At 71.5% G+C, this 56,350-nt stretch carries 54 protein-coding genes and 2 riboswitches (1 of these 56 cut by a window edge); of the genes, 35 read left to right on the top strand and 19 right to left on the bottom strand.

Translation table 11 applies throughout. The features are described from left to right. From ABZV34_RS28620 to ABZV34_RS28595, 6 genes are all read left to right on the top strand, one after another. Positions 1-92, top strand: partial view of a heme-copper oxidase subunit III gene (locus tag ABZV34_RS28620; protein ID WP_356282630.1) — the end only. It extends 529 nt beyond the left edge of the window; 92 of the gene's 621 nt are visible here — the last part of the coding sequence; the start codon falls outside the window, past its left edge; the stop codon is at positions 90-92. Positions 93-156: 64 nt separating this feature from the next. Then, on the top strand, positions 157-966 hold the full coding sequence (locus tag ABZV34_RS28615) for a c-type cytochrome (RefSeq protein ID WP_356282627.1): 810 nt from the start codon (positions 157-159) through the stop codon (positions 964-966). Beyond that, the gene (locus ABZV34_RS28610; protein ID WP_356282624.1) at positions 963-2,027 is read left to right on the top strand and encodes a Rieske 2Fe-2S domain-containing protein; all 1,065 of its coding nucleotides are present in this window, start codon (positions 963-965) and stop codon (positions 2,025-2,027) included. Before ABZV34_RS28615 ends, ABZV34_RS28610 begins: the two co-directional genes overlap by 4 nt. Beyond that, complete coding sequence (locus tag ABZV34_RS28605; RefSeq protein WP_356282621.1) at positions 2,024-3,661, top strand: cytochrome bc complex cytochrome b subunit; 1,638 nt, start codon at positions 2,024-2,026, stop codon at positions 3,659-3,661. The genes ABZV34_RS28610 and ABZV34_RS28605 overlap by 4 nt, the downstream gene beginning before the upstream one ends. Before the next feature lie 136 nt (positions 3,662-3,797). Further along, positions 3,798-4,862: an anthranilate phosphoribosyltransferase gene (trpD, locus tag ABZV34_RS28600; protein WP_356282618.1), complete on the top strand. Its 1,065-nt coding sequence runs from the start codon at positions 3,798-3,800 to the stop codon at positions 4,860-4,862. 267 nt (positions 4,863-5,129) lie between these two features. Then, positions 5,130-5,246: riboswitch (SAM riboswitch) on the top strand. Positions 5,247-5,429: 183 nt separating this feature from the next. Next, positions 5,430-6,791: an aminotransferase class V-fold PLP-dependent enzyme gene (locus ABZV34_RS28595; protein ID WP_356282615.1), complete on the top strand. Its 1,362-nt coding sequence runs from the start codon at positions 5,430-5,432 to the stop codon at positions 6,789-6,791. 75 nt (positions 6,792-6,866) lie between these two features. Here ABZV34_RS28595 and ABZV34_RS28590 read toward each other — a convergent pair whose 3' ends face one another. Then, positions 6,867-7,148 (bottom strand): Lrp/AsnC ligand binding domain-containing protein, encoded by a 282-nt coding sequence (locus ABZV34_RS28590; protein ID WP_356282612.1) that lies wholly within the window; start codon positions 7,146-7,148, stop codon positions 6,867-6,869. After that, on the bottom strand, positions 7,145-7,876 hold the full coding sequence (locus tag ABZV34_RS28585) for a rhomboid family intramembrane serine protease (RefSeq protein ID WP_356282609.1): 732 nt from the start codon (positions 7,874-7,876) through the stop codon (positions 7,145-7,147). Before ABZV34_RS28585 ends, ABZV34_RS28590 begins: the two co-directional genes overlap by 4 nt. A gap of 130 nt (positions 7,877-8,006) precedes the next feature. Between ABZV34_RS28585 and ABZV34_RS28580 the strand changes: the two genes are divergently transcribed. From ABZV34_RS28580 to ABZV34_RS28560, 5 genes are all read left to right on the top strand, one after another. Then, entirely contained in the window at positions 8,007-8,246 is a 240-nt protein-coding gene (locus ABZV34_RS28580; protein ID WP_356282606.1) for a hypothetical protein, read from the top strand. A gap of 34 nt (positions 8,247-8,280) precedes the next feature. After that, the gene (locus ABZV34_RS28575; RefSeq protein ID WP_356282603.1) at positions 8,281-9,630 is read left to right on the top strand and encodes an NYN domain-containing protein; all 1,350 of its coding nucleotides are present in this window, start codon (positions 8,281-8,283) and stop codon (positions 9,628-9,630) included. A gap of 396 nt (positions 9,631-10,026) precedes the next feature. Further along, positions 10,027-11,067, top strand: coding sequence for an NlpC/P60 family protein (locus tag ABZV34_RS28570; RefSeq protein WP_356282600.1), 1,041 nt, complete (start codon positions 10,027-10,029; stop codon positions 11,065-11,067). A gap of 223 nt (positions 11,068-11,290) precedes the next feature. Further along, positions 11,291-12,322 (top strand): NlpC/P60 family protein, encoded by a 1,032-nt coding sequence (locus ABZV34_RS28565; RefSeq protein ID WP_356282597.1) that lies wholly within the window; start codon positions 11,291-11,293, stop codon positions 12,320-12,322. 32 nt (positions 12,323-12,354) lie between these two features. Continuing rightward, positions 12,355-13,548, top strand: coding sequence for a hypothetical protein (locus ABZV34_RS28560; protein ID WP_356282594.1), 1,194 nt, complete (start codon positions 12,355-12,357; stop codon positions 13,546-13,548). A gap of 29 nt (positions 13,549-13,577) precedes the next feature. Here the strand turns inward: ABZV34_RS28560 and ABZV34_RS28555 are convergent, their stop codons facing one another. Continuing rightward, complete coding sequence (locus ABZV34_RS28555) at positions 13,578-14,810, bottom strand: glycosyltransferase family 87 protein (protein ID WP_356282591.1); 1,233 nt, start codon at positions 14,808-14,810, stop codon at positions 13,578-13,580. 152 nt (positions 14,811-14,962) lie between these two features. Between ABZV34_RS28555 and ABZV34_RS28550 the strand changes: the two genes are divergently transcribed. Further along, complete coding sequence (locus ABZV34_RS28550; RefSeq protein WP_356282588.1) at positions 14,963-16,105, top strand: glycosyltransferase family 4 protein; 1,143 nt, start codon at positions 14,963-14,965, stop codon at positions 16,103-16,105. A 283-nt stretch (positions 16,106-16,388) separates the two neighbouring features. Continuing rightward, a complete protein-coding gene (locus tag ABZV34_RS28545; protein WP_356282585.1) occupies positions 16,389-17,972 on the top strand; it encodes a GMC oxidoreductase in 1,584 nt (527 codons plus the stop codon). Between the two features lie 39 nt (positions 17,973-18,011). On the opposite strand, the gene ABZV34_RS28540 is transcribed toward ABZV34_RS28545, so the two are convergent. Continuing rightward, a complete protein-coding gene (locus tag ABZV34_RS28540; protein ID WP_356282582.1) occupies positions 18,012-19,808 on the bottom strand; it encodes an AMP-binding protein in 1,797 nt (598 codons plus the stop codon). Between the two features lie 296 nt (positions 19,809-20,104). On the opposite strand from ABZV34_RS28540, the gene ABZV34_RS28535 reads away from it, so the two are divergent. The 6 genes from ABZV34_RS28535 to ABZV34_RS28510 all read left to right on the top strand — a co-directional run bounded on the left by ABZV34_RS28535 (position 20,105) and on the right by ABZV34_RS28510 (position 25,475). Next, positions 20,105-20,902 carry a metallophosphoesterase gene (locus ABZV34_RS28535; RefSeq protein ID WP_356282579.1) on the top strand — a complete coding sequence of 266 codons (798 nt, stop codon included), beginning with the start codon at positions 20,105-20,107 and terminating at the stop codon, positions 20,900-20,902. Positions 20,903-21,009: 107 nt separating this feature from the next. After that, positions 21,010-21,456, top strand: coding sequence for an SRPBCC family protein (locus ABZV34_RS28530; RefSeq protein ID WP_351725067.1), 447 nt, complete (start codon positions 21,010-21,012; stop codon positions 21,454-21,456). Between the two features lie 195 nt (positions 21,457-21,651). Beyond that, positions 21,652-22,821, top strand: a complete 1,170-nt coding sequence (locus tag ABZV34_RS28525; protein WP_356282576.1) for an ArsA-related P-loop ATPase — start codon at positions 21,652-21,654, stop codon at positions 22,819-22,821. A 57-nt stretch (positions 22,822-22,878) separates the two neighbouring features. After that, the gene (locus ABZV34_RS28520) at positions 22,879-23,349 is read left to right on the top strand and encodes a DUF5304 domain-containing protein (RefSeq protein ID WP_356282573.1); all 471 of its coding nucleotides are present in this window, start codon (positions 22,879-22,881) and stop codon (positions 23,347-23,349) included. 54 nt (positions 23,350-23,403) lie between these two features. Then, positions 23,404-24,357: an ROK family glucokinase gene (locus ABZV34_RS28515; protein ID WP_168527731.1), complete on the top strand. Its 954-nt coding sequence runs from the start codon at positions 23,404-23,406 to the stop codon at positions 24,355-24,357. 365 nt (positions 24,358-24,722) lie between these two features. Continuing rightward, a complete protein-coding gene (locus ABZV34_RS28510; protein WP_356282570.1) occupies positions 24,723-25,475 on the top strand; it encodes an endonuclease/exonuclease/phosphatase family protein in 753 nt (250 codons plus the stop codon). Positions 25,476-25,568: 93 nt separating this feature from the next. On the opposite strand, the gene ABZV34_RS28505 is transcribed toward ABZV34_RS28510, so the two are convergent. Together ABZV34_RS28505 and ABZV34_RS28500 are read right to left on the bottom strand one after the other, a co-directional pair. Beyond that, a complete protein-coding gene (locus ABZV34_RS28505; protein ID WP_356282567.1) occupies positions 25,569-26,273 on the bottom strand; it encodes a hypothetical protein in 705 nt (234 codons plus the stop codon). Beyond that, positions 26,266-27,075: an alpha/beta fold hydrolase gene (locus ABZV34_RS28500; protein ID WP_356282565.1), complete on the bottom strand. Its 810-nt coding sequence runs from the start codon at positions 27,073-27,075 to the stop codon at positions 26,266-26,268. The genes ABZV34_RS28505 and ABZV34_RS28500 overlap by 8 nt, the downstream gene beginning before the upstream one ends. A gap of 227 nt (positions 27,076-27,302) precedes the next feature. Between ABZV34_RS28500 and ABZV34_RS28495 the strand changes: the two genes are divergently transcribed. The 4 genes from ABZV34_RS28495 (at position 27,303) to ABZV34_RS28480 (ending at position 31,219) form a co-directional block, all read left to right on the top strand. After that, on the top strand, positions 27,303-28,070 hold the full coding sequence (locus tag ABZV34_RS28495; RefSeq protein ID WP_356282563.1) for a lysophospholipid acyltransferase family protein: 768 nt from the start codon (positions 27,303-27,305) through the stop codon (positions 28,068-28,070). Between the two features lie 32 nt (positions 28,071-28,102). Next, positions 28,103-29,296 carry a DUF5931 domain-containing protein gene (locus tag ABZV34_RS28490; protein ID WP_356282560.1) on the top strand — a complete coding sequence of 398 codons (1,194 nt, stop codon included), beginning with the start codon at positions 28,103-28,105 and terminating at the stop codon, positions 29,294-29,296. A 47-nt stretch (positions 29,297-29,343) separates the two neighbouring features. Next, positions 29,344-30,045 (top strand): response regulator transcription factor, encoded by a 702-nt coding sequence (locus tag ABZV34_RS28485; protein WP_356282639.1) that lies wholly within the window; start codon positions 29,344-29,346, stop codon positions 30,043-30,045. 145 nt (positions 30,046-30,190) lie between these two features. After that, positions 30,191-31,219, top strand: coding sequence for a 6-phosphofructokinase (locus ABZV34_RS28480; RefSeq protein WP_356282557.1), 1,029 nt, complete (start codon positions 30,191-30,193; stop codon positions 31,217-31,219). Between the two features lie 93 nt (positions 31,220-31,312). Here the strand turns inward: ABZV34_RS28480 and ABZV34_RS28475 are convergent, their stop codons facing one another. Then, on the bottom strand, positions 31,313-33,217 hold the full coding sequence (locus tag ABZV34_RS28475; RefSeq protein WP_356282554.1) for an anthranilate synthase family protein: 1,905 nt from the start codon (positions 33,215-33,217) through the stop codon (positions 31,313-31,315). A gap of 95 nt (positions 33,218-33,312) precedes the next feature. Beyond that, positions 33,313-33,369, bottom strand: coding sequence for a trp operon leader peptide (locus ABZV34_RS28470; protein WP_148014101.1), 57 nt, complete (start codon positions 33,367-33,369; stop codon positions 33,313-33,315). Between the two features lie 309 nt (positions 33,370-33,678). Between ABZV34_RS28470 and ABZV34_RS28465 the strand changes: the two genes are divergently transcribed. Both ABZV34_RS28465 and ABZV34_RS28460 read left to right on the top strand, forming a co-directional pair. Next, positions 33,679-35,031: a class II 3-deoxy-7-phosphoheptulonate synthase gene (locus ABZV34_RS28465; RefSeq protein ID WP_356282551.1), complete on the top strand. Its 1,353-nt coding sequence runs from the start codon at positions 33,679-33,681 to the stop codon at positions 35,029-35,031. Positions 35,032-35,212: 181 nt separating this feature from the next. Beyond that, on the top strand, positions 35,213-35,482 hold the full coding sequence (locus ABZV34_RS28460; RefSeq protein WP_356282549.1) for a (2Fe-2S)-binding protein: 270 nt from the start codon (positions 35,213-35,215) through the stop codon (positions 35,480-35,482). A 25-nt stretch (positions 35,483-35,507) separates the two neighbouring features. Here ABZV34_RS28460 and bfr read toward each other — a convergent pair whose 3' ends face one another. After that, entirely contained in the window at positions 35,508-35,987 is a 480-nt protein-coding gene (gene bfr / locus ABZV34_RS28455) for a bacterioferritin (RefSeq protein WP_153291042.1), read from the bottom strand. Between the two features lie 157 nt (positions 35,988-36,144). Here bfr and ABZV34_RS28450 point away from each other — a divergent pair, with 157 nt between their 5' ends. Continuing rightward, the gene (locus tag ABZV34_RS28450; RefSeq protein WP_356282546.1) at positions 36,145-36,777 is read left to right on the top strand and encodes a sulfite oxidase-like oxidoreductase; all 633 of its coding nucleotides are present in this window, start codon (positions 36,145-36,147) and stop codon (positions 36,775-36,777) included. Between the two features lie 156 nt (positions 36,778-36,933). Here ABZV34_RS28450 and ABZV34_RS28445 read toward each other — a convergent pair whose 3' ends face one another. The 5 genes from ABZV34_RS28445 to thiO form a co-directional block, all read right to left on the bottom strand. Further along, positions 36,934-37,803, bottom strand: a complete 870-nt coding sequence (locus ABZV34_RS28445) for a deoxyribonuclease IV (RefSeq protein ID WP_356282543.1) — start codon at positions 37,801-37,803, stop codon at positions 36,934-36,936. Positions 37,804-37,905: 102 nt separating this feature from the next. Beyond that, positions 37,906-39,852, bottom strand: coding sequence for a Stk1 family PASTA domain-containing Ser/Thr kinase (gene pknB / locus ABZV34_RS28440; RefSeq protein WP_356282540.1), 1,947 nt, complete (start codon positions 39,850-39,852; stop codon positions 37,906-37,908). Positions 39,853-40,099: 247 nt separating this feature from the next. Further along, positions 40,100-40,894: a thiazole synthase gene (locus ABZV34_RS28435; protein ID WP_356282537.1), complete on the bottom strand. Its 795-nt coding sequence runs from the start codon at positions 40,892-40,894 to the stop codon at positions 40,100-40,102. Positions 40,895-40,897: 3 nt separating this feature from the next. Next, complete coding sequence (thiS, locus tag ABZV34_RS28430; protein WP_356282534.1) at positions 40,898-41,098, bottom strand: sulfur carrier protein ThiS; 201 nt, start codon at positions 41,096-41,098, stop codon at positions 40,898-40,900. Continuing rightward, positions 41,095-42,273, bottom strand: coding sequence for a glycine oxidase ThiO (gene thiO, locus ABZV34_RS28425; RefSeq protein WP_356282531.1), 1,179 nt, complete (start codon positions 42,271-42,273; stop codon positions 41,095-41,097). Before thiO ends, thiS begins: the two co-directional genes overlap by 4 nt. Further along, positions 42,271-42,382: riboswitch (TPP riboswitch) on the bottom strand. (Overlaps the previous gene by 3 nt.) 61 nt (positions 42,383-42,443) lie before the next feature. Between thiO and ABZV34_RS28420 the strand changes: the two genes are divergently transcribed. The 6 genes from ABZV34_RS28420 to ABZV34_RS28395 all read left to right on the top strand — a co-directional run bounded on the left by ABZV34_RS28420 (position 42,444) and on the right by ABZV34_RS28395 (position 47,360). Beyond that, positions 42,444-42,593, top strand: coding sequence for a hypothetical protein (locus tag ABZV34_RS28420; RefSeq protein ID WP_356282528.1), 150 nt, complete (start codon positions 42,444-42,446; stop codon positions 42,591-42,593). Between the two features lie 75 nt (positions 42,594-42,668). Continuing rightward, positions 42,669-43,901, top strand: a complete 1,233-nt coding sequence (locus ABZV34_RS28415) for an FAD-dependent oxidoreductase (RefSeq protein ID WP_356282525.1) — start codon at positions 42,669-42,671, stop codon at positions 43,899-43,901. A gap of 208 nt (positions 43,902-44,109) precedes the next feature. Then, the gene (locus tag ABZV34_RS28410; RefSeq protein ID WP_356282522.1) at positions 44,110-44,475 is read left to right on the top strand and encodes an Rv2175c family DNA-binding protein; all 366 of its coding nucleotides are present in this window, start codon (positions 44,110-44,112) and stop codon (positions 44,473-44,475) included. 93 nt (positions 44,476-44,568) lie between these two features. Then, positions 44,569-45,213 carry a thiamine phosphate synthase gene (gene thiE, locus ABZV34_RS28405; protein ID WP_356282519.1) on the top strand — a complete coding sequence of 215 codons (645 nt, stop codon included), beginning with the start codon at positions 44,569-44,571 and terminating at the stop codon, positions 45,211-45,213. A 156-nt stretch (positions 45,214-45,369) separates the two neighbouring features. Continuing rightward, entirely contained in the window at positions 45,370-46,293 is a 924-nt protein-coding gene (gene metF, locus ABZV34_RS28400) for a methylenetetrahydrofolate reductase [NAD(P)H] (RefSeq protein WP_356282516.1), read from the top strand. Positions 46,294-46,349: 56 nt separating this feature from the next. After that, a complete protein-coding gene (locus ABZV34_RS28395) occupies positions 46,350-47,360 on the top strand; it encodes a hypothetical protein (RefSeq protein WP_356282513.1) in 1,011 nt (336 codons plus the stop codon). Between the two features lie 84 nt (positions 47,361-47,444). Here the strand turns inward: ABZV34_RS28395 and ABZV34_RS28390 are convergent, their stop codons facing one another. The 5 genes from ABZV34_RS28390 to ABZV34_RS28370 form a co-directional block, all read right to left on the bottom strand. Next, positions 47,445-48,971 carry an NAD(P)/FAD-dependent oxidoreductase gene (locus ABZV34_RS28390; protein WP_356282511.1) on the bottom strand — a complete coding sequence of 509 codons (1,527 nt, stop codon included), beginning with the start codon at positions 48,969-48,971 and terminating at the stop codon, positions 47,445-47,447. Between the two features lie 54 nt (positions 48,972-49,025). Then, positions 49,026-49,640 carry a DUF4126 domain-containing protein gene (locus tag ABZV34_RS28385; protein WP_356282508.1) on the bottom strand — a complete coding sequence of 205 codons (615 nt, stop codon included), beginning with the start codon at positions 49,638-49,640 and terminating at the stop codon, positions 49,026-49,028. Between the two features lie 419 nt (positions 49,641-50,059). Continuing rightward, positions 50,060-50,686, bottom strand: a complete 627-nt coding sequence (locus tag ABZV34_RS28380; protein ID WP_356282505.1) for a helix-turn-helix domain-containing protein — start codon at positions 50,684-50,686, stop codon at positions 50,060-50,062. An 11-nt stretch (positions 50,687-50,697) separates the two neighbouring features. After that, positions 50,698-52,782 (bottom strand): YhgE/Pip domain-containing protein, encoded by a 2,085-nt coding sequence (locus tag ABZV34_RS28375; protein ID WP_356282502.1) that lies wholly within the window; start codon positions 52,780-52,782, stop codon positions 50,698-50,700. Beyond that, complete coding sequence (locus ABZV34_RS28370; RefSeq protein ID WP_356282499.1) at positions 52,754-53,626, bottom strand: ATP-binding cassette domain-containing protein; 873 nt, start codon at positions 53,624-53,626, stop codon at positions 52,754-52,756. The genes ABZV34_RS28375 and ABZV34_RS28370 overlap by 29 nt, the downstream gene beginning before the upstream one ends. 166 nt (positions 53,627-53,792) lie before the next feature. Here ABZV34_RS28370 and ABZV34_RS28365 point away from each other — a divergent pair, with 166 nt between their 5' ends. The 3 genes from ABZV34_RS28365 (at position 53,793) to ABZV34_RS28355 (ending at position 55,954) form a co-directional block, all read left to right on the top strand. Continuing rightward, positions 53,793-54,332: an SAV_6107 family HEPN domain-containing protein gene (locus ABZV34_RS28365; RefSeq protein WP_356282496.1), complete on the top strand. Its 540-nt coding sequence runs from the start codon at positions 53,793-53,795 to the stop codon at positions 54,330-54,332. Between the two features lie 180 nt (positions 54,333-54,512). Then, positions 54,513-55,283, top strand: coding sequence for a methyltransferase (locus ABZV34_RS28360; protein WP_356282493.1), 771 nt, complete (start codon positions 54,513-54,515; stop codon positions 55,281-55,283). Positions 55,284-55,558: 275 nt separating this feature from the next. Then, a complete protein-coding gene (locus ABZV34_RS28355) occupies positions 55,559-55,954 on the top strand; it encodes a DUF3040 domain-containing protein (RefSeq protein WP_153291062.1) in 396 nt (131 codons plus the stop codon). Positions 55,955-56,350: the final 396 nt, after the last annotated feature.

Below are 56,350 nucleotides of genomic sequence, written 5' to 3'. Positions count from 1 at the left end.
AGGCGACCGCCGCCATCGTCGTGTCCTACTACTGGCACTTCGTCGATGTCGTCTGGATCGGCCTCTTCGCCACGATCTACATGATCAAGTAATCGGGCCCACAGCCCGAAACATCCAGAAGCATCGACGCAGAAGATCCTGACACCGGGGTAATCCGTGAAAAAGCTCTCCGCACGACGACGCCATCCGCTGGCGGCGGTCGTCGTCCTACTCCTCGCGCTGGCGGCCACCGGGGGGCTGTACGCCGCGTTCGCACCCGCGAGCAAGGCGCAGGCCGACACCACCGCCCAGTCCCTTGCCATCGACGAGGGCAAGAAGCTCTTCTCCGTGGGCTGCGCAAGCTGCCACGGAACCGGCGGTCAGGGCTCCTCCGACGGGCCGAGCCTGGTGGGTGTGGGCGCCGCGGCGGTCGACTTCCAGGTCGGCACCGGCCGCATGCCGGCCCAGCAGCCGGGCGCGCAGATCCCGCGCAAGAAGGTCATCTACTCGCAGGCCGAGATCGATCAGCTCGCGGCGTACATCGCCTCGCTGGGCGCTGGTCCCACGGTCCCGACCAAGAGCCAGGTCAGCCCGGAGGGCGCGGACATCGCCAAGGGCGGCGAACTGTTCCGCACCAACTGCTCCCAGTGCCACAACTTCACCGGCAAGGGCGGCGCGCTGACGGACGGCAAGTTCGCGCCGAGTCTTGAGGGTGTCGACCCCAAGCACATCTACGAGGCCATGCAGACCGGCCCGCAGAACATGCCCTCCTTCCCCGACACCACGCTGTCGGAGAAGAACAAGAAGGACATCATCGCGTACCTCGACGCGGTCAACGGTGACAACACCGAGAGCCCGGGCGGTCTCGATCTGGGTGGCCTCGGGCCGGTCAGTGAAGGCCTCTTCGGCTGGATCTTCGGTCTTGGCGCCCTGATCGCCGTCGCCGTCTGGGTCGCCGCTCGGACCGCAAAGGCCAAGAAGTCATGAGTAGCCAAGACATTCCAGAAGAGAACCTGCCCGCTGAGCGGGCCGACGAGCACGGTCACGGCGCAGTAGCCGTCGCGAACGAGGACAACCCGTTCGCGGACCCGGGACTGCCGCCCCACGAGCACCGCATCCAGGACATCGACGAGCGGGCCGCCCAGCGGTCCGAGCGTGTCGTCGCGATGCTGTTCACGCTGTCGATGCTGGCCACCGTGGCCTTCATCGCCTCGTACGTGACGATCCCGAACGACAAGTCGATCTTCGTGTTCCCGCTCGGGCACATCAGCGCGCTGAACTTCGCGCTGGGCATGACGCTCGGTGTGGCGCTCTTCTCGATCGGCGCGGGTGCGGTCCACTGGGCCCGCACCCTGATGTCCGACGTGGAGATCGCCGACGAGCGTCACCCGATCGAGGCGGAGCCTGAGGTCAAGGCCAAGGTCCTGGCCGACTTCAAGCAGGGCGCCAAGGAGTCCGCGCTCGGCCGCCGCAAGCTGATCCGCACCACGATGTTCGGCGCGCTGGCCCTGTTCCCGCTCTCCGGCGTCATGCTGCTGCGCGACCTCGGTCCGCTGCCGGGCACCAAGCTGCGCCACACGATCTGGTCCAAGGGCAAGCTGCTCGTCAACGTGAACACGAACGAGCCGCTGCGTCCCTCCGACATCGCCGTCGGCTCGCTCACCTTCGTCAAGCCCGAGGGCCTGGAGGAGAAGGACGAGGACTTCCAGCAGGAGATCGCGAAGGCCGCCGTGATGATCATCCGGCTCCAGCCGGACAACATCAAGGACAAGCGCGAGCTCGCCTGGTCGCACGAGGGCATCGTGGCGTACTCGAAGATCTGCACCCATGTCGGCTGCCCGATCTCCCTGTACGAGCAGCAGACGCACCACGTGCTCTGCCCCTGCCACCAGTCCACCTTCGACCTCTCCGACGGTGCCCGAGTGATCTTCGGCCCGGCCGGTCATGCCCTGCCGCAGCTGCGCATCGGTGTGAACGACGAGGGCTATCTCGAGGCGCTCGGCGACTTCGACGAGCCCGTCGGTCCTGCCTTCTGGGAGCGCGGATGAGTACTACCACCACCTCCGACTCGCGCTCGCGCGAGAAGGCGCCCGCCGGTGAGCGGGTGGCCGACTGGGCCGACGGCCGTCTGGGGATCTACTCCCTGGCCAAGTCCAACATGCGCAAGATCTTCCCCGACCACTGGTCGTTCATGCTGGGTGAGATCTGCCTCTACAGCTTCATCATCATCATCCTCACGGGTGTGTATCTGACGCTGTTCTTCCACCCGTCGATGAACGAGGTGGAGTACCACGGCAGCTACATCCCGCTGCAGGGCCAGATGATGTCCGAGGCGTTCAACTCGACCATGCACATCTCCTTCGAGGTGCGCGGTGGTCTGCTGATCCGGCAGATCCACCACTGGGCGGCGCTGGTCTTCCTCGCCGGCATGTTCGTGCACATGATGCGGGTGTTCTTCACGGGTGCGTTCCGCAAGCCGCGTGAGGTCAACTGGCTGTTCGGCTTCCTGCTGTTCGTGCTGGGCATGTTCACCGGCTTCACCGGTTACTCGCTCCCGGACGACCTGCTCTCCGGCACCGGTGTCCGCTTCATGGAGGGCGCGGTCCTGTCCGTGCCGATCGTCGGCACGTACCTCTCGTTCTTCCTCTTCGGCGGTCAGTTCCCGGGCGGCGACTTCGTGGCCCGCTTCTACTCCGTGCACGTACTGCTGCTGCCGGGCATCATGCTCGGCCTGCTGGTGGCCCACCTGATCCTGGTCTTCTACCACAAGCACACGCAGTTCGCGGGCCCCGGAAAGACGAACAAGAACGTCGTCGGCATGCCGCTGCTGCCGGTCTACACGGCCAAGGCCGGAGGCTTCTTCTTCCTGGTCTTCGGTGTCATCGCGGCCGTCTCGGCGATCGCCTCGATCAACCCCATCTGGACGATGGGCCCCTACCGTCCGGACATGGTGTCCACGGGCGCCCAGCCGGACTGGTACATGGGCTTCTCCGAGGGCCTGATCCGTGTCATGCCGGGCTGGGAGATCAACCTCTGGGGTCACACGCTCGTCCTGGGTGTGTTCATCCCGCTGGTGATCTTCCCGCTGGTCCTGGTCGCGATCGCGGTCTACCCGTTCATCGAGTCCTGGGTCACCGGCGACAAGCGCGAGCACCACATCCTGGACCGCCCGCGCAACGTCCCGACCCGCACCGCCTTCGGCGCGGCCTGGATCAGCTGGTACTTCGTCCTGCTGGTCGGCGGCGGCAACGACATCTGGGCCACGCACTTCCACCTGTCGATCAACTCGATCACCTGGTTCGTCCGGATCGCGTTCTTCGTCGTGCCGGTGCTCGTCTTCATCGCCACCAAGCGGATCTGCCTCGGCCTCCAGCGCCGCGACAAGGACAAGGTGCTGCACGGCCGCGAGTCCGGCATCATCAAGCGCCTGCCGCACGGTGAGTTCATCGAGGTGCACGAGCCGCTCGGCCAGGAGGCCCTGCACACGCTCACCGCGCACGAGCAGTACCAGCCCGCCGAGATCGGCCCGGTGGTCGACGGGAACGGTGTCGAGCGCAAGGTGAACGGCGTGCAGCGACTGCGTGCCAAGCTCAGCAAGGGCTTCTACGGGGAGAACAGCCAGATCCCCAAGCCCACGGTCGAGGAGTACGAGGAGATCACGAGCGGCCACGGCCACCACTGATCCTCCGGCCGGTCCTCACCGGTCCCACTGATCGCCACGGCAGGAGCCCCCGTCCCTTGGACGGGGGCTCTTCGCCGTGCCCGGGCTGGATAGGGTGGACCCTGCTTGTACCTGTCTACGAACCCAGGAGCGGCATATGAGTGCTGTGACCCCCGCTGGAGGCGACATCGCGGCGGGCCGTTCCTGGCCCGCCGTGCTGAACGGCCTGCTCGACGGCCGGGACCAGAGCGCGGACGACACGGCCTGGGCGATGGACCGGATCATGAGCGGCGAGGCGACGGACGCGCAGATCGCCGGCTTCGTGGTGGCGCTGCGGGCCAAGGGCGAGACGGTCGAGGAGATCACCGGTCTGGTCCGCACGATGTACGAGCACGCCAAGGTGATCGAGGTCCCGGGGGAGACCGTCGACATCGTCGGTACGGGCGGTGACGGCGCGAAGACGGTGAACATCTCCACGATGTCGTCGATCGTGGTGGCCGGGACCGGCACGAAGGTCGTCAAGCACGGCAACCGGGCCGCGTCGTCGGCGTCCGGCGCGTCGGACGTCCTGGGGAAGCTCGGCGTCAATCTGGAGCTGACGCCGAAGCGGGTGGCCGAGGTGGCCGAGGAGGCCGGGATCACCTTCTGCTTCGCGGTGAAGTTCCATCCGGCGCTGCGTCATGTGGCGGCGGCGCGTGGGCAGTTGGGCATCCGGACGGTCTTCAACTTCCTCGGTCCGCTGACCAACCCGGCGCGGGTGAGGGCGCAGGCGGTGGGTGTCGCCGATGCCCGGATGGCGCCGATCATGGCCGGTGTCTTCGCCGAGCGCGGCAACTCCTCGCTGGTCTTCCGCGGTGACGACGGGCTGGACGAGCTGACCACCACGGCGACGTCGAAGGTCTGGGTCGTGCGGGACGGCAAGGTGACCGAGGAGCGGTTCGATCCGCGGGACGTCGGCCTCGACCTGGTGCCCGTGGAGGCCCTGCGGGGTGCCGACGCCTCGTACAACGCGGAGGTCGCCCGTCGTGTCCTGGACGGCGAGAGGGGGCCCGTACGGGACGCCGTGGTGCTGAACGCGGCGGCGGCCCTGGTGGCGTTGTCCCCGACGGATGCGTCGCTGGTGGACCAGCTCCGTGCCGCGATGGTGCGGACGGCTCGGGCCATCGACTCCGGGGCCGCGCGCGCGGTCCTGGACCGCTGGGTGACGGTCACCAACGCGTAGACCCTCCGGGATCCCTCGCCCCTGTCATCCCTCGAGTTCTCCCGTCCTTGGGGGCTGCCGCCCCCAGACCCCCGCTTCGGCCCGAACGGCCTCGTCCTCAAGCGCCGGACGGGCTCGAGACGCGAGCCCGCGCTGAAGGGCTGACACCCGACCCGTCTCCGGGGGCTCCACCCCCGGAGACGGGTCCGGCAGGGGCGGCGGGGGCCGGTACCGGCATGTGGACGGTGGGGTTGCGTCAGGAAGATCGTGTGGCAGGATGCGATATCAGGTCATGAGCGACAGCCATCAGGCCCCGGCCGGCTGTCCGGCAACCCTCCGTCCGTGGCGGGGTGCCCCGGGTGAAGACCAGGCCGTAGGCAGCGAGGTCTGCGGCAAGCGCGGACCCCTCGAGAATCCCAGGGGTCCTGGTCGTTCGAGGGAGCCTTCTGTGAGCAAGCGAATGCGGTAGGGCGTAGAGCCCCGCTCCCGCACACCCTTTTCCCCTCCCACCTGCGCCGGGCCGCGCGCGTACCTCCGTACGCCCCCGCCCGCGCGGTGCTTCCGCCTGCCTCTCACAGGAGTGCACCCATGTCTGTCTCCACCGCTGCCGCCGAACGGTCCGTATGTGCCCCCCTGCCCGTTCTGGGCCGTGATGTGACCGTCCCGCTCGTCACCGGCGGCGAGGTCACCTACGCCGCCCTCGACTACGCCGCCAGCGCCCCGGCCCTCCAGCGTGTCTGGGACGACGTCGCCGCGTACGCCCCGTACTACGGCAGCGTGCACCGTGGAGCCGGCTACCTCTCCCAGCTGTCCACCGACCTCTTCGAGAACGCCCGCGGGACCGTCGCGGAGTTCCTGCACTGCCGCGAGGACGACCAGGTCGTCTTCACCCGGTCGACGACCGACTCGCTCAACCTGCTCGCCGCCGCCCTCCCGGCCGACTGCCAGGTCTTCGTGTTCGAGACCGAGCACCACGCCTCGCTGCTGCCCTGGCAGGACGCGCGGGTCACGTACCTCGACGCGCCCCGCACCCCGCGGGGGGCCGTCGCGACCCTGGAGCGCGCCCTCGCCGACCGTGACCCCCACGGACCGGCCCTCGTCTGCGTCACCGGCGCCTCCAACGTCACCGGCGAGCTGTGGCCGGTGCGCGAGCTCGCCGCCGCCGCGCACGCCCACGGCGCCCGGATCGTCCTGGACGCCGCCCAGCTCGCCCCGCACCACCCGGTGTCCGTCGGCGACCTCGACGTCGACTGGGTCGCCTTCTCCGGGCACAAGCTGTACGCGCCCTTCGGCTCAGGTGTCCTCGCCGGCCGCTCCGACTGGCTGCGCGAGGCCGAGCCCTACCTCGCCGGCGGCGGTGCCAGCCGCAAGGTCGCCCGGCGCGCGGACGGCGGCGTCGACGTCGAGTGGCACGAGAGCGCGGCCCGGCACGAGGCCGGGTCCCCCAACGTCATCGGCGCCTACTCCATCGCCTCCGCCTGCAAGGCGCTCACCGAGGAGGGCTTCGACCGGATCGTCGCCCGCGAGCGGCACCTGATCCGCACGGTCCGGGAGGGGCTCGCCGAGGTGCCCGCCGTGCGCGTGCTGTCGCTGTTCGGCGACGACGCGCCCCGGGTCGGCGTCATCTCGTTCGTCGTCGAGGGCTGGAACAGCTCACACTTCGCGGCGGCGCTCTCCGCCGAGTACGGCATCGGGGTGCGTGACGGCCTCTTCTGCGCGCACCCGCTGCTGCGCACGCTGCTCGGCAGCGACCCGCAGACCCAGGGCGAGTGCGGGGCCCCGGAGGCCGCGCCCGGCGAGAAGTCCCTCAACGCGATCCGCGTCAGCTTCGGGGCGGGCACCCCGGACGAGCACGTGGAGCGCTTCGTGCGCGCCGTGAAGGAGCTCGTGCGGGACGGTGCGCAGTGGCGCTACCGGACCGAGGGCGGTCGCTGCGTGCCGGCGGTCTGACCCCGGTGGCCGCGAAGGACCCGCTGCGGTACGGAACGGCGTGGGGGGCGGTGCGGGGTCAGGAGTCCAGGCCGGTCAGGAGTCCAGGCCGATCGCGAACGCCGCCTCCAGGTCGTGCTGCGAGTACGTACGGAACGCGACGTGGGTGTCGGTGCCCTCGACCCCCGGGATCTTGCTGATGCTGCCGGGGATGACGTCCGCCAGATCGTCGTGGGCCTTGACCCGGACCATGGCGATCAGGTCGTACGTACCGGTGACGGAGAAGACCTCGCTGACACTGTCCAGCGCGGCGATCGACTGGGCGATCTCGGGGATCCGGTCCACGCTGGTCTTGATGAGCACGATCGCGGTGATCACGGCTGGTTTTCTCCCTCGGGGGCCGCTGCTGGGACTTTCACTCTAGTCGGCCGCCGGAAGCGCACCCACGCGTAGAGGAAGCCCAGCGAGAAGCCCACCAGGTGTGCCAGATAGGCGACCCCGGGACCCGAGGGGCTGCGGCCCGCCGCCAGCCACTGCAGCGCCGCCCAGAACGGCAGCACGATCCAGGCGGGGAAGCGCAGCGGCAGGAAGAAGAGGAACGGGAAGAGACTGGTCACCCGGGCCTTGGGGAACAGGTACAGGAACGCTCCGAGGACCGCGGAGATCGCTCCCGAGGCACCGACCAGGGTCTGTTCGGAGCTGGAGTTGGCGATCGCGTAGCCGACCAGTGCGAGGTATCCGCAGCCGACGTAGAAGAGGGCGAACTCGAAGTGGCCCATGCGTTCCTCGGCCATGGCCCCGAAGACGTAGAAGAAGAGCATGTTGCCCAGGAGGTGGAGCCAGCTGCCGTGGATGAACAGGGCCGTGGCGGGGGTCAGCAGGGCGCCCGGAGTGCCGCTCAGCAGATCGGCGGGCACCACGCCCCAGCGCCGGAAGTAGGCGCGCTGTGCGACGAGCAGTTCGTCCCCGGTGCCGTACGTCGGATTGAACCCCGACGCCGGGCCGATCACGAAGATCACACAGCACAGGACGATCAGCCCGTACGTCACGGGCGCGGACTGGGCCCGCACCGTCCTGCCGACCGTCGTACTCCAGTTGCCGATCATGTTGCAGAGCATGACGTAACCGGACCGATGCACACAGAGTGCCTCGCCGCTGTGGACGGCCGAGCGTCGAGTACCCGCCAGGCCGTAGGGTTACGAGCCACACGGACACCAGAAGGAAAGCGACTGCCACATGACGGTTCCCCTTCCGACCGCCGACACCCGCTGGCGCTGCACCCTGTGCGGCAATCTGACGCGCTTCGACGTGACCCGCTCGTCCAAGGTCGTCGAGTACATGCACCTCGACCTGGCCGGTGAGCCGAGCGTGGAGGAGCGTGAGGTGGTCAGTGAGACCATCGAGTCGGTGCGTTGCCGCTGGTGCAACGCGGTGGATCAGGTGGAACTGGTGGACAGGCCGGGCGTCGGCTCCTGAGGGAGCGGGCCCCGCACGGACGATGGAGTGACGGATGGCGGAGACCACAGGCGGGGAGCCGGACGACGGCGCCGCCGAGGTGCTCGACCGTCCGCTGCCCGACGGCGTGCGCCGCCGTGTCGTGCAGATCGTCTCCGACGGGTTCGGCGGTCTGACCGTCGCCGAACTGCCGGTCCAGCTACGGCAGTACGCGCGGTTCGCCCCGAACCGGCGCGCGAAGTTCGCCGGCAACGCGATGGCCGCGGCGCTGGAGACCGACCCGCTCTTCAGGCAGCGTATCGCCGAAAAGCTCAGAGAGGCGCAGCCGGAGCTCGTCGGAGCCCTCGACTCCGGCGCGCCGCCCCCGGCCGCGGACCCGCTGGACGTGGCGGCCGCGGCCTATGTGCTGCGCCCCACGGGCTGGGTGAAACTGGTGACCGCCGCGGGCGAGGAGGCCCTGCGGGCGGACGCCGAGCGTGCCGACGAGGAGAGCCGCGCGGAGCTGGAACGACTGCGCGAGGAGCTCGCCGAGGCGCGGACGCACACCCGGGCCGAGACCGAACGGCTGCGCACCGAGCTGGAGTCCGCGAAGAAGGAGTCGGAGTCGCTGCACCGCAAGCTGCGCGGTGCCCTCAGCGACGTCAAGCGGGGTGAGGCCGCGCTGCGCAAGCTGCAGGCCGAGACGGACACCGCGCGGGCGGAGGGGCAGGCCCAGGTGTCCGCCGCGGAGAGCGAGAGCCGGCGGCTCAAGACACGGCTCTCCGAGGCCGAGGCGGCCCTGGAGGCCACCCGTAAGGCGGCCCGTGAGGGGCGCAGCGTCGAGGACATGCGCGTCCGGCTGCTGCTGGACACCGTGCTGGACGCGGCGCAGGGGCTGCGGCGCGAACTCGCCCTGCCACCGGTGTCCGTACGGCCCGCCGAGACCGTGGACGCGGTCGAACCGGGGCGGATGACCCCCAAGGACATCGCCGCTCGCGCCCTGTCCGAGAACGATCCCGCGATCCTCGACCAGCTGCTCGCGCTGCCGCAGGCGCACCTGGTGATCGACGGGTACAACGTCACCAAGACCGGATATCCGCAGATGCCGCTGGAGAAACAGCGGCTGCGGCTGCTGGGGCAGCTCTCCCAGCTCGCCGCGCAGACCGGCGCCGAGGTCACCTGTGTCTTCGACGGGGCGGAGCTGGCCGCGCCGGTGCTGCTCGCGCCGCCGCGCGGGGTGCGGGTGCTGTTCTCCAAGCCGGGAGTCACCGCGGACGAGTTGATCCGCCGGCTGGTGCGCGCCGAGCCGCCCGGGCGGCCGGTCATCGTGGTCTCCACCGACCGTGAGGTGGCCGACGGGATCGCCAAGGCGGGCGCCCGGCCGGTCGCCTCCGTGGTGCTCCTGAAGCGCTTCTCGCGGGGTTAGTCGAGTACGTTCCGCGGGGTCGGCCGAAGGGTTTTCCGCGAGGTCGGCCGGGGGGTTTCGCCCGGTTCGTCAAGCGATTTTCGCCGGGTCGGTGATCTGCGGCCTACGCGTCAAAGGGCTCGTACGTCCCATGTGTAACGTCCGGGCGCAATGGGTCGTTTGGAGAAACCTTCACGCAACGTAGCGTCAATCGGATATCACTGCAGGTGAGTTGAGTGCAAAGAATGCGCTCGGTAACCGAGATTTTTCAGGTTTGGATTTGAACTGATCACAGGAAGGTCACTAGGGTCAGGCCTCGAACCTCCGCTCGGGTGTTCGCTCGTTGGGAGTGACGGCGGAGGGGCACCGCCCGTCGGCGTCTCGGCAGGCGGCTGGAGGAAGAAGGAGCTCGCCTTCGTGGCGTCCCACCGTCGACCCAAGCAGCCGAGCCGCACCCGTGTGACCGTGCTCACCACCGCCGCGGCGGCCGCCGTGGCCCTCAGCGCCAACGCCGCCAACGCCGCGCCCAGCGAGAAGCCGGGCAAGGACGAGGTCAAGGCGAAGGTCGACGCCCTCTACCAGGAGGCGGAGCAGGCCACCGAGAAGCTCGACGGGGCCAAGGAGAAGCAGGACAAGCTGGAGAAGCAGATCAGCACCCTGCAGGACAACGTCGCCCGTGGCCAGGATGACCTCAACCAGCTGCGCGACGGCCTCGGTTCGATGGCCAGCGCCCAGTACCGCACCGGCGGCATCGACCCCTCCGTGGCACTGTTCCTCTCCTCGAACCCGGACGACTTCCTGGACAAGGCGTCCGCGATGGACCAGCTGACCGGTCAGCAGGTCGAGTCGTTGAAGAAGGTCCAGGAGAAGCAGCGCGAGCTCGCCCAGCAGCGCCAGGAAGCGTCCGAGAAGCTCAAGGACCTCTCCGACACCCGCGCCGAGCTCAAGAAGAAGAAGCAGGAAGTCCAGGGGAAGCTCGCCTCCGCGCAGAAGCTCCTCAACTCCCTGACCGCCAAGGAGAAGGCGGCGCTGGACGAGCAGCAGTCGCGCGCCACCCGCGCCAGCGAGCGCACGGTCCTCGACAGCCCCGGCAAGGCCGGCTCCGGGCGCGCCGGCGCCGCGTTCGCCGCCGGACAGAGCATGAGGGGCCGGCCGTATGTCTACGGCGCCACCGGCCCCGACTCCTTCGACTGCTCCGGCTTCACCTCCTGGTCCTACGCCCAGGCCGGTGTCTCCATCCCCCGCACCTCCGAGTCGCAGGCCACCATAGGCACCCGCATCTACTCGCAGAGCGATCTGCAGGTCGGTGACCTGGTCTTCTTCTTCGGTGACCTGCACCACGTCGGGCTCTACGCGGGCGGCGGCCAGGTGCTGCACGCCCCGCGTACCGGCACGGTCGTGCGCTACGAGTCGATGAGCACCATCGGCGGAGCGTTCCAGTTCGGCGTCCGGGTCTGATCCGGCCTCCGCACCGCTCCGGGGATCTCCTCGGCGTGCCGCCCAAACGGGCGAATCACGGTAACTCCCGCTGACCCCACGCCCCGTCGGTGACCTGCGTCTCCGGCGGGGCGCAGCCATGTGCGCCCCCGGAGGTCTTTGGCCGGTGCGTAGTCGCACGGCTACTGTCTGCCGCGTTTCCCCCGATTCCGGGGGACCGTCAGCGGAAGGGAGAGCGGCTACCGTGGGGTCCCATCGCCGCCGTGCACCGTCCGGGTCCGACCGGGGTGCCGGCACCCCGGGCATCGCCGGCATCACCGTCACCGTGATGTCCGTGGCCGCAGCCGCCCTCGGTGCCGTACCGGCCGCCGCGGCACCGCAGGACGACACCCGGGCCGAGGTGGACCGTCTCTACACGCAGGCCGAGAAGGCCACCGAGGCGTTCAACAAGGCCGGCGAACGCGCCGGCGCGCTGCGCAAGGAGGTGCGCACGGCGCAGGACCGGATCGCCCGCCAGCAGGAGCGCATCAACACGATGCGGGACGCGCTCGGTTCGCTCGCCGGGGCCCAGTACCGCGCGGGTGGGCTCGACCCCTCCCTCGCGCTGATCTTCTCCGACAACCCGGCCGAATACCTCGACAAGGCCGCCGTGCTGGACCGGATCAACGCCCGCCAGGCGGGGGAGCTCGAGGACCTCCGGTTCGCGATGCGCGATCTCGCCCAGGAGCGGGAGGAGGCGACCGGGAAACTCGCCGAGCTGGAGCGGAGCAGCCGGGCCGTCGCCCACCACAAGCGGACCGTCGAGCGGAAGCTCACCGAGGCGCGGCGGCTGCTCGACTCGCTGCCGGACGGCCTGCGCGACGCCTACGACCGGGCCTCGCGCTCCGGACGCCCCGGCATCCCCGACCTCGGAAGCGCCGTGCCCGCCTCGGGGCGGGCCGCCGCGGCCCTCGCCGCGGCCCGCTCCGCGCTCGGCCGCCCCTACGTGTGGGGCGCCAACGGGCCCGGCGGCTTCGACTGTTCGGGCCTCATGCAGTGGTCGTACGCGCGGGCCGGGGTCGGTCTGCCGCGTACCTCCCAGGAGCAGCGGTACGCCGGACACCAGGTGCCGCTCTCGCAGGCGCTCCCCGGTGACCTGGTCACCTACCGGTCGGACGCGAGCCATGTGGCGATGTACGCGGGCAACGGGCAGGTGATCCACGCGCCCTATCCGGGGGCCGCGGTGCGCTACGACCCGGTGGGCATGATGCCGATCTCGTCCGTGACGCGGGTCTGACCGCGCCGCCGGAGCGCCGTACGATCGGGAACGTGGCAGGTCGAGGGCGTGCGTCGCGGGCGGGGTGTTCCCTGGTGCTGCTCGGCGTGCTGGCGGGCTGCGGCGGGCATCCGGCTCCGGACACCGCCGCCGCCGACGTGCAGCGGGTCCTCGACCGGCGGGCGACGGCGGTCCTCGACCGGGACGAGGCGGCCTACCGCGCCACCGAGGGACCGTCCGGCTCGGTCACCGAGTTCCGGCGGCTGCGCGCCGTCCCGTTGGCCGCCTGGGCGTACCACCTGACCGACCTGCGCCGTTCCGGGGACCGCGCCACCGCCGACGCGGAACTGCGCTACCGCGTCGAGGGCTACGACAGGGCCCCCGTCACGGTCGCCCGCACCCTGCGCCTGGTCCACGACGACGGGCGGTGGCGGGTCGCCTCCGACGTGCCCGCGAGGAAGGCCGGCCAGCAGCTGTGGGAGCAGGGCGCGGTGACGGCCGTACGGGGCGCGCACAGCCTCGTGCTGGGGGTCGGGCAGTCCGGTGAGCGGCTGCGGGCCTACGCGGCTCTCGCGGACCGCGCGGTGCCCGCCGTCTCCGAGGCCTGGGGCACGGACTGGGCGGGGCACGTCGTCGTCCTCGTACCGAAGTCGCTGGACGGCATGGCGGGGCTGCTCGGGGCGTCGGCGTCCGGCTACCGGGGGATCGCCGCGGTCACCACCGGAGAGGCGGGCGGCTCGGCGAAGGCGCCCGCGGACCGGATCATCGTCAACCCCGAGGCGTACGGCGTGCTCGGCGACCTCGGCAAGCAGGTCGTGCTGACCCACGAGACGACGCACGTCGCCACCCGGGCCCACACCACCGCCGCCACGCCCCTGTGGCTGTCCGAGGGGTACGCGGACTGGGTCGGCTACCGGGGCAGCGGGCGTACGCCGGCGCAGGCCGCGCCGGAGCTGCGGCGGGCGGTGCTGGACGGCCACCCGCCGGCCGCGCTGCCGGCGGACGGGGACTTCGGGTTCACCGGGGACGCGGCGCGGCTGGCGCGGGCGTACGAGGGCGGCTGGATGGCCTGCAGGCTGATCGCCGACCGCTGGGGCGAGGTGCGGCTCAACGACTTCTACCGGGCGGTGGGCGATCACGGGAAGCGGGCGGGGGCCGTGGAGGGCGCGCTGCGGGACGTACTGCGCACGACGCCGGAGAAGTTCACCGAGCAGTGGCGTACCTATCTGCGGACCCAACTCGGCTGAGCGCTCCCGACGGTGGCGCCGGGCCGACCTCAGGAGGGGCTCAGGGGCTCCCTGGTGCGGGCGGCCTGCGCGGGCAGCGTCGGGGCCGGGTGGGTCACCGTGCCCCACCAGAGTTCGCGGGCGGCCAGCAGCGCGGCGGCCACCAGCAGCCCGTCGCGGGCGAGGAGCAGGGTGACGCCCAGCCAGTCGCTGATCACCACGTGCGAGAACCAGACCGGGAACTCCAGCACGGTCGCAGCGCACGCGCCCAGCACCATCGCCACCGGCGGCGTCATCCGGCTGCCCCGGAAACACAGACAGACGGCGCCGGTCCCGACCAGCCACACCATGTACTGCGGGCTGATGACCCGGCTGGTGGCGGTGAACATCAGGACCGCCACGAAAGCGGCGTCGGCGAGGGTGTGCGACCGCATGCGCCCGGTGCGCAGCCGCCACAGCAGCAGCCAGCCCAGGGCGGCCGCGGTGAGCGTCAGGGCCGCCGCGCTCACCACGTCCACGTACGGGCCCAGGAACTCCACCGAGCCGTAGTTGAGCAGCACCTCACCGCGCCAGCCGAAGTGCCGGGCCACGTGGAAGACCAGGGAGCCCAGCGACTCCACCTCGGTGCCGCGGCCCCGCTGGAAGGCGAGGAAGGAGAAGGCGCCCGGCATCGCCGCCCAGAACAGCAGGGCGATCCCGCCCCCGGTCACCGCCGCCGCGGTCCACGCGCGGCGCTTCACGGCTCCGGCGAGCAGCAGGACGGGCCACACCTTCAGCAGCGCCCCGAAGCCCGCGAGAGCCCCCATCACACGCGGGTGACGGGCCCCCGCGAGCAGGGCCGCGACCGCCACGGCCGTCACCATCACGTCGTAGCGGGCGTAGACGGTCGGTCCGAGCAGCGGGAGGCCGGCCACCCACACCCAGGCGCCGCGGAGCGTCCTGCCGGGGCGCACACCGGCGTACCGCAACAGCGCGAACACCACCAGGTCGGCGAGGAGGGCGAGGACGATGAAGGCGGACGGGTAGTCGAGGAAGGGCAGCAGCCCGGGGGAGAGGATCGCGAGCGACGCGGCCGGCGGGTACTGCCAGGTCACGTCGTCGAGGGGGAAGGTGCCGGTGCGCAGGATCTCGTACCAGCCCTGGTAGATCACCGAGACGTCGCCGGTGACGTCAGGGCCGGGCAGCACGAACACCCTCAGGACGAGGAGCAGCAGCACCAGCCTGGTCAGGATCCAGGCCCCGAGCAGTCCGTACGGGAACCCCGCCCCCCTTGCGCCCGTCATGCCCACCTGGCCCTCGTCCGTTCGGATCCCGCGCGGTTCCGCGTGGAAACATGATGGCGTCCCGGACTGCGCGAGGGCCACGAAGCGGGGCCGTGCGCGGGGGAGTGTGCCGGACGCGTGCGGGCGCGGGGGTTTCGGTACTGTCGGGCGCGATGCACAAGACCCTGATCGTGACCAACGACTTCCCGCCCCGCCCCGGCGGCATCCAGGCGTTCCTGCACAACATGGCGCTGCGCCTGGACCCCGAGCGGCTCGTCGTCTACGCCTCCACCTGGAAGCGCGGCCGGGAGGGTGCCGAGGCGATGGCGGCCTTCGACGCCGAGCAGCCCTTCACCGTCGTACGCGACCGCACGACGATGCTGCTGCCGACTCCGGGCGTCACCCGCCGCGCCGTCGGGCTGCTGCGCGAACACGGGTGTACGTCGGTGTGGTTCGGGGCGGCGGCCCCGCTCGGCCTGATGGCGCCCGCGCTGCGCCGGGCGGGCGCCGGGCGGCTGGTGGCCACCACGCACGGTCACGAGGCCGGCTGGGCTCAGCTGCCCGCCGCGCGCGGGATGCTGCGGCGGATCGGCGACTCCGTGGACACGGTCACGTATCTGGGGGAGTACACGCGCTCGCGGATCGCCTCCGCGCTGAGTCCGGCCGCGGCCGCGCGCATGGTCCAGCTGCCACCCGGCGTCGACGAGAAGACCTTCCACCCCGGTTCGGGCGGCGCCGAGGTCCGCGCCCGGCTCGGTCTGGCGGACCGGCCGGTGGTGGTCTGTGTCTCCCGGCTGGTCCCGCGCAAGGGGCAGGACACGCTCATCCTCGCCATGCCGCGCATCCTCGCCGCGGAGCCGGCGGCCGTGCTGCTGATCGTCGGCGGCGGACCGTACGAGAAGGAGCTGCGCGGGCTCGCGCACCGGACCGGTGTCGCCGACGCCGTCCGCTTCACCGGAGCGCTGCCGTGGTCGGAGCTGCCGGCCCACTTCGGCGCCGGGGACGTCTTCGCGATGCCCTGCCGCACGCGCCGGGGCGGCCTCGACGTCGAGGGTCTCGGCATCGTCTACCTGGAGGCGTCCGCGACCGGTCTGCCGGTCGTCGCCGGAGACTCGGGCGGCGCGCCCGACGCGGTCCTCGACGGCGAGACGGGCTGGGTCGTGCGGGGTGGTTCCCCGGAGGACTCGGCCGACCGCGTCATCGCCCTCCTCGCCGATCCGGAACTCCGCCGGCGCATGGGTGAGCGGGGCCGCGAGTGGGTCGAGGAGAAGTGGCGCTGGGACCTCCTGGCGGAGAACCTCAAAACCCTCCTGTAGCCCCCACCGGCCGGGGGCGCGGGGACCTGCGCGGACCCCACCACGGACCCGCACTCGCTCACGACGGTCGGCACCGGCTTCCCAGGGGTGCGGGGAACCGCGCGATCAACCACGACGCACCCGCGTGCTCCGGCGCACGGCAGCCCCCACCCCGCCCCCCCCTGAAATCCCGGCAAAGCCCCTAGGCGGAAGCCAATAATCCGCCGATGCTGCGCACATGACAGAAAATCTGACCCATCATCAGATGACTAACCGTCACCTGACAAGACGTCAAATCCTGGGCATGGTCGCCCTTCAGACGGCCGCCACCGCCGGTCTCACCCGCATCGGTCTCCAGTCGGCGCACGCCGCCGAACCCGCCGCCGTCGACAACGCCCCCGCGATCGTGATCGGTTCCGGCTACGGTGCCGCCGTGGCCGCCCTCCGCCTCGGCCAGGCCGGCATCCGCACGCTCGTCATCGAGATGGGCAGGCTCTGGAACACCGCGGGCTCCGACGGCAAGATCTTCTGCTCCACCAGCGCCCCCGACCAGCGCTCCATGTGGTTCCGCACCCGCACCGAGGCCCCGCTCGCCACGTTCCTGTGGCTGGACCTCGTCAACAAGGACATCGGCCGGTACCCGGGGGTCCTGGACCGCGTCCACTACGACCACATGTCCGTCTACGTCGGCCGCGGCGTCGGCGGCGGCTCGCTGGTCAACGGCGGCATGGCCGTCACACCCCCGCAGTCGTACTTCTCCGAGCAGTTCCCCGGCGTGGACGCCACGGAGATGTACAACACCTACTTCCCGCGCGCCCGCACCATGCTCGGTGTCAACACGGTCGACCCCACCTGGTTCGAGTCCACCGAGTGGTACAAGTTCACCCGGACCTCCCGCAAGGCCGCGGCGAACGCCGGCCTGAAGACCACGTTCGTGCCGAACGTCTACGACTTCTCCTACATGCAGCGGGAGGCGGCCGGCACCGCCACCAAGTCGGCGCTCGCGGGAGAGGTCATCTACGGCAACAACTACGGCAAGAAGAGCCTCGACAAGACGTACCTCGCCGCCGCGCTCGGCACCGGCAACGTCACCATCCACACCCTGGAGCGGGTCCGGGCCGTCCAGCGCGCCGCCGACGGGACGTACACCCTGACCGCCGACCGGATCGACATCACCGGCGCGGTGGTGGAGACCAAGCAGTACAGCTGCACGTACCTCTTCCTGGGCGGCGGCAGCCTCGGCACCACCGAACTCCTGGTCCGGGCCCGGGAGACGGGCGCCCTGCCCGCCCTGGACGCCAGCGTGGGAACGGGCTGGGGGACCAACGGCAACGTCATGACCGGCCGCGCCAACCACATCTGGGACACCGTCGGGGCCAACCAGTCCACGATGCCCGTGATGGGGATCGACGACTGGGCGAACACCTCCAACCCCGTCTTCGCCGAAATCGCCCCGCTGCCCATGGGGTTGGAACACTGGATCAGCCTCTACCTGGCGATCACCAAGAACCCCGAGCGCGCGTCCTTCACCTACGACGCCGCAACGGACTCCGCGAAGCTCGGCTGGACCGCGGCCCAGAGCGCGGTCTCGGTGAGCATGGCCAAGAAGCTCTTCGACCGGATCAACGCGGCCAACGCGACGATCTACCGCTACGACCTCTTCGGCGGCAACAAGACCTTCGCCGACGACTTCTGCTACCACCCGCTCGGCGGCTGCGTGCTGGGCAGGGCGACCGACAACTACGGCCGGGTGAAGGGCTATCCGCACCTGTACATCACCGACGGCTCGCTGGTGCCGGGCTCGATCGGGGTCAACCCGTTCGTGACGATCACCGCGCTCGCGGAACGCGGCATGGCGCGGATCCTCGCCGAGGACACCGCGCCATGAGAGCCGTAGAGCCGTACGCCTGAGGCGGACGCGCCGGGGTCACCCCCGGTAGATCGCCTCGATCTCGTCCGCGTAGTCCTTCGCCACCACGTTGCGCTTGAGCTTCAGGGACGGCGTCAGGTGGCCCGACTCCTCGCTGAACTGGGAGGACAGAATGCGGAACTTCCGCACCGATTCCGCCTTCGACACCGCGGCGTTGCCGTCGTCGACCGCGTCCTGGATCGTCCGTACGAGATCCGGGTCGTCACGCAGCGACGCCGCGGTGGAACCCGCCGGTTTGCCGTGCTCCGCGCACCAGCGGCCCAGGAACTCCTCGTCGACGGTGATCAGCGCGCCGACGAACGGGCGTCCGTCGCCGACCACCATGCACTCCGCGACCAGCGCGTGCGCCCGGATGCGGTCCTCGATCACGGCCGGGGCGACGTTCTTGCCGCCCGCGGTGACGATGATCTCCTTCTTGCGGCCGGTGATCCGGAGGTAGCCGTCCTCGTCGAGGGTGCCGATGTCGCCCGTGTGGAACCAGCCGTCGGCCAGCGCCTCCGCGGTGGCCGCCTCGTTGTTCCAGTACCCCTTGAACAGGTGCTCGCCGTGCAGCAGCACCTCGCCGTCGTCCGCGATGCGGATCACGGAGCCCGGCAGCGGCTGGCCGACCGTGCCGATCTTCGTCCGGTCCCAGGGATTGAAGGCGGTGGCCGCGCAGGACTCGGTCAGACCGTAGCCCTCCAGGACCGTGAAGCCGATACCGCGGAAGAAGTGCCCGAGCCGCTCGCCGAGCGGGGCGCCGCCGGAGATGGCGTACTCGCCGCGACCGCCCAGTACGGCACGCAGCTTGCTGTAGACCAGCTTGTCGAAGGTCTTGTACTTGATCTTCAGGCCGAGCGAGGGGCCGGACGGGGTGTCCAGCGCGCGGCTGTACGCGATCGCGGTGTCCGCGGCCTTGTCGAAGATCTTGCCCTTGCCGTCCGCCTGCGCCTTGGCGCGCGCCGAGTTGTAGACCTTCTCGAAGACACGCGGCACACCGAGGATCAGCGTCGGCCGGAAGGCGGCCAGCTCGTCGGTGAGGTTCTTGATGTCCGGGACGCAGCCCAGCTTGATCGGCGCCATCATCGGCGCGACCTGCACGAGACGTCCGAAGACATGGGCGAGGGGGAGGAACAGCAGCACGGAGCACTCGCCCGTACGGAACAGCGGACGCAGCCGCTCCACGATGTTGCCGCACTCGGCGAAGAAGGCGCGGTGGGTGAGCACACAGCCCTTCGGACGGCCGGTCGTGCCGCTCGTGTAGACGATGGTCGCCGGGTCGTCGGCCTTGGCCAGCGAGCTGCGCTCCTCGACGGCGGCGTCGGCGACGTCCTGGCCGGCACGGCCCAGCTCCTCCACCCCGCCGGCCTCGATCTGCCAGACGTGCTCGAGGGCGGGCAGTCGCTCGCGCACCGACTCCACGGAGGCCGCGTGCGCCGGCAGCTCGACGATGCAGGCGGTCGCACCCGAGTCGCCGAGTATCCACTGCACCTGCTCCGCCGAGCTGGTCTCGTACACCGGCACGGTGACGGCGCCCGCGCTCCAGATGGCGAAGTCGAGCAGCGTCCACTCGTAACGCGTACGGGACATCAGAGCGACCCGGTCGCCGGGCTGCACACCCGAGGCGATCAGGCCCTTGGCAGCGGCCCGTACCTCCGCGAGGAACACGGTGGCGGTGACGTCCGTCCACATGCCGCCCACCTTGCGGGCGATGACGGCTACGTCGGGATGCTGCGCGGCGTTTCTGCGGACGATGTCGGTCAGGTTTCCGTCCGCAGGGACCTCGTACAAAGCCGGAAGGCTGAACTCGCGCAAGACTGCTGCTCCTCATAGGGCGCCGGCGCCACGACTCTGTGTGATGCGACGGTGCGGTCCAAGGCTCGGGCAGGTACTCGGGACCATCGTTGTTGAAATCCTGAGTACGACTGGACTGCCCGGACGTTACCCACCGGTACGCCTGTTTAGATAGGGGGTCCCGGCGAGATGTTCCCTGCGTCACACAGGTTGGCGTTCCTTCGCGCACAGTAGTCCACGCTCTTCTCGGCGTGCCAGTAACCGCAGGTCCGACCGCCTCTGTTCACGTTTGCCGCACAGGCCTACGCTTGATCGCCATGGCACCCACACCAGGCGGCAACCGCAGGACGCGCATTCATGTGGTGAGTGACGTGCACGGCAACGCGCGTGACCTCGCCCGGGCCGGCGACGGCGCCGACGCCCTGATCTGCCTCGGTGACCTGGTGCTCTTCCTCGACTACGCCGACCACTCGCGGGGCATCTTCCCCGACCTCTTCGGCACGGAGAACGCCGACAGGCTGGTCGAGCTGCGCACCGCCCGCCGCTTCACGGAGGCGCGCGAGTTCGGGGCACGGCTGTGGGCCGGCGTGGGGACGGACCGCCTCGCGGTCATCGAGAAGGCGGTGCGCAAGCAGTACGCCGAGCTGTTCGCCGCGTTCCCGACGCCGACGTACGCCACCTACGGCAATGTCGACATGCCTCCGTTGTGGGCGGAGTACGCCGGACCCGGCACCACCGTCCTCGACGGCGAGCGGGTGGAGATCGGCGGCCGGGTCTTCGGCTTCGTCGGCGGCGGCCTGCGCACCCCCATGCGGACGCCCTACGAGATCAGCGACGAGGAGTACGCGGCGAAGATCGAGGCGGTCGGCGAGGTCGACGTGCTCTGCACCCACATCCCGCCGGATGTACCCGATCTGGTGTACGACACGGTGGCGCGCCGCTTCGAACGCGGGTCCCGCGCCCTGCTCGACGCGATCCGCCGCACGCGCCCCCGCTACGCGCTCTTCGGCCACGTCCACCAGCCACTCGTCCGGCGGATGAGGATCGGCGCGACGGAGTGCGTGAACGTCGGGCACTTCGCCGGGTCGGGGAGGCCCTGGGCGCTGGAATGGTGAACCCCAGGTGGGGTGACGATGGTTCGGTCGGCGCGCGGTAGCCTTCACGCTGCACACACGTGCGCACCACCCTCCCTCACCGGACCGCACCTGGAGGAGCCACGGCGATGGCTGAACACACCAGCTCGAGCATCACGATCGAGGCGGCACCGGCTGACGTCATGGCGGTCATCGCCGACTTCGCCCGCTACCCGGACTGGACCGGCGAGGTCAAGGAGGCCGAGGTGCTCGGCACGGACGGGCAGGGCCGCGCCGAGCAGGTACGGCTCGTCATGGACGCCGGCGCGATCAAGGACGACCAGACCCTGGGGTACACCTGGACCGGCGACCACGAGGTCTCCTGGACCCTGGTCAAGTCCCAGATGCTGCGCTCCCTGGACGGCTCGTACCTCCTCAAGCCCGCGGGCACCGGCGCCACCGAGGTCACCTACCGGCTGACGGTCGACGTCAAGATCCCGATGCTGGGCATGATCAAGCGCAAGGCCGAGAAGGTCATCATCGACCGCGCCCTGGCGGGCCTGAAGAAGCGGGTCGAGTCGGGCGACGCGGGCTGACCCCGTCCGGCGGCCGGGCACCCTCCGGTCGTCCGTACACGAGCCGGTCCGGTCCCTCGGCGGACCCACCCCGGTCCCTCGGCGGGCAGACCCCTGTCCGCACGGAGACGGACGGGATCGGGTCACGGCCTCCGGGAGCGGACCGGCGACGGGGCGGGGCGGCGGGGACGCCCGGCGCGGGTAGCGTTTCCTCCCATGCGCACCATCCTGATCACCGGCTCCGGCGGCACCGGCCGTACGACCCTCGCGGCGGCCACCGCGCTGCAGGCCGCGGGTGAGGGCACCCGCACCCTGCTGCTGAGCGCCGACCGCACCGACACCCTCGGAGCCGCGCTCGGCACCCGCACGGGCGCGGACCCCACCGAAGCCGCCCCCGGCCTCACCACCTGGCGTCCCGACGCGACAGAACGCTTCCGCGAGGACCTCACCGCCTTCCAGGACCGCGCGACCACCGCCCTCGACCTGCTCGGCGCCGCCCGGCTGGACCCCGAGGAGCTCACCCCCCTGCCCGGCGCGGAGGAGCTGGCCCTGCTGCGCGCCCTGCGCGACGCGGCGACCTCGGACACCTACGACCTCCTGGTCGTCGACCTCCCCCCGACCCCGCAGGCCCTCGCGCTGCTCGCGCTCCCCGAGGAGCTCCGCCGCTACCTGCGCCGCCTGCTCCCCGCGGAACGCCAGGCCGCCCGGGCCCTGCGGCCCGTCCTCGGCCGACTCGCAGGCGTCCCGATGCCCGCCGAGTGGCTGTACGAGACGGCGGCACGCTGGGACGTCGAGCTGGCCGCCGTGGAAGCGGTCGTCGAGGACCGCGCCACGACCGTACGGGTGGTAGCCGAGCCCGGACCGGCCGGCAGCGACGCCGCGCGCACCGCCGTCACCGGCCTCGCCCTGCGGGGCCTGCGCGTCGAGACGCTGCTCGCCAACCGCGTACTGCCCGCGGCCAGCCCGGACGCCTGGCTGGGCGCCCTCGCCGCCCAGCAGCGCAAGGCGCTCGACGAGTGGCGGGAGGCGTACACCGTCCACGAGATCCCGCACCTGGGCCGCGACCCGCGCGGCACCGACGACCTCGCCGCGCTCCCGCTGCCCGGTGTCAACGAAACGCCACCCCCGGTCGAGTGGCCCGTCCGCGACCACCTCGCCGACGACGGCGTCCTCGTGTGGCACATCCCGCTCCCCGGCGCGATACGCGAGGAACTGGACCTGATCCGCAGGGGCGACGAACTGGTCGTCACCGTGGGGCAGTTCCGCCGGATCCTGCCGCTGCCGTCCGCGCTGCGCCGCTGCGGCGTGGACGGAGCGGCGCTGCGCGAGGGAGAACTGCGGATCCGTTTCGCGCCGGACCCGGATCTGTGGCCGCGCACACGGTGAACCGGGTACCGCTGTTCGGGTAACGTCGAAGGGAGGAAACGTAGGCAGGAGTCCGCCATGAGCGAAGAGCGCACCACGTCCGACGCCGCTCAGCACGAGACGGTGGACGAAGCGCGCGTCAGCGACGCCGACGCCTGGGCGAAGGCGTGCGCCGAGGATCTCGCGGCGGAGAAGGCCCGCCGCCGCACCCAGTACGGACCACCGCCCGGTTCCGCCTCCGAGGAGCTGCGCAAGCTCGTCGACGCGGTCGCCGACAAGCTGTCCGGACTGAACTCACCGCTGTTCGGAGCGATCGCCTCCGGCACCGCCCAGCAGATGGTCAACCAGGTCGTGCAGCAGGCCAGGGCGGCCGTGGAACCGGTCATAGAACGCAACCCCGCCGTCTTCGACCACCTCGCCGCCGCGGGCTCCGAGCTGCTCGCCGCGTACCGCTCGGCCGTCGAGGCACAGGAACGGCGCTGGACGACCCGGGACACCGGCCCTCGCGACGAGGGCACCGGTCCGGGGGAGCGGATTGACTTGGACTAAAGGCCGCTCGGGTACGGTTGGCCGTAGCGGGGCTCGACCGAAACTGAGGGATTCATGGGACTCACCATCGGCGTCGATATCGGCGGCACGAAGATCGCGGCCGGTGTGGTCGACGAGGAAGGCAACATTCTCTCGACCCACAAGGTGCCGACCCCCACCACGCCGCAGGCCATCGTGGACGCCATCGCCGCCGCCGTCGAGGGCGCGCGCGCGGGCCACGACATCGTCGGCGTGGGCATCGGTGCGGCCGGATACGTGAACCGCCAGCGCTCGACGGTGTACTTCGCGCCCAACATCGACTGGCGGCAGGAGCCGCTCAAGGCCGAGGTCGAAGCGCGCGTCGGGCTGCCGGTCGTGGTGGAGAACGACGCGAACGCGGCGGCGTGGGGCGAGTACAAGTTCGGCGCGGGCAAGGGCCACCGGAACGTCATCTGCATCACGCTGGGCACGGGCCTCGGCGGCGGCATCATCATCGGCAACAAGCTGCGCCGCGGGCACTTCGGCGTCGCCGCCGAGTTCGGCCACATCCGGATGGTGCCGGACGGTTTGCTGTGCGGCTGCGGCTCGCAGGGCTGCTGGGAGCAGTACGCCTCCGGCCGCGCCCTCGTCCGCTACGCCAAGCAGCGCGCCAACGCGACCCCCGAGCACGCCGAGATCCTGCTCGCGCTGGGCGACGGCAACCCCGACGGCATCGAGGGCAAGCACATCTCGATGGCGGCGCGGCAGGGCGACCCGGTGGCGGTGGACTCCTACCGGGAGCTGGCCCGCTGGGCCGGCGCCGGTCTCGCCGACCTCGCCTCGCTCTTCGACCCGTCGGCCTTCATCGTCGGCGGCGGACTGTCGGACGAGGGCGAGCTGGTTCTCGACCCCATCCGTAAGTCGTACAAGCGCTGGCTCGTCGGAGGCAACTGGCGCCCCGTGGCCGATGTGATCGCCGCCCAGCTCGGCAACAAGGCCGGTCTCGTGGGCGCGGCGGACCTGGCCCGGGAGCCCGACCCGATCATGTGACGCCCACGCCACACACAGTCACCCGACATCGCCCGCCGCGCCCCACGAAGCCGGCGGGCGCTGTCGTGCGGTGAGCGCTTCGGGCGGGGGCCCACCTACAGGGACCGCGTGGCCGGCCAGGAGGTCCTCCGCACAGGAGAGCCGGGCCGCCCGCGGGGTTTTCCTGCGGGTGGCTGTCGTGGTGCGGCGGGTCTGTCGCGCGCGGACGGCAGCCGAGGGACCCGTCTCAGGGGCGCGGCGCGGCGCCGTACCTCGATGGGGGGCGCGGGGAGCTGCGTGCCCAGCCACGACCCACCCGCACCCTGGAACCGGGCCGACCGCGATTTTCCCCCCACCCGGTGGAGCGCCCCCGTATCTTGATCAGCATGGCGACGACCCCGCTGCCCCCTTCCCACACCGAACCCGACGGCTCCGCCGTGATCCGGGTGCTCAGTTACAACATCCGCTCGATGCGCGACGACACCGACGCCCTCGCGCGCGTGATCAGCGCCTGCGCGCCGGACCTGGTCCTGATCCAGGAAGCCCCCCGCTTCTTCCGCTGGCGCAAGAAGCTGGCCCGTCTCGCGGCGGCCTCCGGCCAGATGATCCTGTCCGGTGGCGCCCCGGCGGCCGGCCCCGCACTCCTGTGCTCCCTGCGGGCCACCGTCGAACGCACCGAGGACGTCCTGCTCCCGCTCACCCCCGGCCAGTTCCGCCGGGGCTTCGCCACGGCCGTCGTCCGCTTCGGCGGCGCTCGCCTGGGCGTCCTGAGCTGCCACCTGTCGCTCGACGCGGACGAGCGTCACGAGCAGGGCGACATGCTCCTGGACCGCGTCGCCGCCCTCGGCACACCGCACGTCGTGGCGGGCGGTGACCTCAACGACCGCCCCGACGGCCGCACCTTCGAGCGCCTCGCGGCCTCCCTCCAGGACGGCTGGGCGACCAGCCCCTGGGGCGCCGAGCACACCTGGATCCGCGACGCGCCGCACCGCCGTATCGACGCGGTCTTCGCGACGAAAGGCATCGAGGTCCTGGGATGCGGGGTGCCCCTGGGCCACCCCGGCGTGACGGAGACGGACCTGAGAGCGGCCACGGACCACCTGCCCGTGCTGGCCGCTCTCAGAGTGCCGGCGTCCTGAGACGCCGGTTCTGGGACGCCGGTACTGAGGACGTCCGCCCTGACATGTCGAGCCGGAGACGCCCGTCCCGGGAGGCGCGGTCCTGGGACGGGCTCAGACCACCGCGCCCCGCCCAGGATCGCCCTCGTCCTCGTCGTCGGGGTTCATCCGCATCACGAGGGTGGCGAAGCCGCCGAGGAAGCCGCCGATGCCCACGGTGGCGAGCCACCAGGTCATGTCCCAGCCGAGCAGGACGGCCAGCAGGAGCACGATCGGACCGCCGATGACGGCGAGCCAGGCGAACTTGGCCGTGGCGTCGGCGGCCGGCAGCGGAGGCGGCTCGGGCGGCACGAAATGACCCTCGTCGTCCTCGTCGAAGTCCTCCTCGGCGGGCTCCGCCGCCCGATAGTCGCGCGGGCCGCCGACGCCGGGCGCGAAGGAGACGGAACTGCCGAGAGCCTGGGCCGCGGAGGGCCCGTCCCCGCCCTTGTCGCTCCCGTCGGCCTTGTCTGCCTCGTCTTCTTTGTCGGACTTCTCGGCCTTCTCGGTGTCGTCCGCGTCGCCCTTGGCCCGCTGCCCGGACCTGCCCCCGCGACCTGTGGGGGTGCCGTTCGTCTCGGGATCGAGGAGGGCCAGGTCCTCGATCGACTTGAACGGTTTCGCTCCGGGCGGGTCCTTCGGCTCGTCGCCGTACCCCTCGACGATCGCCTGCCACGCGGCGTCCTCGTCGAACGGCACGCTCTGCTCGTCCCCCGGGGGCCCGCTGACGGGCACGCCCTTCTCGTCGGGCTCGCCGCGCTCCGCGTCCTGCTCAGCCACCAGTGGCCGTCCCTTCCTGCTGACCCGCCTGAACCGCGCCGGACCGCTCGCCGACGCCGGGCGCGAGCCGGCCGATGAACGAGTAGCTCTCCTCGAAGACCCGGTCCGCGTCATGGTCCAACGTCGCCACGTGGTAGCTCTGTTCCAGTAGGATCTCCGTCACGTCCGTGGAGGACACCCGGCCCAGCACACGGGCCGAGTCCACCGGCGGCACCACGTGGTCCTGCGGGCTGCGCAGCAGCAGGAGCGGCTGGGTGACCTGGGGCAGCTCCCCGTCGACGATCCGGTAGAAGTTCCGCATGGAGTGCGCGGCCCGCAGGGGCACCCGGTCGTAGCCCAGTTCCGTGACACCCTCCTTGGCGATGTCGCTCGCGATGCCGCCCACGGTCGGTACGAAGTGACGGAGCACGGGGAGGGCGTACGCGGCCGCCCCGTGCACCTTGTTCGCCGGGTTGACGACGACGACGCCGCTCACCTCGTCCCCGTGCTTCGCCGCCAGCCGCAGGGCCAACGCGCCGCCCAGGGAGAGACCGAGGACGAACACCCGGGTGCAGCGTTCCCGCAGGGCGCGCAGTTCGCGGTCCACCTCCGCGTACCAGTCCTGCCAGCCGGTGAGCTGCATGTCCTCCCAGCGCGTGCCGTGTCCGGGCAGCAGCGGGAGCGCGACGGTCAGGCCGCGCTCGGCGAGGAACTCGGCCCAGGGGCGCAGCGACTGGGGTGACCCGGTGAAACCGTGGCAGAGGAGGACGCCGACCTCTCCGCCCTCGTGGCGGAACGGCTCGGCTCCAGGAAGGACCGGCACCTTCGGTCTCCTGTTCGTCAGGACGGGCGGAACGGGACAAGGCAGGCGGGCGGACCGGAACAAGACGGGCGACCCGAACGGAGGCGGAACACGACCCCGGGAGATCCGGGCGTACTTCACCGTACGCGACCGCACTGACACCGACCAGGGTCGTCGGGTCCTTTGACAGTCCTCCGGGATAAGGTCTGAGCTACGACACAGGAGGCATTCGGTTGATCTACGGCGCCATGAAGTTTTCCATCGGGGGGCCGCTGAAGCTCGCCTTCAGGCCCTGGGTGGAAGGCCTCGAGAACATTCCCGCCGAGGGCCCCGCCATCCTGGCAAGCAATCACCTGTCGTTCTCGGACTCGTTCTTCCTGCCCGCGGTCCTCGACCGCAAGGTGACCTTCATCGCGAAGGCCGAGTACTTCACGACGCCCGGCGTCAAGGGCAGGCTGACCGCCGCGTTCTTCAAGGGTGTGGGCCAGCTCCCGGTGGACCGCTCCGGCGCGCGCGGCGCGGGCGAGGCGGCGGTCAAGAGCGGTATCGACGTCATCGAGCGCGGTGAGCTGTTCGGCATCTACCCGGAGGGCACCCGCTCGCCCGACGGACGCCTGTACAGGGGCAAGCCGGGCGGCCTCGCGCGCGTGGCCCTCGCCACCGGCGCGCCGGTCATCCCGGTCGCCATGATCGACACCGAGAAGATCCAGCCGCCGGGCAAGGTGATGCCCAAGCTGATGCGTCCGGGCATCCGGATCGGCAAGCCGCTCGACTTCGGCCGGTACGCGGGCATGGAGCACGACCGCTTCGTGCTGCGCGCGGTGACCGACGAGGTCATGTACGAGATCATGAAGCTCTCCGGCCAGGAGTACGTCGACGTCTACGCGACCGCCGCCAAGCGGCAGATCGCGGACGCGGCGAAGGCCGAGAAGCAGGCACAGAAGGAAGCCGAACAGGCGCAGAAGGAGGCCGCGAAGGCGGTCGAGACCGAAGAGGGACGGGCGGGCGACTCCTAGACGCGTTCGTCGGGGCGGTGGGGTGGGGGGGCATGGCCAAGCGCGAGAGAGTCATGAGGATGTCGGTCGAGCTGCCGCTGTGGCGTGCGCTCTCCGCGTACCGCGTGCTGACGATGTTGTACGCGATCGGGCTCTTCGTCACCGCGACCAGCAGGTTCGCCCACCCCTGGGTGGCCGTCGGCTACTACGCCGTCCTGTTCGTCTGGACCCTGGCGACCCTCCCCAGGGTCGCGAACGCGGCGAACTGCACGAAGCGCTTCCTCGCCGTCGACCTGGCCGTGGCGCTCACCGGCATCCTGCTCACGCCGGTCGCCGTCACCCGCCACAGCATCATGGACGGCGGCCCCACGCTCCCGTCGATATGGACCGCGGGCTCCGTCCTGGCCTTCGCCATCAAGGGCGGCTGGCGCTGGGCGGCCTTCGCCTCCACCCTCGTCGCGGGCGCCAACCTCGTCGAGCGCGGCGCCCCCACCCGCGACACCGTCCACAACGTGATCCTCGTCTGGGTCGCGTCCATCGCCATCGGCTACGTCGTCGAGGTCGCCCGCGCCTCCGAGCTCACCCTCGCCCGCGCCCTGGAGATCGAGGCCGCCACCCGCGAACGCGAGCGCCTCGCCCGGGACATCCACGACGGGGTCCTGCAGGTCCTCGCCATGGTGCAGCGGCGCGGCAGCGCCCTCGGCGGCGAGGCCGCGGAGCTGGGCCGGATGGCCGGCGAGCAGGAGGTGGCGCTGCGCACGCTGGTCTCCGGCGGCCTGCTGCCCGTCTCGCGGGTGTCCGAGGACGCCGCGCTCGGCGCGGTCGTACGCGCCGTCGAGGAGCCGGACGACGACGGGCGCCCCGTCGATCTGCGCGTGCTGCTCGCCCCGTACGCCACCGCGCGCGTGACGCTCTCCGAGCCGGGCGCCCCGGTGCCGTTGACCCCGGTGGCCGCCCGGGAGCTGGCCGCGGCCGTCGGGGCCGCGCTGGACAACGTGCGCAGACACGTCGGGGAGAGCGCCCGCGCGTGGATCCTGGTCGAGGACGAGCCGGACACGGTGATCGTCACCGTGCGCGACGACGGCCCCGGCATCCCGGAGGGACGGCTCGCGCAGGCCGAGGGGGAGGGGCGGCTCGGTGTGGCCCTGTCGATCCGCGGCCGGCTGCGCGAGCTGGGCGGCGCGGCCGAACTGATCTCGGTCCCGGGCCAGGGCACCGAGGTCGAGCTGAAGGTACCGAAGGTCTGACGGGGGAAGGCGGAGCAGTGATGACAGACATCACGCACATGGAGGACATGGCGGACACGGCGGAGGTGGAGCAGCAGGTGGGTGAGGACCCGATCAAGGTCATGGTGGTGGACGACCACCCCATGTGGCGCGACGCCGTGGCCCGTGATCTCGCCGCGGCCGGGTTCGCCGTGGTGGCCACGGCGGGCGACGGCGAGCAGGCGGTGCGGCGTGCGCGGGCCGTCGGCCCGGACGTTCTCGTGCTCGACCTGAACCTGCCGGCCAAGCCCGGTGTCCAGGTCTGCAAGGAACTGGTCGGAGCCAACCCCGCGCTGCGCGTCCTCGTGCTGTCGGCCAGCGGTGAGCACGCCGACGTCCTGGAGGCGGTGAAGTCCGGGGCGACCGGATACCTGCTGAAGTCGGCGTCCACGGAGGAGCTGACCGACGCGGTGCGCCGTACGGCGGTCGGCGACCCGGTGTTCACCCCCGGTCTCGCGGGTCTGGTCCTCGGCGAGTACCGCAGGCTCGCCTCCGAGCCCGCCCCGGCCGCGGGCGCGGGGGAGCCCAAGGCCCCGCAGCTGACCGACCGTGAGACCGAGGTGCTCCGTCTGGTGGCGAAGGGCCTGAGCTACAAGCAGATCGCCGAGCGGCTGGTCATCTCCCACCGCACGGTCCAGAACCATGTGCAGAACACCCTGGGCAAGCTCCAGCTGCACAACCGGGTGGAGCTGGTCCGCTATGCCATAGAACGTGGTCTCGACGAGGCGTAAACCCGGTGTTGTCCACCATCGAGTGAATGACGAGTGATCAACACCCGCACAATTCAACGGAATTGCCCTTCCGCCCCATGACGAAGTGACCTGGATCACTATTAGCGTGAGTCCCGTCAGGCAATCGCGGCGAAGGGACTTTTCCATGCGGGTCGGAGTACTGACCGGAGGCGGCGACTGCCCCGGACTCAACGCCGTCATCCGGGGCGTCGTCCGCAAGGGCGTGCAGGAGTACGACTACGACTTCGTCGGCTTCCGGGACGGCTGGCGCGGACCGCTCGAGAACGACACCGTCCGGCTCGACATCCCCGCCGTACGCGGCATCCTGCCGCGTGGCGGCACCATCCTCGGCTCCTCGCGGACGAATCCGCTCAAGCAGGAGAACGGCATCCGGCGCATCAAGGAGAACCTCGCCAAGCAGGAGGTCGAGGCGCTCATCGCGATCGGCGGCGAGGACACCCTGGGCGTGGCCGCCCGCCTCCACGACGAGTACGGCATCCAGGTCATCGGCGTACCGAAGACCATCGACAACGACCTGTCCGCCACCGACTACACCTTCGGCTTCGACACGGCGGTCGGCATCGCGACGGAGGCGATCGACCGCCTGCACACGACCGCCGAGTCGCACATGCGCGTCCTCGTCGTCGAGGTGATGGGCCGTCACGCCGGCTGGATCGCCATCCACTCCGGGCTCGCGGGCGGCGCGAACGTCATCCTCATCCCCGAACAGCGCTTCGACGTCGACCAGGTCTGCGCCTGGGTCACGTCACGCTTCAAGGCCTCGTACGCCCCGATCGTGGTCGTCGCCGAGGGCGCCATGCCCAAGGACGGCGACGCGGTGCTGAAGGACGGCACGCTCGACTCCTTCGGACACGTCCGGCTCTCCGGTGTCGGGGAGTGGCTGGCCAAGGAGATCGAGAGGCGCACCGGCAAGGAGGCCCGCACCACGGTCCTCGGCCACGTCCAGCGCGGCGGCACGCCCAGTGCCTTCGACCGCTGGCTCGCCACCCGTTTCGGTCTGCACGCCATCGAGGCCGTCCGCGACGGCGACTTCGGCAAGATGGTCGCCCTGCGCGGCACGGACATCGTCCGGGTCCCGATCGCGGAGGCCACGGCCAAGCTGAAGACGGTCGACCCGAAGCTGTACGAGGAGGTCGGCGTCTTCTTCGGCTGAGCCGCCCGCCGACGCGCCGCCACGTCCCACCCGTGGCGGCGCTTCGGCGATCGCGAGGGTCCCCCGCCTCTTCGCCTTCCCCGGCGTCCTCGACTACACCGCCGGCCGCCGCTCGGACAACGTGCCGGCGTCCGTCAGCTGAGCGAGCAGCTCCCGCACCACGGTGGTCCCGTTCAGGGTCAGCACCGACTCCGGATGGAACTGGACACCCGCGAACCCGGGCCCGCGCAGCGCGTGCACCTCTCCGGCACCGCTGCGGGCGACCTCGACGCCGTGTGCCGCCAGCTCGGCAGCCGCCTCCTCGTCGCAGCGTGCCACGAAGCTGTTGTAGAAGCCGACGGTCTCCGTCCTCCCGAACAGGTCGATCGTGGTCTGCGCGCCCTGGTAGGGAACCTCCTTGCGGACGATCTCCAGGCCGAGCTCCGCCGCGATCAGCTCGTGGCCCAGACACACACCGAGCACCCCGTGCCGGTGCTCCCGGATCACCCCGGACGCGAGGCCGCGCAGGAACCGCATCTTGGGGTCGTCCTTGTCGGCGGGGTCACCGGGGCCGGGACCGAGCACGACCGGACCCGCGTGCGCGCGGACCGTCTCCCGCAGTCCCGGCTCGTCGTACCGCCGCACGGTCACCTCCAGCCCCGAAGACCGCAGCACGTGGGCGAGCATCGCGGTGAAGGTGTCCTCCCCGTCCACCACGAGGGCATGGCCCTCCAGGGAGTCGGTCCGCTCCTGCATCCGCAGCCAGAACGGCGCGAGTGAGGCCCGCCGGCCGTCGAGCGCGGCCCGCACCCGCGGATCGTCGGCCAGCCCCGCCCGTACGCCCGGTGCGCGCGGGCTCCCCTCCACGACCCCCAGTGCCGTCAGCACCCCCGCCGCCTTCGCACGCGTCTCCGCGACCTCGCCCGCCGGGTCCGAGCCCCGGACCAGGGTGGCGCCCACCGGCACCCGCAGCCGGCCGTGCGCGTCGATGTCGGCGGTCCGGATGAGGATGGGGGAGTCGAGGGTCTGGGCGCCGCCCGCGTCCCGCCCGAGCAGGGCCAGCGCCCCCGCGTAGTAGCCGCGTCCGACACCGTCCCGCCCGAGGGGCTCGTACCGCTCGATCACCCGGCACGCGTTCTGCACCGGCGACCCGGTGACCGTCGCCGCGAACATGGTCTCCTTCAGGACCTCGCGCGCATCGAGCGAGGACCGGCCCCGCAACTCGTACTCGGTGTGCGCGAGATGGGCCATCTCCTTCAGCCGCGGCCCGATCACGACCCCGCCCATGTCACCGACCGTGCACATCATCTTGAGCTCCTCGTCCACGACCATGGAGAGCTCCTCGATCTCCTTGCCGTCGGCGAGGAAGCCGAGCAGACCCTCGGCGGAGGGTCCCCCGGCGGGGTAGCGGTACGTCCCGCTGATCGGGTTCATCACCACGGTCCCGCCGGACATCCGCACGTGGACCTCCGGGCTCGCACCGACCAGCGTCCGGTTCCCGGTGTGCACGACGTACGTCCAGTACGCGCCCCGCTCGCCGACCAGCAGCCGCCGGAAGAGGGCCAGCGCGTCGGCCCTCCCGAACCCCGGGATCTCCCCCTCGTACGTGCGCCTGATGACGAAGTTCGCCCCTTCGCCGCGTCCGATCTCCTCGCGCAGCACGCGCCCGACGATCCCGGCGTACTCCTCGTCGCCGACGTCGAAGCCGCCGCCCTCGACCCGCACGTCGTGCGCCGGCAACTGGGCCAGGGCCCGCTCCAGCGGCAGCTCGTGCGTCTCCTCGGGGGTGAGTGCCAGGAGCGGTGTGCCGTCGTCGCGGACGTCGAAGCCGCGCTCACGGATCTGGCGGAAGGGGATGAGAGCGAGGGCGTCGTCGGGCAGGTCGGCGAGCCGGTCGTACCCGGCCACGGGCCCGAGCAGCACCTCCACCGTGCCGCCCTCCTCGGTGGAGCGGCCGGGGGTACGGCGGCAGAGCAGGGCGAACGGGCGGGGATCGTCCAGCAGGTCGCGCAGGTTCATCGGTCCTGTTCCTTCTCACATCGGAGAGGAACGACCCCGGAAAACGCCGAAGGCCGCCCCTCGGGCGGCCTTCGCGAAGTCTTGCGTACGCGCAGTCAGTGGGCCGCCGGATGAGCGGTCCACCACCAGGTCTGGTGCGAGTGCGCGAACATGCGCCGCACCTTACCCGACGCCGGAGGTCGGGCGGCAGCGCGACGCGTCCGCGCCTCGTCCACCCGTACGCGCGCGCCACAGCTGCCACAGCCGCCACAGAACGACACGGCCGGGCCCCACGGCGCTCCAGTGATCTCCCTAGACTGCGTCCGGCACGGCGCGGACCGGTCACCGCGCGAAAGCACCTGCTCCGGACGGTCGACCCGCAGCTCACACCGCCGCCCGGACCGTCTCACGGCGGGCGTGACACGTCTCAGCCGCTGGGCATCGGGAGAGGACGCGGCGTGCGACCCCGTAGTGTTGTGCAGGTGACCGTGAACGCTAAGTCCAGCGCGAGCGCTGGCAACACCTGGCGAGACCTGCCCGCGGCGCAGCAGCCCGAGTACCCCGATGCCGAGGCTCTGCGCGATGTGATCGCGGACCTCGAGTCGTATCCGCCGCTCGTCTTCGCGGGCGAGTGCGACCAGCTGCGCGCCCGGATGGCATCCGTCGCCAAGGGAGAGGCGTTCCTCCTCCAGGGCGGCGACTGCGCCGAGGCCTTCGACGCGGTGTCGGCCGACCAGATCCGCAACAAGCTCAAGACCCTGCTCCAGATGGGTGCCGTGCTCACGTACGCCGCCTCGGTGCCGGTGGTGAAGGTCGGCCGGATCGCCGGCCAGTACTCGAAGCCGCGTTCCAAGGGCACCGAGACCCGGGACGGCGTGACCCTGCCGACGTACCGGGGCGACTCGGTCAACGGGTTCGACTTCAACGAGAAGGCCCGTGTCCCGGACCCCGAGCGGCTGAAGCGGATGTACAACGCGTCCGCCTCCACGCTCAACCTGGTGCGCGCCTTCGCCACCGGTGGCTACGCCGACCTGCGTCAGGTGCACGCCTGGAACCAGGACTTCGTGAGGTCGTCCCCGTCCGGCCAGCGCTACGAGCAGCTGGCGCGCGAGATCGACAACGCGATGAACTTCATGCGGGCCTGCGGCACCGACCCGGAGGAGTTCAAGACCGTCGAGTTCTACGCCTCCCACGAGGCGCTGCTCCTCGACTACGAGTCGGCGCTGACCCGCGTCGACTCCCGCACCGGCAGGCTGTACGACGTCTCGGGCCACATGGTGTGGATCGGTGAGCGCACCCGGCAGCTGGACGGCGCGCACATCGAGTTCGCCTCCAAGATCAGCAACCCGATCGGCATCAAGCTGGGCCCGACGACGACGGCCCAGGACGCCCTGCAGTACATCGACCGTCTCGACCCCGACCGTGAGCCGGGCCGCCTGACCTTCATCGTCCGGATGGGCGCCGACAAGGTCCGCGACAAGCTGCCCGAGCTGTTGGAGAAGGTCAGTGCCTCCGGCGCGACGGTCGCCTGGGTGACCGACCCGATGCACGGCAACACCTTCGAGGCGGCCTCGGGCCACAAGACCCGCCGCTTCGACGACGTGCTCGACGAGGTCAAGGGCTTCTTCGAGGTCCACAAGGGCCTGGGCACGCACCCCGGCGGCATCCACGTCGAGCTCACCGGCGACGACGTCACCGAGTGCGTGGGCGGTGGCGACGAGATCTTCGTGGACGACCTGCACCAGCGCTACGAGACGGCGTGCGACCCGCGTCTGAACCGCAGCCAGTCCCTTGACCTGGCCTTCCTGGTCGCCGAGATGTACCGGGACCAGTAGCGGACCGAGGTCTGTTCCGTCCCTCGCGGCGGAGTGCGGTGGGGCGCGGATCACATACGATCCGCGCCCCACCGCGCTTTTGCGGATTCCGGACGGCGGGTAAGGTTAGGTTAGCCTCACCGTTCATCGGGAGGGGCGTTACCCGTTAGTCCTGTCGACCCTGTCGATCCCGCTCCGGGAGGTGAACCGCGTGTACGTCTGCAGCTGCTTCGGTGTCACCGAGGCGCAGGTGAAGAAGCACGCGGAGGACGGCGCCTGCACCCCGCGCCAGATAGCGTCGGTGAGCAAGGCGGGCACGGACTGTGGTTCGTGCGTCCGCCAGATCCAGTCCCTGCTGGGCCGTGGCGCGTGTCCGCGCCGGGAGCTCGCGGACCAGGGCAGGCCCGCCCTCGCGGAGCTCTCCGGCGTCGCGGGTCACCCGGCGCCCACGGTGACGGCCGAGGCCGCCTAGTTCTCGTACCGGCTCCGCCGCCGGGTCAGCTCTCCGGCTGCTCGATCAGCTGTGCGATGTAGAGCGCCTCGCCGAGCTTCTCGACCAGCTCGAGCTGGGTGTCCAGATAGTCGATGTGGTGCTCCTCGTCCTCGAGGATCGACTCGAAGATGTTCGCGGACGTGATGTCGCCCTTGTTGCGCATCACCTCGATCCCGCGCTTGAGGCGGTCGATCGCCTCGACCTCCACCTGCCGGTCGGCCTGGAACATCTCGGTGACGGTCTGACCCACCCGGACGTGGAACAGCCGCTGGTAGTTGGGCAGGCCCTCCAGGAAGAGGATGCGGTCGGTGAGCACCTCCGCGTGCTTCATCTCGTCGAAGGACTCGTGCCGCGTGTACTTCGCGAGCTTCGTCCAGCCGAAGTTCTCCTGCATCTTCGCGTGCAGGAAGTACTGGTTGATCGCGGTCAGCTCGCCGGTGAGCTGCTCGTTGAGGAACTCGATGACCTCGGGGTCGCCCTGCATCGCAGAGGCTCCTTCCAAGCGGGGGGAACTGGGCAGGCTGCGCCGCATCCTCGCACCGGCGTTCCGGGCCGTCCAGTAAGTGCATGCTTAGTAGGAGTTGCCCTGGTAGGGGCTGTGCTGGTCATGGGCACCGTCCCGGGTCTGTCAGGATGGAGTCATGGGTCAGCCGGTGGAGCGGGGAACGGGAGCGGCGGCACAGTCGGAGCTTCCGCCGGGGCAGCGACTGCAGCGCGGCTGGCCCGTCACGCACTACGGTCCCGTGCCCAAGTTCCGCCCCGAACGCTGGGAGTTCAGGGTCTTCGGCGCCACCGCCGACGGTGAGAAGCACTGCTGGACCCACGAGGAGTTCACGGCCCTTCCGTACACCTCGGTCATGGCCGATCTGCACTGTGTCACGAAGTTCAGCATGCTCGGGGCCGAATGGGGCGGAATCCCCGCGCGCACGATCCTGGACATCGCCCCGCCCTCGCCCGCCGTCACCCATGTGATGGTCTGGGCCGAGTACGGGTTCAGCTCGAATCTGCGCCTCGACGACTTCGCCTCCGACCGCGCGATCTTCGCCACCCACAAGGACGGCGAACTGCTGACCGCGGAGCACGGGTTCCCGCTCCGCCTGGTCGTCCCGCACCTGTACGCCTGGAAGGGGCCCAAGTGGGTCCGCGGCGTCGAGTACATGACGGCCGACCGCCGCGGGTTCTGGGAGGAACGCGGCTACCACAACATCGGCGACCCGTGGCGTGAGCAGCGCTACTCGTACCAGGAGGAGCCCGGGGAAGGCCCCGAGCTCTGACCCGGCGCGCGCCGGCGGGTGCGTCGGCGGTGGTACAGGCGCGCCACGGGCGGCCATGAGGTCGACGCCGGGTGGCGGTTCCTGCGCGAGCGGAACCACCATGGCGACCACCTACCTGGCCACACACCCCTCGGGGGTATTCGTGGCTCGACGGGTTCAGCCGTCGCGCAGCTTCTTCAGGCGCTCCACGTCCGCCGCGTGCCCCTCCTTGCCGCCAGGCGTCTCGATGATCAGCGGTACGCCCGCGGTGGCGGGGTGGGTCATCAGCGCGCGGAACGGGTCCTCGCCGATATGGCCGGTACCAATGTTCTCGTGGCGGTCCTTGTGGGCGCCGACCACATCCTTGGAGTCGTTGGCGTGGATCAGCCTGAGCCTGCCCTCGCCGACCGTGTCCACCAGCAGGTCGAGTGTCCGGTGCATCCCGTCCGGCCCGGTCAGGTCGTGGCCCGCCGCGTAGATGTGACAGGTGTCGAGGCAGACGCCCAGCCTCGGATGGGCGTCCAGTGCCTCGAAGTACGGTCCGAAGTCCCAGGTCCGGGAGCACAGGGAGGCACCCTGGCCCGCGGTCGACTCCAGGAGGAGGTACGGGTCGTCGTCGTGGGTCAGCTCGTCCAGCAGCGGCAGCAGGTGTGCGCGCACCTGAGCGAGGGCCACCGCACGCTCCCGGCCTCCGGTGGCGCTCCCCGTGTGCACGACCACGCCGAGCGCGCCGATCTCACGGCCCCGGCGCAGCGAGTGCCGCAGCGACTCCACCGACCTCTCGGCCGTCGCCGCGGTGTGCGAACCGAAGTTGATCAGATACGGGGCGTGCACGTACGCGGGGATCGACTCGGCCGCGCAGGCCGCGCGGAACTCCTCGTCCTGCTTCGGGTTCCCGGCGGGCGTCGCCCAGCCGCGCGGATTGGCGACGAAGACCTGGACGGTCTCCGCGCCCATCTCGCGCGCGTAGGCAAGACCGACGGAGCTGAGGCCGCCGGCCACGGGGACATGGCCGCCGACGGGATTGCGGAGCTGCTTGCTGGTCACACCCTTCAGGGTGTCACGCGCTCCGGGGGACCCCGCCGGCGGACCTTCGGGTTCCGCCGGCGGACCGCCCGGACCGATTCCGTGGCTTCCGGACTCCTCGGCTCAGCGGATCTCGATGGTGATCGTCGACCCCTTGGGCGCGGTCCTGCCGCCGTCCACCGACTGGTTCTTGACGTGGTCCCCGAAGAGCCCGAGCAGCCCGCGGTCCTCGTTGACCTCGAACCCCGCGTCCTCCAGCGCCTTCTTCGCGTCGTCCACGCTGTCGCCCACCACGTCCGGCACCGGGACCATCTCCGGGCCCCTGGAGAGCGTCAGCGTGACGGTGTCGCCCGTGGCGGCCTCGCTGCCCGCGTCCGGCGACTGCTGGGCGACCTGGCCCTTGTCGAACTCCGAGGTGACCCGCTGGGCGGCGATCCTCACCTTGAGACCCGCCTGTTCGAGCTCCGCCCTGGCGTCCTCGACGGATGTCCCCGTGACATCGGCGATCTCCACCGGACTGCCCTTGCTGACGACGAGGGCGATGGCCGAACCGGCGTGCCGTCGCGTGCCCGCTTCCGGATCCGTACGGATCACCGAGCCCTTGAGCACGTCCCCGCTGAACTCCCGGGTGATCATGCCCGCGGCGAGCCCCTCGTCCTTCAGCACTTCCCTCGCCTTGGGCAGCGTGAAGCCGTTCAGGTCGGGCACCCGCACCGTCTTCGGGCCGTCGGAGACGGTCAGCGACACGGAGTCGTGGTCCCGGATCCGCGCGCCGGGGTGCGGATCACTGCTGATCACGGTGCCGCGCTTCACGGTGTCGCTGTACGCGTGCCTGACCTGCCCGACGTCGAGCCCGGCCGCCTCGATCCGCGACCTGGCCTGCGTCTCGGTCTTCGCCAGCAGCAGCGGGACCTTGGTGAACTGTCCGGAGTTGATGTACCAGACGCCCGCGCCGAGGCCGAGCGCCAGCAGGATCGCGGTGACGATCATGATCGTTCCGCGCCGGGGGCGTGAGCCGCGCCGCCGTGTGGGGGCGGGCGGCTCGGAGGCGAGCACACTGGTCTGCTCGAACCGGCTGGTCCGGTTGATCCCGTCGGCTCCCTCGGCCTCGTTCACCGGCAGCAGGCGAGGCACGGACAGGGAGCGCGGGATCACGCTCGTACGGTCCTCCGCGTTGTCGTGGCCCGCGGTGACGGCCTGCGGCGGTACGGCGTCGAGCTGCTCGGCGGTGAGCCCGGCCCGCGCCTCCAGCACCTGGCCGAGCAGTGTCACCGCGTCGTGCGGGCGCAGCCCGGGGTCGCGGGCGGTGGCCGCGGCGACCAGCTGGTCGAGCGCGAAGGGCATGCCCGGTACGACGGCCGACGGCGGCGGCACGTCCGCGTGCAGGTGCTGGTAGAGCACCTGGGCCGGGGAGTCGCCGGAGTGAGGCTTGCCGCCGGTGAGCATCTCGTAGAGGACGACTCCGCAGGCGTACACGTCGACGCGGGTGTCCGCGGTGCCGTGCTCGATCTGCTCGGGAGCCAGATACGACACCGTGCCGAGCACGGACCCCGTCGTCTGCGTGACGGTGTCCACGGCCCGGACGAGGCCGAAATCCGCCACCTTGACCCGGCCGTCGTCCCCTATGAGGACGTTCTCCGGCTTCATGTCGCGGTGCACGAACCCCGCGCGGTGCGCGGCGCCCAGCGCGGCGAGCACCGGCTCCAGGACGTCCAGCGCGGCCCGCGGCTGGAGCGCCCCGCGCTCGCGCAGCACGTCCCGCAGGGTGCACCCCGCGACGTACTCCATGGCCAGATAGACGTACGACCCGTCCGCCCCCTGGTCGAAGACCTGCACCACGTTGGGGTGCGCGAGCCGGGCCACCGACTGGGCCTCCCGTATGAACCGTTCGACGAACGAGACGTCGGCGGCCAGCGTCGGGTGCATCACCTTGAGCGCGAGCACGCGGTCCAGGCGGGTGTCCAGGGCCCTGTAGACCGTGGCCATCCCGCCGACCGCGATCCGGGCGTCGACGCGATAGCGGCCGTCGAGCAGCTGCCCGACAAGCGGGTCCTGAAGGGTCGTATCCACGCAGGCGAGTCTACGAGCCGTCGCCGTCGGCCTTCCTGTCGTGGCCCGTACCGGGGCGGGACTGCAGCCGTCCTGTGACGCACATCGCGCCGAAGAGGTGACGCGGCCCGCTCCGCTGACGGCGGGCCCACCACCCGGAGCTCCACCCGCTCCCCGGGCCGGAATCCGCCGCCCCGCCGCCCTACCGTCCTACCGCCTCAAGGGGCGTGCGAGGTGCCCCCTTCGCGAACGTTCGCCCGCCGCGGCCCTAGAAAGCCGGCCTCTCCGGGTCCAGCCGTGCCAGGCCCTCCGCGGGAGAGGACGCCGAGGCGAAGTGCCGCCGGGGAATCCGCCCCGCACGCCGCGCCAGACGTCCCGCCTCCACGGCGTGCCTCATGCCCTCGGCCATCAGCACCGGTTCCTGCGCACGGGTGACGGCCGAGGCGAGCATCACACCGGCGCACCCCAGCTCCATCGCCAGCGCCGCGTCCGACGCCGTACCGGCTCCCGCGTCGAGGATCACCGGCACGCGCGCGTGCTCCACGATCAGCTCGAAGTTGTGCGGGTTGCGGATCCCCAGGCCGGACCCGATGGGCGAGCCGAGCGGCATCACCGCCGCGCACCCGACATCCTCCAGCTTCCGCGCGAGCACGGGGTCGTCGTTCGTGTACGGCAGCACCGTGAATCCGTCGTCGACCAGTGTCTCCGCGGCGTCGAGCAGTTCGATCGGGTCGGGCAGCAGGGTGCGCTCGTCGGCGATGACCTCCAGTTTGACCAGGTCGGTGCCGAGCGCCTCCCGGGCGAGCCGCGCGGTCAGCACGGCCTCGCCCGCGGTGAAGCACCCCGCGGTGTTCGGCAGCACCCGGATGCCGAGCCGGCCGAGCACCGACAGGACGGAGCCGTGCGCCCCGGGATCCACCCGGCGCATCGCGACCGTCGTCAGCTCCGTCCCGGACGCCACGAGCGACCGTTCCAGCACGTCGAGGCTGGGCGCACCTCCCGTACCCATGATCAGCCGGGACGAGTAGGACGTACCTCCGAGGACGAACGGATCGTCGGCCATGGGTCAGCCTCCTTGGACAGCGGTGAGGACCTCGACACGGTCTCCCTCGCGCAGGGACGTGGAGGACCACTGGGTGCGCGGGACGACGGTCTCGTTGAGCGCGGCGGCGACGCCGGAGGGCGCCGGCGTGAGGGTGGCGACGAGCGTGTCGAGGGCGGTGCCCGCGGCGACGAGCCGGCGCTCGCCGTTGACGAGGATGTTCATACGGGCTGCTCCGTGCGTGTCGGGCTGAACCGGTGGGGAGTGAAGGGGCGCGCTTCCTCGGGGAGCTCGCCCGAGGCGAGGACGTGCGCCATGACGTCCCCGGTGACGGGAGTGAGCAGGACGCCGTTGCGGTGGTGGCCGGTGGCCAGCAACAGTCCGTCGAGCCCGGTCGGGCCGAGCAGCGGAGCGTTGTCGGGCGAGCCGGGGCGCAGTCCGGCCCTGGTCTCGGTGAGCGGCAGTTCGGTGATCCCGGGCACCAGCTCATGGGCGTCGCGCAGCAGCTCGTACACGCCGCCCGCGGTCACCGTGGTGTCCCAGCCCAGCTCCTCGCTGGTCGCGCCGACGACGAGTTCGCCGCTCTCGCGCGGCACCAGATAGACCTGGCCGCCACGGACCACGGCCCGCACGGTGCGGCTCAGGAAGGGCGCGTACCGCTTCGGCACGGTCAGCCGCAGCACCTGCCCCTTCACCGGGCGCACGGGCGGCCTCACGTCGTCGGGCACGCCCTCGAGGCTCCCGCTGAGGCTGCCCGCGGCCAGCACCACCTGTGTCGCCGCCAGATCCTCGCCGCCCGCGGTGACGACGCCGGTGGCCCGCTCCCGGACCACCGTCAGCCGCTCCGCCCAGGTCCGCTGGAACACCACTCCGGCTCGCTCGCATGCCGTGACCAGGGCCTTCGCGAGTCGGCGCGGGTCGATCTGGTGGTCGCCGTCGACGCGCAGACCACCACGGACACCGGGCGCGAGCATCGGCTCCAGCCGGCGGCACTCGCGGCCGCTGAGCCACTCGGATTCGAGACCCGAGCGGATCTGCAGGGCATGCAGTTCCCGCAGATGGGCGCGGTCGTCGGAGTCCAGGGCGACGGCCAGGGTGCCACACCGGCGGTAGCCGAGATCCTGGCCCGTCGCCTCGGTGAGCTCGGCGACGAAGTCCGGGTAGCGGCGCGCGGAGGCGAGGTTCAGGCCCAGCAGGGTCTGCTCTCCGTAGTGCAGCTCGGTGACGGCGGCGAGCATTCCGGCGGCGACCTGCGCGGCCCCACCGCCGGGTTCCGGGTCCACGACCGTCGTGGTGAACCCGCGCTGAGCGGCCCGCCAGGCCGTGACCAGGCCGATGATCCCGCCCCCCACCACCAGGACGTCGGACATGACGGACCTCTCCGCCGGTGTACGCGACATGGGCGTCCAGCCCCTCCCTTCGCCGGCATGACCCGGATCAGGTTCGTACGGTCGGAGGCCGCCAGCCTCCCTCTCAGCCCGGTGCGTCCGGGCTCCCGCGAGTGCTCTACGTCGACCACCCTAGCTCGCCGCCGCATGCCTCAGTAAGGGAGCCTCCGTCTCTGGACCCTGTGCTCGACGGCCAGGCCCGGCCGCGGCTGGAGGAGAGCGGGGAGGGGGACTCGCGGACGGGCGGCGGGACGAGCGCGGTCGTACGGACCGAGCGGATCGAACACGCCGAACACCCCGTACGGGCCGCACGCGCCGGACGGACCCGCTGACACCGAGCCGCATTGTGGAACAGTCACTGAGCACGTCCCCTGACTGACGGATTGTCAGGTGTCTATGGTGATCAGGTGAGCGAGCAGACGCAGGGGCAGGAGCAGGGGCCTACGGCACGCCGGGTCGTCATCGCGGGCGCGGGCATGGCCGGCGTGCAGACCGCGGTCGCCCTGCGCGAACAGGGATTCACCGGCGGTGTGACACTGATCGGCGCCGAGCCGCACCAGCCGTACGACCGGCCGCCGTTGTCCAAGGCGGTGCTGCTCGGAAAGGCCGAGCACTCCGCCTTCGACATCGACTTCGAGGCACTGGGCATCGAACTGAGACTCGGCTGCGAGGCGCTGGGTCTGCGCCCCGGGGACCACGAGCTGGACACCGTCACGGGACCGGTGCCCTACGACCTCCTGGTCCTTGCGACCGGCGCGGAACCGATCCAGCTCCCCGGCGCGGAGGGCATGCCCGGCGTCCATCTGCTGCGCACCCTGGACGACGCCGAACGGCTGCGCCCCGTGCTCGTCCGGCAGCACGACATCGTGGTGGTCGGGGCGGGCTGGATCGGCGCGGAGTTCGCCACGGCGGCGCGCGAGGCCGGGTGCGCGGTGACGGTCGTCGAGGCCGCCGACCGGCCACTGGCCGGGGCACTGCCCGCCGAGGTGGCCGCGCCGATGGCCTCCTGGTACGCGGACAGCGGGGCCTCGCTGCGCACCCACGCGCGCGTGGAGCGCGTCGAGCCCGGTGCCGTGGTGCTCGACGACGGGTCCCGGGTCCCCGCGGGCGCCGTGGTCGTCGGCATCGGTGCCCGGCCCGCCACCGCCTGGCTGGCCGGCTCCGGCATCGAGCTCGGGGCCCACCGCGAGGTCGTGGCCGACAACCACCTGCGCACCTCCCTGCCGGACGTCTACGCGGTCGGCGACTGCGCCTCCTTCCCCTCGGGCCGGTACGAGGAGCGCCTCCTCGTCCACCACTGGGACAACGCCCTTCAGGGACCGCGCACGGTGGCGGCGAACATCATCGGCGAGGCCCCGGTGGCGTACGACCCGGTTCCGTACTTCTGGTCCGAGCAGTTCGGCCGTTTCGTCCAGTACGTCGGCCATCACGCGCCCGCCGACACGACCCTCTGGCGCGGCGACTCCGCGGGCGCCGCCTGGACGGTCTGCTGGCTGCGCGACTCCCGCCTCGTCGCCCTCCTGGCGGTAGGCCGTCCCCGCGACCTGGCCCAGGGCCGCCGTCTGATCGAGGCGGGCATGCCGCTGGACCCGGAGATCCTCTCGGATCCGTCGCGTCCCCTGAAGGAGGCCATGGCCTAGCCAGGCGGGCTCCGAGGCACTCCCTCGGGCGGCCGACGCGAGGGCCCGGCCCGGCACGGTGGGCGCCCGGCCGGGTGGCGGCCCGGCGGCCACCCGGCGGCGTCACCGCGCCGGAATTCGGAGGAATTCCGCGAGATTCACGCGCTTCTGACGCGGGACGGGGGGCGCTCGGGTACCGAGTGTCAGTCCGGGATGGCAGGCTTGTCCCGTGACCGAGATTGACGCAAAAATCGATGCTCTCGTCCCCGCCTGGCTCACCCTCCCCGACATCGCCGAACAGTTCGGCGTCGAGGTGACCCGCGTCCGGCATCTGGTCAAGGAAGGCCAGCTGATCGCCGTACGCCGTGGTGAGAACCGCGCGCTGCACGTCCCCGCCGCTTTCGTCGACGAGGACAAGGTCGTCAAGGGCCTCACCGGCACCCTGACGCTCCTGCGGGACGACGGCTTCACCGACGAAGAGATGCTCGAGTGGCTCTTCACCCCCGACCCGACCCTGCCCGGCACGCCCGCGCAGGCTCTGAGCGAGAATCGCGGCACGGAGGTGAAGCGTCGCGCCCAGGCGCTCGCCGTCTGATCTGAACACGTCCGGCGTACGGACCACGGCCGGCCCCGGACCACCCCGGCCGCCGTGGTCCGTGCGCCCCGCCGCACCACGGGGGACCCACGCATGCCCGAGAACGCCGCCCGCCTCGCCGACGCCCGCGTCTACCTCTGCACGGACGCGCGCACGCGCCAGGGTGACCTCGCCGAGTTCCTGGACGCCGTCCTGGCGAGTGGCGTCGACATCGTGCAGCTGCGCGACAAGGGCATCGAGGCGGCCGAGGAGCTGGAGCACCTCCAGGTCTTCGCGGACGCCTGTGCCCGCCACGGGAAGCTCCTCGCGGTCAACGACCGGGCGGACGTCGCCCACGCGGCCGGCGCCGACGTACTCCATCTGGGCCAGGGCGACCTCCCGGTTCCCGCGGCCCGCGCCCTCCTCGGCGACGAAGTCCTGATCGGCCGTTCCACGCACGCGCCGGCGGAGGCCTCGGCCGCCGCCGTCCAGGAGGGCGTGGACTACTTCTGCACCGGCCCCTGCTGGCCCACTCCCACCAAGCCCGGCCGCCACGCGCCGGGCCTCGGCCTGGTCCGCCACACCGCCGCGCTCGGCACCGACCGCCCCTGGTTCGCCATCGGCGGCATCGACCTGGGCAACCTCGACGAGGTGGTGGAGGCGGGCGCCCGCCGTGTCGTCGTCGTCCGTGCGATCACCGAGGCGGACGACCCCGCGGCGGCGGCCGCGGAGTTCGCGAAGCGGCTGCGGCACGCCTGACCGGGCGGAGCCGACCCCCTCCATGGCCCGTCGGGCCGCCCCGCCGCCCGTCGGGCCGTCCCGCACTCTGTCCGAGGGGTGGACAAGAAGCCGACGAATCGGACAATTCTCTCCGGTTCGGTTGGGGGACCGGCGCCCCCTGGCTAACCTGCGAGTATGGCCCTCGGATCTGCCTCCACCAGGACTGACCGCGCACGCATCGTGAGCGACATGCTCGCGTCCGGCAAGAAGACGTACTCGTTCGAGTTCTCCGCGCCGAAGACCCCCAAGGGCGAGCGGAACCTGTGGAACGCGCTGCGCAGGGTCGAGGCCGTCGCCCCCGACTTCGTCTCCGTGACCTACGGAGCGGGCGGCTCCACCCGCGCCGGCACGGTCCGGGAGACCGAGCAGATCGTCGCCGACACCACGCTCACGCCGGTGGCCCACCTCACCGCCGTCAACCACTCCGTGGCCGAGCTGCGCAACATCATCGGCCAGTACGCGGACGCGGGGATCCGGAACATGCTCGCGGTCCGCGGTGACCCGCCCGGGGACCCCATGGGCGACTGGGTCCCGCATCCCCAGGGACTGACCTACGCGGCCGAACTCGTCCGTCTCATCAAGGAGTCCGGCGACTTCTGCGTGGGCGTCGCCGCCTTCCCCGAGATGCATCCGCGCTCCGCCGACTGGGACGCGGACGTCGCGCACTTCGTCGACAAGTGCCGGGCCGGCGCGGACTACGCGATCACGCAGATGTTCTTCCAGCCCGAGTCGTACCTGCGGCTGCGCGACCGGGTCGCGGCGGCGGGCTGCGCGACACCGGTGATCCCCGAGGTCATGCCGGTGACGAGTGTGAAGATGCTGGAACGGCTTCCGCAGCTCAGTAACGCTTCGTTCCCGGACGTCCTGAAAGAGCGGATCCTCACAGCCAAAGAGGATCCGGCGGCTGTACGCTCCATTGGCATCGAGTTCGCGACGGAGTTCTGCGCGAAGCTGCTGGACGAGGGCGTCCCCGGACTGCACTTCATTACGCTGAACAACTCCACGGCGACGCTTGAAATCTACGAGAATCTGGGCCTGCACCACCCACAGCAGGCCTAGACCGGCCGCACCCGCGTACGACACACTGCGTAGCGGCCACTGGGAGAGGGGCGTACATGGGCTTGACGGTCCTCTATATCGCTTTCGGCATCGTCGCACTGTGGCTCCTCGGCGAGGTTCTGCTGCAGTACAAGGCGCGGCTGCGCTACCGGCTGCTCGCCTTCGTCGGCTTCGCCGGTGTGGTCCTCGGTGTGCTGATCCCGTCCGTGATCGTCGTCGGTCTGGGTGCGGCCGCCTTCGCGGTCGGCCAGACGTACGTCACGCTGTCGTTCCGGCGCGGCTTCGCGGCCGGCTGGGCGGTGGGCAACCGCCAGGGAGCCGACCAGGCCCCGGACAAGGGCTCGGGCAGGAGCAAGCGCCGCCGCGGCGAGCCGGACCGCCAGGATCCGGCGCTGGAGGAATCCGACCTCGAGGCGGAGCAGGAGGCGGCCGAGGGCACGCGGTATCCGCAGGGTGAGGACGACTACACCCGCGAGGACGACGTCTTCACGCCCGCGCACTCCGACCGGTTCATGCCGACCGGCTCCGGCGACCTCACGGCGACGGGGAGCACGGCCGTGTACGAGCCCCAGCCCCTGCCCGACGACACCGGCTCCTACGGCGTCTACAGCGACGCCGCCTACGCGGCCGCCGCGGGGCAGCCCGACCAGTCCTACGCCGCCGCCCCCTCCCAGGACCAGCAGGCCTACGCGTACGACGGCTACTCCGGGTACGACCAGCAGCAGTACGGCTACGACAACGGCCAGCAGCAGTACGCCGCCTACTCCGACCCGTACATCGGCACCCAGACGTACAACGGCGCCGCGTACGACATGACGTACGGCGGCGGCGATCAGCAGTACCCGCAGCAGCAGGGCTACGGCCAGGACCAGTACGCCGCCGGCGGATACGGCGGCGAGACCCCGGCCGGCGGTGTCTGGGTACCGCAGCAGCGCAGCACCGACGACCAGTACGGCGGCGAGCTCCCGCCCGAGCAGCAGTATCCGTACCAGGACAACGGCCAGGGGAACGGGAACAGCAACGGCAACGGGAACGGCGCCGGGTTCGACGAGCAGTACCGGTACTGACCGGTCCTCAGGGGGAACCACCCCAGAGGCGGGCGGTGGCCGCACGGGCGGCCACCAGGAGTGCTCTCGGCAGTGCCCACGGGCTCACTGCGAGCCCCGGAAGTCCGGTCCCTCCACGATCAGCCCGGACACCAGGGCGCCCGACATCCCCGCGTGCGGAAGGCCGCCGCCGGGATGCGTCCAGCCGCCGACCGTGAACAGCCCCGGCACGCGGGTGCCGTTCGACGGGTGCAGCAATCGGCCGGCCGCCGCCGCGAGCGCCGGTGCGGGCACCGCACCGCCCTCCGCGCCCGTCGCCTCCGCGATGTCGGCCGGGGCGCGGACCTCGTGCCACAGCAGGCGCTCCCGCACGTCCGGCACGGCACGCCGGGTGGCGTCGAGGACCCGCTCCACGTCCGCCTCCGACACCCGCAGGCCCGAGGGAACCGTGACCGTCACCGTGACCGCCTCGCGCTCGGCGTCGGGCGCGAGACCGGGGTCGTCCGGGCGCGAGACCGTCACCGTGGGCGCTGCGGGGAATCCGGGACGCTCGCCGAAGAGCCGCTCCAGCTCCTGGTCACGGTCGGGCGTGTGCACCACCGTCCGGTGCGCGACCCCCGCGGGGCGCCCGCCGCGCAGTGCCAGCAGCACGGTCAGCCGGCTCGGCATACCCCGCTGCGGCGCGACCTCGTCACCGCCGCGCAGCGCCGTCCCGGCGACGAGCCGGTCCAGCACCTCGGGCGCGACACCGGCGACCACGAAGTCGGCGTCCTCGACGACCGGCGCCGCCGCGGAGCCCAGGGCCCGGGAGGGGTCCTCGGCGAGCTCGACGCCCACCGCCCGTCCGTCCTTCTCCACGATCCGCCTGACCGGCGTCCCGAAGCGGAACTCCACCCCGCGGGCGAGGCACCGCTCGTACACCGCACGCGCCAGCTCCCGCATGCCTCCGCGCACGTACCAGGTGCCGAAGGCGTGCTCCATGTACGGAAGCACCGCCGCGCTCGCCGGTGCGACACGCGGGTCGAGCCCGTACGCGAGGGCGTGACTCTCCAGGAGGGCGGCGAGGCGCGGCTCGCGTAGCTCCCACGCGCCGACCTCGGCGAGCGTGGCGGCCCGGCGGGTGCGCAGCATCCTTCTGTGGGCCACCGCGGGGTAGGGCTCACGGTCGGCGAGCATCCGCCAGTTCGGCCACAGCGGCTCCTCCAGGAGCGGCCGCCGCGTCCGGTCCCAGGCCTCCCGGGCCCGCACCAGGAAGTCGCCCCACCGCTCGCCCGCGCCCGCCCCGAGCGCCTGGTCGAGGGCGGTGACGACACCCGCGCGGGAGGCGTTGGGCAGGGAGACCTCGGTGCCGTCGGCGAAGACATGGCGTGCGGACGGGTCCACCTGGACCAGGCCGACACACGCCTCCAGCGGCTCCTTGCCCGTCTTGACGAACAGATCGCGCGGGACGGCGGGCACCCGCAGCAGGCCGGGGCCCGTGTCGAACGTGAAACCGTCGCGCTCGAAGCGGCCCAGCGCTCCGCCGTACGTCGACGCGCGCTCGTACACCACCACCCGATGGCCCGCGACGGCCAGCCGGGCGGCGGCCGCCATCGCGCCCATCCCGGCGCCGATCACCGCAATCCGTCCCATGACCGCGACCTTATCGGCCACCACTGACAGGCCGGGCCAGGGGCCCGGCGCGGGTCAGCCGGGTGGTGGCCCGACATGTGCGGCGAGCCGTCTCTCCTCCCGGCGCTGGGCCCTGCGGCGCAGGAACCGCCGGATCCGGGAGACCAGGAAGAAGAGCGTCAGCAGGCCCGCGAGCAGCAGCACGGCCGCGATGACCGCCGCGGCCACGGGGTGGAACATCGCGAATGTCAGGATCCCGGCGACCCCGAGATCCTCGGCGATGCTCATGCCGACGTTGCTGAACGGCTCGGGCGAGGTGTTGATCGCCATCCGGGTCCCGGCCTTGACCGCGTGGCTCGCCAGCGCGGTCGAACCGCCGATCGCGCCCGCCGCCAGATCGGGGAGCGAACCGTCGTGCCCGGCGAGCAGCGCGCCGACCACCGCCCCCGCCACCGGCCGGACGACGGTGTGCACCGAGTCCCACGCCGTGTCCACGTACGGGATCTTGTCGGCGACCGCCTCGCACAGGAAGAGGACGCCCGCCGCGATGAGGACGTCGGGGCGCTGCAGGGACTGGGGGACGTCGTCGCTCAGACCGGTCGCGCCGAAGACGCCGAGCAGCAGCACCACCGCGTACGCGTTGATGCCGCTGGCCCAGCCGCTGGTGAAGACCAGGGGGAGTACGGACACGGCAGCGATCGTAACCAGTTGACGACGGTCCGTCCTGGGCATGAGTGCCCAGGGCCAGGTATCCGTACCCACGGAGGGAGATGAGTACCCGGACGGATGAGCTCCGGCCCGCGTGGACGGGAGAGTGGAGGCACGGAAGGGGGCGCGGCTCCGGTACCGCCGGCACGGGGCGGCGGAACGGTTCTCGCGCCCTTGGCCGCTCCTTCCGCCGGCCCGGTCGGCGGGAGTGAGGCACGGGGGACCCAGGGGCGACCGGACGGGGCCCGACGGAGAGAACGGGGAGCACCGGGGAGTACCGGGGCACGGGGGAGCAGGGCGAAGCGCCGGTTCGAAGGTGGCCCGCGGGGGACGCGGCCACTTCGGACCGGCGCTTTCACGTGGCGCCGGTCCGACGTGGCCGGGGTCGTGCCGACGGCGATCTACCGGTTGCCGCTCACGCGTCCCTGGAGCAGCCGCGAGAGCGCCGCGTGGACGTCGTCCAGGGAACGTTCGGGCTGGAAGGCCTGCCAGTCCAGGGCGGCCACCAGGACCATGCCGACCAGAGCGGCCGCGGTCAGCGGGATGTCGATCTCGTCGCTGAGCTCACCGCCCGCCACCCCCTCGCGCAGCACGTTCTCGACGACCGCGACAGCCTCCCGCCTGACCACCATGAGCGTGGACTGCCAGGCCCGGTTGGTGCGCCACAGTTCGGCCACGTACAGCTGGGTGAAGGCCGGGTAACGGTCCATGAAGACGAGCCCGGCCCGGATCATCGCGTCCAGGGCGTCGACTCTCGTCCCGCCCTCGCGCTCGGTCCGTTCCGCGGCCTCGCGCAGGGAGGCGGTGAGGAGCCCCACGCCGTGCCGCAGGAGCTCTTCGAAGAGGACGGCCTTGCTGGCGAAGTTGTAGTAGACGGTGCCTTTGGCGACCCCCGCCCGCTCCGCGATCTCGTCCACGGTGGTGGCGGAGAAACCCTGTTCCGCGATGAGGGTGACGGCCGCCTCGTAGAGCTTCTGCCGGGTGGCCTCGCGGCGACCGCCGCCTGCCGTGGTGTTGCTGCTTTCCATGGCCCTGATTGTCACAGGCTCAGCTCCGGGTGAAGGCGGTCCAGGGTCCACACCTGCCTGCCGCGTGCCGACAGGGCGGTGAGCGCGAGGGCGCCCGCGGTGAACGCCGTGAGGACGGCGCACGCCTGCCAGACAGGTCCCAGACCGCCGCCGGTGATGAGCCTGCGGAGGGCCTCGACGACATAGCTCATCGGCAGGAAGGGGTGGATCGCGTTGAAGAAGCGCGGACTCGTCTGGACGGGGTACGTGCCGCCCGCCGACGTCAGCTGGAGCATCAGGAGGGCGAGCACGAGGATCCGGCCGGCCGCTCCGAAGCGCGCGTTCAGCCACTGGACGACGGCCGCGAAGCACGCCGTCACCAGGAACAGGAAGCCGACCGTCCCGGCCGCCCGCACCATCTCCAGGCCGATCGCCCAGTGCAGCACGGCCATCAGGGCGGCTGTCTGCAGCACCCCCAGGGCGGCCACCGGCAGCCAGCCCGCCAGGGCGATGCGCCAGGCCGGGGCGCCGACCGCGAGCGCGCGCCGGTTGAGCGGCGGGATCAGCATGTAGGCGACCATCGCGCCCACCCACAGCGACAGCGGGATGAAGTACGGGGCGAAACCGGTGCCGTAGTTGGGTGCCTTGTGGAGGTCCCTGGAGGCGAGCTGGACCGGGTCGGCCATGACGTGGGTGCGCCGGTCGCGGTCCTGCCGGTCGTAGTCGGGGATCCGGCCGGCGCCGTCGTGCAGGCCGCCGGCCAGCTTCCCCGAGCCGCCGACGAGCTGGTAGATGCCCCCGTCGAGGTCGCTCGCGCCCGTCGTCAGCCGGCCGACACCCGTGTCGAGGTCCGCCGCGCCGGTCCTGGCCGTGCCGAGCCCGGTGTGCAGTTTCTCGGCTCCCGTGGCGACCTTCGCGGCGCCCGCGTCCAGTTCATCGATCTTGGAGACGGCGTCGCCGAGGTCCTCGGAGAGGTGCGGCGAACGGTTCGCGAGCGTACGGGCCCGCTTCTGGAGCGTGCCCAGGTTCTGGTCGAGCGTGTCGAGGTCGCCGCCCTGGTCGTCGATGAGCGTGTCGAGGTCGTCGGCGACCGCGGCCACGTCCGCGGCGGCCTGCCTGGCCTTCTTGAGATCGGGACACGCGGGGTCGGGGACCGGCAGGGTCTCGCAGCGCGCCTTGTAGACGGTGTTCAGCACGGTGGAGGCCGTGTGCGCGCCCTTGGCGGCGGCCGGAGCGGCCTCCACCAGGGTGTCCAGGTTGTGGCGGACCGCCGAGGCGGAGTCGGCGACGAGGCGGGCCGTGTCGCCGATCGACTTCTCGTTGGCCTTCAGGAAGGGGCCCACCTTCTCCGCGACGCCGTCGACCTTGGTGGCCAGCGCCCGGGTGCCGTCCGCGACCTGCCGTGAACCGTCCGCCAGGTCGCCCGCACCCTTGTCGAGCTTCGTGAGGCCCGTGGAGAGCTTCCCGCTGCCCTTCCCGGCCTCCTTCAGACCGTCCGCGAGGTCCTTGGAACCCTTCTTGGCCTTGCCGATCCCGCCCTTGAGCCGGTCGGCCCCCTTGGCGGCCTTCTCGGTCTCGCCGTGGATGTCCGAGAACGAGATGAAGATCTTGTCGAGGAACGATCTCGACGCCTTCGTGGAGGCCGCGGTGCGCACCTCGCTGAAGACCGTGCGCGAGATCTGCCCGACGATGTAGTTGTTCGCGTCGTTCGTACGCACCTGGAGCGCGCCGGTCTCCGGCGCGTCCCCGGAGCTGGAGGCGACCTTGCTGCTGAAGTCGGACGGCATGGTCAGCGACAGGTAGTACGTGCCGTTCTCGACGCCCTCGCGGGCCTCGGCGGCGCTCACCTCGTGCCACTCGAAGGTGTCGCTGTCGCGCAGCCCCGCGGTGATGTCGTCGCCCGCCCTGATCCTGGCGCCCCCGGCTGTCGCGCCCCGGTCGTCGTTCACGAGGGCCACGGGAATGCGGTCGAGGCGGCCGTACGGGTCCCAGAACGACCACAGGTAGAGGGCGCCGTAGAGCAGGGGCAGCAGGAGGAGTGCGGCGAGTGCGGCGCGCGGGAGCCTGCCCCGGCCGAACCGCCTGAGTTCAAGAGCGGCCAGTTTCGGTGAGCGCATCAGCCGTCTCCTTCTCGTCGGTCGTGTGGGGGCCGGCCGCCTCGCGGGGGTCGCGGGCCGTGTGGGGTTCCGTGGTGCCGTCGGGGTCGTCGGCTGGGCGGGGGCCGGCGGTCGCGTCGGGGTCCTCCCCTGTTCCGGTGGGCTTCCCGGTCCGTCCGGTGGACACGGTGACCGCCCCTTCGGGGGCCTCGCTGCACACCGCGAGGACGGTGGTGCCGGATGCGGCGATCGACGTCAGCAGGGCCCATGCCTCGGTCCGTTCGGCGTCCGACAGCTTGAGATCGGTGTCGTCGATACCGAGCAGCCCCGGGCGGCCGACGAGGGCCAGCGCGACGGACAGGCGCAGGCTTTCGAGCCGCTCCAGATCGCGCACGGCGGTCCGTGGCCCCTTGGGCAGGGCCTCCCGGTCCAGCCCCGCGGCGGTCAGCGCGTCGTCGATCCGCCGTTCCGTCCCGGCCATGCGCTCGGTCCTCGGGCGCCACAGCCCCCGCAGCGATCCCCCGAACCGCCTTTGCAGCAGCGCCCGTTCGCGCAGGTGCTCCCCGACGGTCAGGGCCGGGTCCAGGTCGGTGACGCCCGGGACGTGGGCGAGCGCGCTCACGCGCCGCACGGCGCCCATCTGCTTCGGCAGAGCCGATCCGCCCACGAGGGCACTTCCCTCGGTGGGCCGCATCCGGCCGGTGAGGGCGAGCAGCAGGCACGTCCGTCCGGATCCGGACGGGCCCTCGACCGCGATCAGCGAACCGGGCTCCGCGCTCACCCCCACCCCGCGGAACGCCCAGCCGCGGGGTCCCTCCAGCCCGAAGTCCGTGGCCGTGACAGCGAGTCCGTGCGGACCGTCCACAGCGCCCCCATCCCCTGAGCAATTTTTAAACTGACTGGTCAGTGCAAAAACTAACGCGAACCTTCGATCGAAGCAAAGGCGCAGGTCAGAACGGATTGTCAGTGGCATACCTCACGATGGGCACATACGGCCACAGTGCCGTCACACAGACGACAGGAGGTTCGTCATGGCCACCTCTTCCGCAGCAGCCGCCCACCGGCGCCGCGCCACCGGCCCTGCCCCCTCACCGACCGGCTCCGCGAGTGACGTGCACCCCGTGCTCCGCCGGACCACAGCCCCGCCCGCCGCCCTCGACCTGCTGGCCCAGGCCCGCGCCGGACTCGAGGAGACGACGGTCCTGGAAACGCCCAACGAGCGCTATGCGACGGCCCACTTGGCCGCCCTGCGCACCGCCGCCGCCGTCCTCGCCGCGCGGGGACGACCCGAACCCACCCCCCGGCGCCGGGCCCGTATCCGCAGCGCCTGGGAGGTGCTCCCCGAAATCGCGCCCGAACTGACCGAGTGGAGCGCCCTGTTCGCCTCCGGAGCCGACCGCCGCGCCCGCGCCGAGGCCGGCATCCAGGGCGCGGCGGGCAACCGCGACGCCGACGACCTCATACGTGACGTGGCGATGTTCCTGCGCATCGTCGAACGGATGCTCGTGCTGCAACCCGTCCTGCCCCAGCCACGGCAGGACGGGGGCCGGGAGGTCCCGGACGCCGGCTGACCGTCACGTGATCCGGTGCGTGGTTCACCAGGTGAATCACCACGTGATCCGGCGCGTGAGACGGAGGATCGGGTACGGCGGCGGAGGCAATAGGGTGGAGGCGCCTGATGCCTCCCACCGGGAGGCCCCCCGATCGCTCCGCCATACCCGAGGCGGCGCTGCGCCGAGGAGTCAACTGCCGTGTCGGACCCGATGCGCCCCCGCGCTTCTCTCCGTACCGCCGTGGTCTGGGAGGTCCTCAAGGACGCCCTCGACCGCCGGGTCAAGGCGACCGGGCGGGAGTCCCTGGACGTTCTCGACACCGGGGGCGGCAGCGGCAACTTCGCGGTGCCCGTGGCCCGTCTCGGCCACCGCGTCACCGTCGTCGACCCGAGTCCGAACGCGCTGTTCGCGCTGGAGCGCCGGGCCGCCGAGGCCGGCGTCGCCGACCGTGTCAAGGGCGTGCAGGGCGACGCCCACGGCCTCTTCGACGTCGTCGAGCGAGGCGGCTACGACGCGGTGCTGTGCCACGGGGTCCTCGAATACGTGGACAATCCGGACGAGGGCGTGCGCAACGTGGTGGACGCGCTGCGCCCCGAGGGTGTCCTCAGCCTGCTCGCCGCCGGCCTGGGCGGCGCGGTGATCGCCCGCGCCCTCGCCGGACACTTCAAGGAGGCCCGGCACGCCCTCGCCGACCCGGACGGACGCTGGGGCGAGGGAGACCCCGTACCCCACCGCTTCACCGCCGAACAGCTCACCGCGCTCGTCGAGGGCGCCGGCCTGCGCGTCGGCGCGGTGCACGGCGTGCGGGTCTTCGCGGACCTGGTCCCCGGCGTCCTCGTGGACACCGAACCGGGAGCCCTCGAAGCCCTCCTGAAGCTGGAGGCGGCGGCCGCGGAACTCGCCTCGTTCCACTCCGTGGCCACGCAGCTTCATGTGCTCGGTGAGACGCAGGGGGCGGACGGGGGCTGAGTCGTCCGCCGTGGTGCGCCCCTGATCAGGGGCGGGGCGGCAGATGGAGTACGCCACAGGCCACCCGATCGAGCCCTCGGCGCCGTATGATCGAGGGAGACCGTCCGGCATGACGGGCCGGTCGCTGGGGAATGCACGCCTCAGTGGATCGGGGTGCCATGGCGGGTTCCGGTTGGCGAATTGGCGCAGAGGGGCGGGTTTCACGGGGGCGATTCCCTGCCTATCCTGAAGGGGACCCCCGGTCGCCCCGGCGACTGCACGATGAGGAGGACACCGTGCCGCTCTCGGAGCACGAGCAGCGAATGCTCGAGCAGATGGAGCGAGCGCTGTACGCCGAAGATCCCAAGTTCGCGACAGCGCTTGAGGGAAGCGGGCTGCGTACGTACACCCGGCGACGGGTCTACCAGGCGGTCGCGGGCTTCCTGGTGGGTATCGCGCTCCTCATGGCCGGAATGGTCGCAGTACAGATCTGGCTGAGCGTGGTGGGTTTTCTCGTCATGCTGGGCTGTGCGGTGCTTGCCGTCACCGGTTGGCGCAAGGCTCCCAAGCCGGGAGAACAACCGGCGACGCCCGGCGCTCCCGCCGCGCGTCGCCAGGCCAGACAGCGCCGCTCCATGATGGACCGCATCGAACAACGCTGGCAGCGACGCCGCGACGAGCAGGGCCAGTAGTAGTAGCAGCAGCGGCCGCCGTGGCAGCGACGGACCGGCCGCAGCCTTAGGACATCGTGAGGGGGTGTCCACCCGGACCGGGTGGACACCCCCTCACGCGATGCCACCAGCACCCGCCTTCGGCCGAGCCCACCCGCGCGGCCCGACCGCGTCCAGTCCGGCCGCGGCCGGAACCGACCGGGGCGCGGCCCGACCGAAGGATGGTCAGACCGGCGGCCCGGCTCGACCGGTGGCGCGGGTCACCCCGGCGTGTTGCGGGTGCTGTTCGTCTCGTGGTGGGCCCGGCTCGTGAAACCCGTGTGGCCCGCGCCCACCCCCGGGGGGCAGGGGGGGCCCCCCGGGGGACGGCGGGGGGGCCCCGGCCCGGCGGTGATGCCCACCGGGCCGGGCGGGAGC

This window comes from Streptomyces sp. NPDC005195 (genome assembly GCF_040608315.1).
GTDB lineage: Bacteria > Actinomycetota > Actinomycetes > Streptomycetales > Streptomycetaceae > Streptomyces > Streptomyces kaempferi.
This window is presented reverse-complemented; position numbering and strand designations above follow the sequence as displayed.

What these genes read in the sequence shown, in the direction of transcription:
- ABZV34_RS28605 (WP_356282621.1), top strand. Translation starts at nt 2,024, where the DNA reads ATGAGTACTACCACCACCTCCGACTCGCGCTCGCGCGAGAAGGCGCCC.
- ABZV34_RS28450 (WP_356282546.1), top strand. Translation starts at nt 36,145, where the DNA reads ATGGGTCAGCCGGTGGAGCGGGGAACGGGAGCGGCGGCACAGTCGGAG.
- ABZV34_RS28390 (WP_356282511.1), bottom strand. Translation starts at nt 48,971, where the DNA reads ATGGGACGGATTGCGGTGATCGGCGCCGGGATGGGCGCGATGGCGGCC.
- ABZV34_RS28395 (WP_356282513.1), top strand. Translation starts at nt 46,350, where the DNA reads ATGGGCTTGACGGTCCTCTATATCGCTTTCGGCATCGTCGCACTGTGG.
- ABZV34_RS28435 (WP_356282537.1), bottom strand. Translation starts at nt 40,894, where the DNA reads ATGGCCGACGATCCGTTCGTCCTCGGAGGTACGTCCTACTCGTCCCGG.
- ABZV34_RS28580 (WP_356282606.1), top strand. Translation starts at nt 8,007, where the DNA reads ATGACGGTTCCCCTTCCGACCGCCGACACCCGCTGGCGCTGCACCCTG.
- thiE (WP_356282519.1), top strand. Translation starts at nt 44,569, where the DNA reads ATGCCCGAGAACGCCGCCCGCCTCGCCGACGCCCGCGTCTACCTCTGC.
- ABZV34_RS28545 (WP_356282585.1), top strand. Translation starts at nt 16,389, where the DNA reads ATGGTCGCCCTTCAGACGGCCGCCACCGCCGGTCTCACCCGCATCGGT.
- ABZV34_RS28525 (WP_356282576.1), top strand. Translation starts at nt 21,652, where the DNA reads ATGCGCACCATCCTGATCACCGGCTCCGGCGGCACCGGCCGTACGACC.
- trpD (WP_356282618.1), top strand. Translation starts at nt 3,798, where the DNA reads ATGAGTGCTGTGACCCCCGCTGGAGGCGACATCGCGGCGGGCCGTTCC.
- ABZV34_RS28555 (WP_356282591.1), bottom strand. Translation starts at nt 14,810, where the DNA reads ATGACGGGCGCAAGGGGGGCGGGGTTCCCGTACGGACTGCTCGGGGCC.
- ABZV34_RS28530 (WP_351725067.1), top strand. Translation starts at nt 21,010, where the DNA reads ATGGCTGAACACACCAGCTCGAGCATCACGATCGAGGCGGCACCGGCT.
- bfr (WP_153291042.1), bottom strand. Translation starts at nt 35,987, where the DNA reads ATGCAGGGCGACCCCGAGGTCATCGAGTTCCTCAACGAGCAGCTCACC.
- ABZV34_RS28550 (WP_356282588.1), top strand. Translation starts at nt 14,963, where the DNA reads ATGCACAAGACCCTGATCGTGACCAACGACTTCCCGCCCCGCCCCGGC.
- ABZV34_RS28610 (WP_356282624.1), top strand. Translation starts at nt 963, where the DNA reads ATGAGTAGCCAAGACATTCCAGAAGAGAACCTGCCCGCTGAGCGGGCC.
- ABZV34_RS28585 (WP_356282609.1), bottom strand. Translation starts at nt 7,876, where the DNA reads ATGATCGGCAACTGGAGTACGACGGTCGGCAGGACGGTGCGGGCCCAG.
- ABZV34_RS28535 (WP_356282579.1), top strand. Translation starts at nt 20,105, where the DNA reads ATGGCACCCACACCAGGCGGCAACCGCAGGACGCGCATTCATGTGGTG.
- ABZV34_RS28515 (WP_168527731.1), top strand. Translation starts at nt 23,404, where the DNA reads ATGGGACTCACCATCGGCGTCGATATCGGCGGCACGAAGATCGCGGCC.
- thiO (WP_356282531.1), bottom strand. Translation starts at nt 42,273, where the DNA reads ATGTCGCGTACACCGGCGGAGAGGTCCGTCATGTCCGACGTCCTGGTG.
- ABZV34_RS28575 (WP_356282603.1), top strand. Translation starts at nt 8,281, where the DNA reads ATGGCGGAGACCACAGGCGGGGAGCCGGACGACGGCGCCGCCGAGGTG.
- ABZV34_RS28380 (WP_356282505.1), bottom strand. Translation starts at nt 50,686, where the DNA reads ATGGAAAGCAGCAACACCACGGCAGGCGGCGGTCGCCGCGAGGCCACC.
- ABZV34_RS28490 (WP_356282560.1), top strand. Translation starts at nt 28,103, where the DNA reads ATGGCCAAGCGCGAGAGAGTCATGAGGATGTCGGTCGAGCTGCCGCTG.
- metF (WP_356282516.1), top strand. Translation starts at nt 45,370, where the DNA reads ATGGCCCTCGGATCTGCCTCCACCAGGACTGACCGCGCACGCATCGTG.
- ABZV34_RS28365 (WP_356282496.1), top strand. Translation starts at nt 53,793, where the DNA reads ATGGCCACCTCTTCCGCAGCAGCCGCCCACCGGCGCCGCGCCACCGGC.
- ABZV34_RS28480 (WP_356282557.1), top strand. Translation starts at nt 30,191, where the DNA reads ATGCGGGTCGGAGTACTGACCGGAGGCGGCGACTGCCCCGGACTCAAC.
- thiS (WP_356282534.1), bottom strand. Translation starts at nt 41,098, where the DNA reads ATGAACATCCTCGTCAACGGCGAGCGCCGGCTCGTCGCCGCGGGCACC.
- ABZV34_RS28375 (WP_356282502.1), bottom strand. Translation starts at nt 52,782, where the DNA reads ATGCGCTCACCGAAACTGGCCGCTCTTGAACTCAGGCGGTTCGGCCGG.
- ABZV34_RS28510 (WP_356282570.1), top strand. Translation starts at nt 24,723, where the DNA reads ATGGCGACGACCCCGCTGCCCCCTTCCCACACCGAACCCGACGGCTCC.
- ABZV34_RS28485 (WP_356282639.1), top strand. Translation starts at nt 29,344, where the DNA reads ATGGCGGACACGGCGGAGGTGGAGCAGCAGGTGGGTGAGGACCCGATC.
- ABZV34_RS28475 (WP_356282554.1), bottom strand. Translation starts at nt 33,217, where the DNA reads ATGAACCTGCGCGACCTGCTGGACGATCCCCGCCCGTTCGCCCTGCTC.
- ABZV34_RS28595 (WP_356282615.1), top strand. Translation starts at nt 5,430, where the DNA reads ATGTCTGTCTCCACCGCTGCCGCCGAACGGTCCGTATGTGCCCCCCTG.
- ABZV34_RS28495 (WP_356282563.1), top strand. Translation starts at nt 27,303, where the DNA reads ATGAAGTTTTCCATCGGGGGGCCGCTGAAGCTCGCCTTCAGGCCCTGG.
- ABZV34_RS28520 (WP_356282573.1), top strand. Translation starts at nt 22,879, where the DNA reads ATGAGCGAAGAGCGCACCACGTCCGACGCCGCTCAGCACGAGACGGTG.